This is a genomic window from Salmonella sp. 2018103 (assembly GCF_026247685.1).
Taxonomy (GTDB): Bacteria; Pseudomonadota; Gammaproteobacteria; order Enterobacterales; family Enterobacteriaceae; genus Salmonella; species Salmonella enterica.
Window position 1 is genome coordinate 3,796,488 of sequence record NZ_CP111029.1, and the last position, 57,671, is coordinate 3,854,158.

Sequence of the window (57,671 nt, forward strand, 5' to 3'; positions counted from 1 at the left end):
CGAGGTAATGCTGAACGTTTAAGGAGCGTTCGTCCGTCAGCATCCGCACCAGTTCAAAATGGCGGTAGGCAGGCAACACCGGCTTTACGATCATTCCGGAGTCATTCTTATATAACGAGGCCGGACCGTAATCGATATCAAATAAAGTTTCGCGGCGCGCTGTAATCGCTTCCTTACGTTGCACCATATGCGCCAGTGTTCCCGGAGGTAGCCGTTCTTCATAATACGACTGATACTGCCAGGCTTTATCCAGCGGCTGTGCTGAATAATTTGACGAAATCGCCACCACCCTTCCGCTTTGTTCTTCTGCCGTCACCAGAACATACAGGCTGCTGTCTCCACCGTTATAGTTCACCCGGAAAGCGCGGGTGCTGAGTGCGATATCGAAGGCCGGAAACTGCTGGCATCGCTCCGCAAGGTTTGCATTACGGGATAGTTTAAACAGCGCCCGGTTAAGGCCTGTGCTGTCTAATTTCAGCTGTGAGCGGATCCCGGCAAGCGATGTTCCTTCCTTAATTAGGGTTGCCAGCTCGTCCTGTCGGCAATCGCTTTTTGCCTTTTCGGGGACGATGAACGTTTTCCGACACTGACTACACGCCATGCGGTGTTCTCCCTGAGTCGAGAAGCCGTATTTCTTTAATGAGGTGCTGCCGCAGGCAGGACACTGTTTGACCAGGCCTTTCCATCCCCGGTTTACCGTGTGGCGAAAAAGATTTAACGCCCCAGCGGAAATAACAGGAAACAGGAAACCACATTCCCGACAAAGAACATCTTTTCCCTGGCGGACATAATCCGGACTGTTCAACACGCCCAGATTTTTACATCCCGGCGTTTTACAGCAGTCCACATTAATATTGGCAAACATGCGTTCCTCCTTGAGCATTACTTAAAAAAAACAGACCGGATCTCCGCCGGTGACAGGTTATTTACGTAAAGGGTTTTCATCGCTTTCATCATCGGTGCGGTATGAGAGAAAAAGCACTGATAGCCGGCACAAAGATAGTTTTGCTTCATCGGTCCGCAAGCCGAAGGCAAAAAGCGGTGTTTAGGGCAACCGCCATAACAGGCGAATTGCCACGGGCAGGTATGGCATTCCTGCGCCATCGTGCGGCTTTTATCGAGACCAAACTGCTGGTTTTGCGCGCTATTATTCATCTGACGCAGCGGCGTGTCGTTAATATTGCCGAGCTTATATTGCGGGTAAACGAAATGATCGCAGTTATACACATCGCCATTCATTTCCATTGCAAAAGCGCTACCGCAAACGGGCGCAAAAACGCAAACCTGAGGGGGGAGTCCACACCATGCCGCCAGCGTTTGTTCAAAGAGTTGAATGCCGATATCACCAATATCTTCGCGGATCCAGATATCAAAAATGGCATTCAGGAACTTTCCAAACTGTAATCCGTCCACTGACCAGGGGGTTACTGCGGTTTTCTCGTCCTGCGGATGCGCCAGCATTCCGTCTTTATTTGCCGCTCTTTCCACTAGCGGAATAAACTGCATATAGCGGCTGCCGATAGATTTCAGATACGCATAAACCCGCTGCGGGTGTAGCATATTGCTCTGACTCACCACCGTGAGAGTATTAAATTCAACGCCATGACTCGCCAGGCATTTTATCGCCTGTTCAACTTTATGATGGGTAGGTTGCCCTGCGCGAGTTACCCGCCATTCGTCGTGCAGCGCCGCATCGCCATCAATCGAAATACCAACCAGAAAGTCATGCGCCCTGAAGAATCTTGCCCATTCATCATCAATCAGAATGCCATTGGTCTGAAAAGTATTAACGATGGCTTTTCCATTAGCATAACGTTGCTGGAGCGCTACCGCCTGGCGGTAAAATGGCAGCCCCATCAGCGTCGGTTCCCCACCCTGCCACGCAAAAATCACTTCATCTACGTCCTGCGCCGCAATATGCTGTTGCACAAACAACGCTAGCGTTTCTTCCGTCATCTTGTAATGGTTTTTTCTATCGGGATAGAGCATTTCCTTTTCCAGATAGAAGCAATATTTACAATCAAGATTACACACCGACCCGGTCGGTTTGATCATTACCTGACAGCTTTTCCGTTGCATATTTTCCGTATCCCTAAAATAAAAGAACCTGACTCAGCACGAGGGCGCTGAATCAGGCGGGCAGAGCCCTAAGTGGCATACTTAATTTTTTATAATTATCCTTTTAGCCCCAGGTCACCGGCGTTGGTTTGTCGCCACGGGCTTTCATTAATGAGTCGTTATCGATGTCCTGTTTCATTTTCAGGAACTTGCCATACAGCTGTTTTTCAATTTCAGGCTGTTTGCCAATTTGGTTCAGCGTTTCGAACCGATCTTTTTTCAGGTTATAGAGGTATTTAGGTTTATTTTCACGATCGATGATCATTTTCCAGTCACCGTCGCGGATCGCCCACTCATCGGTCGGATCATCCTGGAACGGCATATCAATACCGAAGATCAGCGGCTTATTACGTTTTAACGTTTTCTGCTCCAACAGCGGAACCAGCGATTGCCCGTCGTATGTACGATCAGTCGGCAGTTTGAAATCCATCATGTTCGCCAGCGTCGGCATCCAGTCCAGACCATACACCGGCGTATCGGTAACGACGCCCTGTGGAATGTGTTTACCGTATTTGATAATTGCCGGAACGCGAATACCGCCTTCCCACAGGTTATCTTTACGTCCGCGCAGACCGTCAGTCTCGCCTGCGAGGTTCAGCTCGTAGACTTTACGCGCTTCACGCGTCACCGGGCCGTTATCACTGGTGAAGATGACAATGGTATTATCTTCTTCCCCCATCGCTTTAATTTTATCCAGTACTTTACCGACTTGCGCATCCATATAGCTGATATTGGCGTAATATTCACCGGTACCGCGCCACGGTTTATCCGCCCAGTCGCCGTAGAACAGATCGGGATGCTGCTTCTGGTATTCGCTCATGTATTGTGAATACATATCGAGGTATTTTTTCGGCGAGGCCAGCGGGCTGTGAACTTCCGTAAAGGCAACGTATAAGAAGAACGGTTTGTCGTCTTTCTTGTTATCTAGCCAGTTCACCACTTCAGAACTGACAAATTCGCCGCTGATGCTATCGGCACGATCAATATGTTTGCCGTTACGCATCCAGCCGGTTGGGTGAACGACGCCGTAACGCGGGCGCTCTTTGGCATTATCCAGCGTAGCATCGGTCACAAAGCCAGCCGGGTTCACCAGCGAGTAATCAAAACCTAACTCTTTCGGCTGCGGCTGATCGGTACGATCGCCCCCGGCGTTGAGATGCAGTTTACCCATCATCGCGGTATCGTAACCCTGCTGTTTCAGCAGATTGGCTATGGTCAATTCGTTACGTCCAATAGAAACATTAGTACCTTCAGGGATCCAGGAGCGTACACCGGTGCGGAAGGGCATACGGCCTGTTAACATCCCGGCGCGGGAAGGAGAACACAAAGGAGCCGGCGCATAGTATTCAGTGAATTTGACCCCTTCTTTCGCCAGGCGGTCAATATTCGGGGTTTTCACTATCTGGTGACCGTAAGTCGCCAAATCACCATAGCCAAGATCATCTGCCACAATAAAAACCAAGTTCGGGCGTTTTTCGGCAGCCGCGTGCACGACAGATATCGTACTTGTCGCACAAAGCGCCAGTCCAATCATGCTGGCAATGACTGTTTTTTTCATTTCAACTCCTTTGATTTTATTTAAAATGAATATCCGACCATATAAATCATCTGGTCTCCATATCCGTCATAACCTAGTTTGTTCGCGAAATAACGATATGTCACAGTAGCTTTCCAGCGGGGATAAAATTTCCATGCCAGTGTTAATCCACCATTTAATCCATTTCGACCGAATTGCTGCTCCGTATAAGCGTCATTTCTATCTAGTTCGATTTCATTCCAGTCAGATAAAACAAAATCTTCACCAAATAAATTAAAATTATAGGCTGCAGTCCAGCCAATAACATAGCCATTCCAGCCGCTTGTCTGCCCATATTTCTGCGAGACATAATCACCAGATTGATTATGCAGACCAATATAGGGTTTGAAGAACCCCCAACTCCCGCTCCAACCTAAATACCCCGCTCCATAAAACATATCGAGGTCATCGCCCCATGAGTTATCCCATTGACCATATATCTTGCCGAAGAAAGTATAATCTGAATCAAAGAGTCGTACATGAGTCATGGCAGAAACAGTATGATTTCTTCCAGCAACAGCGTGATTTAACACGTTGCTTTCAATAAATGAATAGAATTCTGCCTCTTTGAAGTTGACACCAAAGTCAGCAGTTACTTTCCACACCTCCCCACGATGTACATTGACGAATCCACTATTCCAGTCAGCATAACCGGCATTAATTGATCCAAATGAATTCTTATATTCCAGTGCATGTACAGAATGGCTAAAAACAGTAGATATTGTAAGTAAGAGACTAAATAATACTGTTCGCTTTATCAGAGACATTGAATATATTTCCCATAGTTATATTTTATTCATCAATGAATATGTTTTACTCCGGTGTCAAAGTTTAACCAAATCTAGTTATAGAATAGTGATATAAATCTCACATCACGCAGGATAAAAGTATTTAAAAATAATGTGTCGAGAAATGTTTTTTTATAAAAAATAACTCAATGTTTATTATTAAATCAACACTTCATCTTTTTAGGTCATACCGCAGATTTAGTGTTGTACTAAGCTTTACCTTTTGGATAACTGATAACAAAGATTGATGTGATTTGCCCCGCTGTTCCGTAACTCAGGGAGGGATCCGAAACGGTCATTTCCCCCTCAGGAGTGCAACTCTATCGCTGTAAGCAATACCTGAAAACCTGCCAGCTCAGCCATCACTACAACGGTGCCCTCCATCACACCATTATTGATATGACGATGATTACCTGATCGGTGATGTTCTAAGTATGTATCCTTTTACTAACGACGTAATGAGCGTGGAAATTAGCGGTAACGCTCTGAAGGCGATGATGTCTCATGCAGCCGATCCGAAGAACGGCATGCAGCATGTGTCGAAAACGGCCAAATTCAAACACTACAACACAAAACCGCTGGTACAGCGTATTGTCAAATTTGATATCAAAGGTAAACAGGTCGCAGACAGTACATTCAGTACCGTCGCACTGGATTCCTTTATCGGTAAAGGCCGTGGCGGATTTGACTTCACGAAAGGTAAAAATGTCAAAGGCATTAAAGGGCTGTAAACCTCGCAGGAAATTGCTGATTATATGGAACATATCAATAATATCGTTCCGGATCACACCATGCGTGTTGACGACATCAATAAATAAAACAACTCTCATGCGGTCGTTATCCGATGGCGGCAGATTGATATTATCTTCGCGGGAACGGTAATTACCGTTGTCAAAAACCAGAAACTCCACGATACCCGGTTCGCTGCTTTCAACTCAGACACCAGGATAAAGGCTTAACGGCGCGGTGCCATAAGGATTAAGGGTAATAACGGCATGTTTATATGTATTGTCCTCACGAATTTGGTCGAGGAGCTGTTGGTATATGGCGTTATGGTTTTGCACCATCGCGTTATCGGTATCAATTTTCTGATTCATCAGCGCTCTTGGTACAGGCATGACGAGTGAGGACTGTTAATTTACGTACATAATGATCTCCAGACTATACGTTATGAGACTTCTGCAATGCAGAGGCAATTTCTCTGCCCGTCCAACGTAATATTCTGAAGATGTGCAGCATAGTCACTACGTATAACGCAATAACAAAAAAATCATAAAAATATTTTATACCGCTATTAACTCATAAAATTTCACCCTGAGAAAGCAAGTCATCATCGAATATTTATTTAGTTCTTTTTACCTATATCCTATAGCATCCATAAGACCGACCAATAGGCCGAAATAAACGTTACACCAGGTAACATAAATTATCATTCAAGCACATAAAAAATGCTTAACCTAAAATCATAGCAACACTTAATAAAATTAAACATAAACGGCAGCAAAATATTATTTTTATGTCCTTTTTTATGACCAACCGCATTTTCAAATTAATGAATCACAACAGACAACTCTCATCAATTGAATAAAAAATAATGACACACATATTATTTGTCGCTCAAAAAAATGGTTTAAGAATCCTTAAACGACGCGTTATATGCATACCTCATTAAATATTGATAAAACAGGATCAACATGCTTATAAAAAGAACACAAAAACAATAACATTTATTTCACTTAAACAATTTAGCCAGTTTAATGACAGTTGATTTCTCAGGCCTGTCGCCCCAACCTATCCTTGCTCATAGCATAGCGGACACGTTGCAACGATGCTGACTATACGGAACAAGTGGGATATCATGGCCTGAAAGCACAAATGGAGTAATCATGAGACAGCATAAAATAAATAATGAGTTTATTTACAATAAATGATTAAGAAAAATCACGTCTTTGAGCAGTAATGCAGCTTTCAAAATAGCATTTATGCGGGCCCGGCGCCTGAGCTATTTAATAGAAAACGCACATCATGAATTGATTATCCGTGAAGGTGTTGCGTACGCCGTTTGGGGGGAACGGGGCAAATTTATCAGCGATACTAACCTGACACAGCCAATTTATCTATTACGCCCCAATCTTAAAAATAGGTTTACAGGAATTACTTATGACCTTACCGAGGCATGGTATAAAAATAAATGAAAAGATCGTTATTGATACAAGCGACCTTCCCCAGCCCTATACCTGTAAAAAACCATACCGACATAAAAATATCATCGCAGTAATCATTTCTATATTTCTGGCGATGCTCGCCTTATTTTATCTTCCAATACGCCTCTAGCGCTGTACGAGAAGATAAGGCGATCACTAAGCGGATATTTTCGGTGGTTATCATCTCTGTTTTTAAGCAACGGAGCACTTAACCACCGTTATTATGCCTCCTTCAGATGTGCATACTATGTTCAGTCATAAATAATCCGCAGCAGCGCCAGCTGTTTGTCCTCATCCAGGTAATGAGGTTCCACCATCGCATACGGTGAAGCGATCGACGTAGTCATATTCTCCACGATAATATGGCGCTCAATACCGTCCTGCCGATGGCAACGCACTTCCAGTACCCCCGTCTCATTCCAGCATCCTGCTTCAACAACCGTTCCCTGAAACCGTATCTGGCTTCCCGCCTGCGCCGCACCGATAACCATGAGCGGCAACCACAACGCGGGCACCACATAGTGTCTGACATGCATAATAAGCCTTCCTGCACTTCTGGTGGCGGTTAATAACGAGAAGCTTTCGCTTCCCGACAAGTGAACACTATCCCTTCGCTTTCTGAATCGCCATTTGCAACATATCCTGAGTCGTGCTTCCCGGGATCACGGTCACCCGTTTTACATCACCGTTTTGCGTCTGAGGCATGACGACAAAAGCAGGCGTGCCGCTAAAATCCATATGCTGCGCCAGTGCCTGGTTAGTGAGGAGCGCATCATGTACTGCACCGCTGCTTTGCGCTTCTTTTACGGCGGCCAACTGCGTCGGCGTTAGATAATGTTGCGCCAGGGTATAGACATCGTGTTCCGTTAACGCGCCTTCCACCTTCCCTGTGGCATAAAGCGCATTATGCCAGTCGAGATATTTCGCCCCGCCCTGGGTAAGCCATACCTGTTCGCCGACTCTGGCCGCCAGTCCGGATACCGGCCAGCGGGAGGAAAAAATAGGAAACTCTTTAAAAATAAACCGGGTATCCGGGTTCGCCTTAATCAGGTTTTCGACCACAGGCGCCATTTTGCTACACCACGAGCACTGGTAATCAAAGAACATCACCACCGCCGCTTTTGCCTCGTTGGGCCCAACGGAAGGACTGCTGCTACTGAGCAACTCAGCACGATACTGTAATGCCAGTTGAACATATGCCTGTTGTTGCGCAATCTGCTGACGCTGATGCAATGTCTCGCTGGCGGCGACCAAAAATTCCGGATGTTCGGCCAAATACGTTGCCACCACCTCTCCCACTTTATCCGGATGACTGACGATGTAGGCTTCCGCCGTCGGACCAATTTGCGACGTCGGGGCAGAATCGGCGGCGATTGCCGAGGCGGATACGGCAACGCCTGCCAACGTCAACATCGCCAGTCGGGAAAGTTTTAACGCGTGATAATACATAATAAAAGTCTCGTTCGATAAGATCGGAAAGCCTCCCGCTATCGGGAGACGCCTGAAAAATAGGTTAATGAATACGCGTCAGATCCACGGTTTGCGCTGGCATTACCCGCCCATAGTCATTAATACTTTGCCAGCGCACAGTGCAGCGAACCGTGTGCCGGCACCAGTCCGTTTGACGCGTTGCAAAGGGAGCCACGACCCCGGCGTTGTCCTGGGCGCGCTCGTTAGCGCGTAATAAAAAGAGCGTAACGTAATAGGGTGTCGGATTGCGTACCGTCGCGCCATCAGGGGTAAGCGACCAGATCAGATGCCGGTAGGCCTGCTGCGGATTGCCGGCGAGTCCCTCAGGGCGATAGAGCAATTTTAAAGCCGAACGAAACGCCATTTGTACACGGTTCGCTTCCGGTTTACCGGAGGGAATAGCGGCGATACTCAAGGTAAACAGACTTTCCCTGTCGGCGGGTAGCGGTTCGCCGGTATAAACCACCCGCAGCGTGTTTTCCTGGCGCGCTGAAAGCATAAATAATGGCGGCGTGACCACGAAGGGCGTGATATTCCCTTCGTTTTTGGTTCCGGGCCAGCGGCCGCCAGGTAAAATATGCGTATCAATTAACCAGGACGCTTCTGAATGGTTACTTACCGGTACGCTTAATGCCGGGGCGTCCGCATGATAGATAAAGCGAGTACCGCCAATCACCACGCCAGCCTGCGCCCATGATATGGGAAGCAAGCACCAATATATTGCGCAGCGTAAAAAGAACTTATTCATAGGCAAGAATGAAGGTTGCGGAGGCATTGGCATCCCCGGGCGTTACCGTGCCGCCATCGGCAAGATAACGCGCGTAAAATTGCAGATGCGCCGACGCCTGGCCCGGACTGAGCGTCACTACATCACTCTCCTGCCCCAGTGGGATTAAGGTTTTATTTTGGTCATAAAGCGCAATCCCAATGCCTGAAGCGTCGCTTTCCCCTGCGGTAAGCGCCAATAAATCCGTATTACGGCTGTCCGCCGCACCGCTAAAACTGACCGTTACGCCGCTGGCAGTGCTGCCGCAGTTTTGTAAATCGATAGCAAAAGGTTGCCATGCGGAACCGTCGCCTGCGCGATAAAACTGCCGTTGAGAAACCGCGCCCATCGCCACGTTAATATTTTCCGAGTCTGGAGAGAGCGAACACGTATTGTCCGTGATGGTTCCGGAGACATAGACCCGGCCATCGTGCGCCTGGACGCCGGATGCCGCCAGCAGCATCCCGATGCCGTACAGGATATCGTTACGCATAATTACGATGGCTCCTCATTCATACTGCATATCGAAATACATGACCGCCGTCGCGTTCCCGGACGTGACCGTAGGCCGGGTCGATTTATAGCGAATATAAAAAGACAGCGTGTTGCGTCCGGCTTTCAACGGATAGACCACTGAGTCGGCATTATTGATACTGATGGTATCCTGATCATCATTCAGAATTTCCACCCCAACCCCGCTTGCTAACATGTTTCCGCTTCCCATCCCGGTATCGGTGATCGCCAGTAGCGCGGGATTGTCCGGATCGGGTTCGCCGGTAAACCAGATCTTCGCCCCGGCAATTCCTCGGGAACAATTTTTGAGGTTGATATTAAAGGGCTTAAATTTTGTCGTTGTTCCTGTCGAAGGAAAATCGCCAACTGCAAACTGCCCTAAATCAATACTTTGACTGAGACTGGAAATATCTATGTCGCAGGTTTGCGCCACAATAGTGCCGGTAAATTCGAGGTTGTAAGCGAGGTCGTCAGCGCTGGCATTGATTTGTGGACACAGCATCAGTCCCATGGCAAAAAGAGCGCAGTGTGATCTGTTCATTTAGTCAAAGTCCACTCGCAGGCTGGCCAGCGCGGTAAACGCCCCTTCCGCTGGCGTTTCGCCTGTTGTACTCACCGGGTAGGCTTGCAATGTGATGTTAGCGCGTCCGGCGCTATCGGTGATAAAAGGCGCGACGCTCTGTGCATCATTGGGGATAAGCGCGTTTCCTTCATCGGTTTCGACCACTACGCCGACATCCGCATTATCCGAAGCGATAGCCTGGGGAACGTGGCTATCCGGCGTAGCGATAAGGCGCATTGTTAAATTGACCTGCGAATCCAGGCCGCTGCACTTTACCGGTACGCTAAATTTTTTCGCTCGTACCCCCTCCGGCTTTTGGCCTGCATGGTTGAAATTGCCACTGTACAATGCGCCGAAATTCACCAGAATCGTTTGTCCGGCGTTGATTTCGCAGCTTTGCGGTACGGTCACCGTTCCACTATAAAGAATGCTGTACACGACATCTGTCAGCGGATCGCCTGCGGCGGTCATGACATAAACATTGAACATAGTCTTAGGACTAATATTCACCGTGCCGACGAACGGTTTAACAATTTTGAGCTGAAACTCCAGATTTGAGTCACGAACGTAAAACGGTTGACCCGCTTTCACATTTTCATCATATCCCATCAGGACATTGTTCATTGGCGGATAGATATCGCCCGCCGAAGAATCCTCAATTCGCATTCCGCCTTCAAGATAGTCCGGGTCCAGCTTTAAATATTTCCAGTTACCGCTCGTTTCTACGATCGGATATGGCGACACATAGGAGCGATAAGTCTGGCTATTGGTCGCCGCGCCGGCGGGACACACCGCCTGTACATTAACTTCCTGGCTTTTTTCCAGTTGAACCGTCTTTCCCACCTGGTTTTGTTCTGCCGTCAGAGTGGTCGTTAAATCGTAATTAATACTGGAAGGTACACCGTTAACGTTTTTACACACGTCTGCGAATGCGTACTGCGATACGACACTTCCCACCAGCAGAGCAAATAAAAGAGGTATTTTCATTTAATGACACTCCGCATGTTGTCGACTCAGAATCTGACGGGAGGAAGAGAGATGATAGGACGCGACACACTGTTGATCCGGCAGGTTCCCCCAGCGAACGTGCAGAATGCCTTGCGCTGACAACCCGGAAAGATAGACTTCCCCGGCCTCGTCAACAATCGCCTCCGCATGACGATCATTCACCGTCACCGTTGCGCCAAAGGGTACAGGCTTACCGTTATGATTCAGCGTTACCAGGGCACGCGCGCCGACTCGCGCTTTAAAGCGGGCCAGAACCAGCGCGCCTTCGGTCGGCACAACGCGAGTCACCGCGTCATCAATATCGACATCATCAGCCATCGCGTTAACGTCCAGCGCCATACGGTTTTGGCGATATGTTGTCGCATACGGCACCACCGCATAGCCACGCGCGTCCGTATGAATACCCGGCTGGTCGACAACGCCGACGTTGGCTGCGCCCGGCGCGGCAATCAAAATATTGGTATTGCCCAGCGGCTGGCTTAGCGTCACTCCATGCGCGTGCGCCACCAGGCCGCCGCTCAGGCCATAATTCACCTGCTGGTAATCGCCGTTATCGCTAACGTTATAGCCAATGTTGGCGTTGCCTTTCGCCCCATCGTATTCCAGGCTGGCGGAGCCGCTTTCGCCAATACCGTGATTCTGATAACCTTGCTGTATGTTGTAACTAAGATTGTTTTCGTCCAGCAGTGTGCCGCTAAGGCCCGCATTCTGCGTAACGTTATGCTGTTTGTCCGTACTGGTGCTAAAGGTAGCGTAAACATTGTGATGGCGCGTAACCTCATCATCGTGTTGCAGCCATTGACTTAGCGGCACCGAGATATTCAGCGCGAAAATTTGATCGCGCTCCGCATCGCCTGCGGATTTGTTATTGTTATAAGAAACACTCCATGCAATACCCGCCAGCGTATCGCTGTATCCCACCTGCAACAAAGAATCCTTTTCATCAGTGTGCCAGTAACTTTGCTGACTGCCGGTAATAAAAAGCGATCCCAACCCGCCTAGCTGTTGATTGATATCGAGTTGTACTTTCCCCCTCCTGGTATAATAAAGATTGTAATAATCCGCCCATTCCGGCCTGCTTTTATCGCTGTCAGTCCGACTGTCATCGTCATAGCCGCTCATCCGTTTCCACGTGGTATCATCCAGCGTATAAAAGCCCGAGGTTGAATAGCGATAGCCCATAAGCTGTAAATTGGTTCCTGACTGTGCAAGCGATTTGGCATACAGGAAACGCAGCGATTGCCCCTGGTAGGTGTTATTATCCGCCAGCGTACTGGTAGCCTGGGTGACATCCAGCGACACCGCGCCCCAGTCGCCCAGATTTGCGCCGCTGCCGATCGCCAGCGCGTGATAATGACTGGAAAGTTGTGTTCCGCCATACAGCGTAAAACCATGCGGTAACCCCCATATCAAGGTCGCCTGACTGAATTTCACCTTCTCTTTTTGACTACTATCGCTGCGATACTCCGCCACCGTCGCCGCATACTTCAGCCGCCCTTCTCGTTGTAGAATCGGCACGGCGGAATAGGGCACGTTATAGCGATTAATAGAACCGTCAGACTCTTTGACTTCCACAGTCAAGTCGCCGCTGGCGGCGGTGGGATAGAGATCATTAATAGTAAATGCCCCGGGCGGCACATAGCGCTGATTGATGATGTAGCCGTTTTGCCGAATGGTCACTTGCGCGTTGCTTCTGGCAATGCCGTGAATGGTCGGCGCGAAGCCTTTCATGCTGTCTGGCAACATATTGTCGTCAGACGCCAGTTGTAGCCCGCGAAAAGGAATGCTGTCGAATAATGCGGAGGGGGTATAACTATCGCCTGCCGTCAGTTCTCCCTGCAAAAAGACCACATCACGTTCCAGATAAGTACTGATGTGCTGCCAGTCGCTGTCGCTATTCTGATCGCCGCTATTCGCGTTCCATGTGGAGTAGTCGCGTAACCGCCAGGCCCCCAGATTAAGGCCGCTATTCAATCCAAGAAAATAGCTGTTCTCCGCACTGCCGCCTGGGCTCCAATCCTGACTATTCGCGCCGGTAAAGGTGTAATTCAATAACAACGCGTTAATACCTTCATCCCAGTATTGCGGTGGGATATAGCCTCTGGCGCTGGCAACCATCGCCGCCTGCGGGATGCTAATGTCGAGACGTTGCTGCGCAAAATCAAAGCGGGTCCGGGCGGCCGGTATCGCACTGGCGAGATCCGGGCAACTTCCCGCCGCCGCCTTCGCCAACAGTGGAAACGCCCCGGTGTTTACCCCCATATTTTTAAGCGTTTCAGGCGTCAGGCAGGCGCGTAATCCGCTGTCATCGGTGGGCGCGCTTTTTGCCGTCGTTTTCACCGCCTGGAAGGCAATGTCTCTGGTCGCGAGAAACGTATTGTTCAGGTAAACGTCAACGCGATACATCCCCGCCGCCTGGGCATTACGGGAAAAGGTCGATAAGTCGGCCACCGCAGACGGGTCGTCAGACAGAAATGCCGGGTTGAAATAGTTTTCCGCCCACCCCGGCGCAGGCGCCAGTGCGATAGCCAACGCCAGCGGGGTTAATACGGGTTTAGCTACGCTGGAGTAATATCGCGTCATGAAAAGCTGATTACGCATAACATCATGAAGCTGGACAAACGCGTGCTGGCGTCGTTGCGCCAAAATCGTTTACCGTGCGCAAAGATACCTGGCCGGGCGTCGCCGGGAGAGTGATCGCGCCTTTCGGCGGTACCATAGTATTCGGCAGTTTTTTCCCCGCGCTGTACAGTTCAACCATCGAAACGTAGTACGGCGAAGGGTTAGTAATCGTTAGCTGGCCGCGCTCGTTACGGCAGCGAAGCGTCGACGGGGCATGAGCTGGCGCCTCCGCCAGATTTTTCGGGCGAATAAATAGCTTAATCACGCTTTGCGTCGCAATTTGCAGGGAGTTGCCGGTCAATTTATTTTTATCGACAGAGGGTATCGCTTTACTGTTTAAATAAAATACGCTTTCGCGATCGGTCGGTAATGACGGCCCGACATACATAATACGTAATATATTTTCTTTTTTAGGCTGGATCACAAAGAGAGGCGGCGTGATGATAAAATCCGTCGAGCGTGAACCATCGGCATTGGCGACCCATGACTGAATTAAAAAAACATTGCTGGCAGAAGAATTAATAATCGGCAAGGAGGTTTGCTTACTTCCCTGCGGATAAATCACTCTGGTCGCGCCCAGCGCAATGCCTCCCGCCTGCGCGGCAAACGACAGGCCGGCCGCCGACAGCAGTAGCAATAATCGAAGGAAAATCGGTACGTTTTTTTTCATCTGCGTAATATCCTGATGCCGTCGGTTTGTTACGCGCAGTGACGCGCGTAACTCCCCTTTCTCGCCTCCCAACAGACGAGAAAAAAATCCCGATAAGGAATCAGGAATAAACCATGCTAAATGTCGCCGTCGCGGTAACATTACCAGCAGTCGCCGTACCGGTAGCGATATAATCCACGCTAAGCGGAATAACGTTTTCGCCATCGTTCAAGGTAACAGTACTGGACGATTCACCGATATTCAGCGCCTGGCCATCTGGTCCATAAAGTTGTAATGCCACATTCGTCGCCGAACCTGCCCCAGCGGTATTCGCCAGCGACCCCGGCTGGTTTGCGTCCTGTTGGCCATTAAAAATCACCGCCGCATTCTGGCTGGTCTGAGTATCGCAGTCTTCCAGTTTAATGGTGAAATCTTCTTTTTGATTCGCCACCATACCGGCCTCGGTTAATTTACTGGCGCGAACCTGGCCTAATGTCACGGTCTGATCGACAGAGTCAGCGGAAACAGAACAGGCAGCGTCAACGACCTGTCCGACAAAATTTACCGTACCGCCAGTGACGGTTGTAGTATCCGCTTGCGCGGTGGACAACATTCCGCCAAAGGCAATTGCAGAGACCATTAATGCTAGTACAGGCTTTTTCATTCAAGCTCCTTTTAAATATAAAAATGAGGGTAATCAGATTTTTTTAACGAAACGGCTGCTGATATTTCTTCACAGCAATATCACGACTTTTTCTTATGCGAAAAAAAGTGTCTTCTTGTTCTGATATAAATGTCAGAAGCAATAAAACAGCCACTCAACGTCGTGAGTTAATCTTTACGTTATAATGAGATAACGATGTTATTAATTATTAGCAAGCCAACGGCAAGTTGCAATCATCGACATTTGGTTTTATAGGACTAGGCATAACTTATTGTTTTATATTAACTTTACACCAGTCGTTCGGCCTATCTCCTTTAGCCATATTGACTTTTTAAAAATAACCTTCATAACAACCTTCAGTAAAACATTCTATTAACGATATCAGGCAAATTCAGTCGAGATATGTAAATATATCGTTGCGTATAGTACATTAATACGCCACTGGCAGTTTTCCGAGCGCCGTCAGCCGCCCATTATCAATATGGATATACCCGCCTTTTTTTAGTTCAGACAGAATCTTCATGGTCCGACTGCGCGATATCCCGGTACGCCGTTGAATAAAATTCAACACGATAATGCTTTCCCGGTAGGCCTGTGGATAAGCCCAGATTTCAGTCAGCAGCGCCCGAACTTTCAGATAAGAATCGACGCCGACTAATTCACGATCGCGCGCGCTCATCACCATCAGACGGTAAGCCAGACAACGGGCCACGTCGTGCCACAAATCGCATTCATCGGCGATTTTTATAAAATCCGGCAGGCGAACAAATCTACCGGTACAAACCGTTTCTGCGAGCAAAAAGTGTTCCGGTCGCGCGGGGACATTATAGGTAGCGCCATAGCTGTCAACCATACCCACGACCGATGGCGCAAACGATGAAGATATATGGAGTCGTTTGTCATTATGACAGAAAGAAACAACGCCAGACTCCAGTAATACAATGTAGTGTTCATCATTTGCCTGTAAATAAAACTCATCGCCGATACCCAGCGTAAACGGTTGACCAAATGGCAACAAGGCCGAAAATAAGGCATCAATCGCCGCGTGAGGTTTAGCCTGCTGAGAAAAAAGAAAAGAGTGTAATGAATTCTCATTATTATCTTTAGCAAAAGCGTCGTTCATCATTTTTTCATTAACGGTTATCTACTCAATGTAGCGCCACAGTATAACCTCTCAAAAAGTACTTAAATTAATAATAAATAACATCGCTATGCAGTATTTCTGTATTCACAAGGCACTAATACGCAATATTTTTAAGATTAAGACAATTCTTAATACAAAATGATTACAGAAAATTAATAACGAATTACGCATAAAGAATGGGAGGTCAGGGGGCGCAAGAAAAGAGATTCGAAAGAGCGCGCCTTCGAATCTCAAACTAATAGTCCAGATTAATGCAAATAAGCAGTGATATTATCTGAAATAGCGTGGAGCAGCATAATACTCTACCATTTTATCCGCCAGCCAGCCGCCGTCTTCACCGTTAGAATGGATTGTCGTAATACTGATAGTAGAACCACCGCCCCATAAGATCGAAAAGACGTTAAAGTCCGGTAGGTTCAGCGCCTGCATCTGGCCCCAGTCATACCCTTTATCTTTACGTAAAAAGTCGCCGACGGTCGGGACGCCGTAAGTCGCGCTATTTAAGGCCATATTGAGTAGCTGCAAAGAGAGCGTGTCAGGATCGCTGCCAATGCGGGCGTCCCCCATAAAAAAGGTTCCGCCGGATGCAAAGTGCGCAGCGCTGATTTTACTGACGCCCTCTTCTACTGTAGGCATATGGCCGCCAGGGATTTGCCACAGCATGGCGGGCGTCAGCAGCGCTTTCGTCACCTGTTTGACCATCGCCAGGTAATTAAGCCAGCATGTCGCATTCCAGCCATAGTGGGCAAGCGCATCAGGACTGAAACAGTCACGCTCAAATTTATCAAACGCAATAAAGTCCGGCGCATATTCTCCGCTATAAACGCCCAGTTCATGAATAAATTCGGCGATCGCCTGCCCTTCAGCTACCGGATCAGCGGTATCGCGCAGCACCCAGTCCGCCGTTCCTGTCGCCCAGACATTCGTCTGCCAGCCAAAAGCCACATCCGGGGCAAACTGACGAACAAGATAGTTCACCGCCTGAATATAGCCGTAGAGATCGTCGCTAAACGTCGGCAACGAAGGCGCGATAAAGCCAGCCATCGCCGGTAATGCTTGTATCGCCGCCGCCAGTTGGGTATTCACCGGCACGCTGTTTTTTTGCCGTACTACGGTATAGCCATACGGTCCTTGCTGTAGCGCCCCCAGAAAATCCGGGTTAAGCACAAAGGTGGCCGGGACAGGATGCGTCTCATCTTTGTATGACTGCGCCGCCAGACACTGGGTAATAAAGTTACCAAAATGGTTACGTAGCTTTTGCGCATCCTGTAAATCCGCCAGGGCGCTACCGCCGCTGGCATTCGCGGTATAAATAACCATTACCGGCATGACGCTACGCCCGGCTTCTTTTTCTATCTGGCGCACCAGCGCAACGGTTTTATGGATCGGTAACGTCGCGTAATCCAGAAAACCATCCCCGTTCACGTCAACCTCCGCGGCCGGAACCGGATCGCCGCCGCCGTCAAAACCATCGTATTTAAACAACGCGCTAAACGGTATATCGCGATAAAGAGAAACCGTCTCTGGCGCGTTAACCGTCACGCCGCCATGAGCAAGGTAATCAGGCCAACCTTTTACCTGTAGCGTCACGCCGGGCAGAAACTCCAGCGCCACATGGTTGACCTTTTGCAACAACCGTAGCGGCCCGGCCTGTTCACAACGCCACGGCACGCTGTCGATGAAAATATCGTCCGTCTGAACATCATACAGCCCGGGCGCAAAGCGTAATGCCAACGTCTGCCGATCGCTACCGCTCTCCAGCATTAATGAGTATTGATATTTACCGCTGCTGAACAGATAACGCTGCGGCGCGACGCCATCGGGCAGACCCAGTAGAGTGGCATCCACCGTCACGAAACTCGCCGTGTCGATCGCTGCCTGCTGGTAAGCGACAGCAACCTCGGCAACCTGCGCCGCGGCAGGGATAAAACCCGTAAGCTGTATGGGTGCCGATATAAAGCGGTTATTAATCATCGCAGGCTGCAGATTGACCGTATAATGATGCCCCGCCAGTAGCCGGGTGATTAACTGCGGTTGGTTGGCGATAAGCGTGACAGTACGCTCATCCGCTTGCGTAGCATCGGCGATCTCAACGGTCAATTTCGCATTACCAAGCGCAGGGGCGTCAATCATCAGACGCGCGCTGGCATAACGGACAATCGGCAGACAGGATACCTGGACCTGCGCGGCGGCATCGCCGGTTTGCAGCGTAACGGTAAAAGAGGACTCGACTGGCGCGATTTGCATCTCATCATTCGCCAGTACCGGTACGGTAAGCCGATACGTTCCTGCGCTAAGATCGCCTATTGTCAGCACCTCTCCCCACTCACCGACAAAGCGCCGGGTTTCGCCGGCAGGAAACAGCAGCTCAATCGCCGGTTTAAGCGCCACCGTCTGCGTCATGGTAGGAAAATGAACGCAAATTTTTCCCTGACGGGCAGGGGCATGGGCCAACGTCGCGCTCAAATCGCTGATGGCAACTGGCGTCTGCGTGGCGGCCAGATAGCACTGTAATTCGGCGGTATCTCCCGCCGCCAGCATCAGCGCGCCGTCATGATTAATGGTGATGGTATTCTTCTCGATGGGCCATCCCCCATCGCTGGCCAGCGTCACGGCCTGATTCCCCAGCATTGTTCCCTGAAACGGACTGTAGGGGTCGGGGTGCGCGCTGGCCGTAAAATTCAGTTGAAGCTGATTGAGATCTACCGCCTGGGCGTAGAGGTTGGTCAGCGTAAAGGTGACGCGTTGATACCAACTCGCGGTATTCAACTCGCTAACGTTAAGCGTAAGGCCGCGTTCCTGAAGGTTGTTATCCTTTTCCGGCGCATCGGGTTCGGCGGGGTGTTCATCTGCGGCGGGTATCGCTGGCGTCTCCTCATCGGATAAGGTTTCAGACTCTGTGTCTTCGGATGACGATGACGCCAGCATCAAGGTGATGGTGGACATTTTTACCGGCACCTGTGTCGCCGCGAGGCTGAAAGAGAGCGTCCCGCGTTCGCCCGGCTGAAGAAGTAATGCATCGCTGTTATTAATGATGATGTTGTTAGTTTCCAGCGTGCCATACGAACTATCGTTCAACGTAAGCGGCAGGTTCCCTTTGAGCGTACCGCCGCTATTTCCCCATGGATCGATGTGCCCGGAGGCCGTGAACGATATTGCGGCATGGTTCATATCGACCGCATTACCGCTCTCATTAATAAAGGTTAAGGTGATTTTTTGATACCAGCTGTTGACGTCAAATGCGCTGGCATGGATGGAAATGGTCATGGTCTACTCTTCCTCTGTCCCTGGTGGAGAAAAGCCCCGGTAAACCGGGGCTTGAATCATGAAGCCCAATACATCGTGCTTAATGCCGTGTATTAGTAAGCGCCAAGATCGGTCCATGCACCGCCGACACCGCAGTTCAGGTCAGGCTGGTTGCCCATAGACCACCATTTCACCTGATAGTTATGGCCTTTCCAGCTAACGATTTCGAAAGAACCCCAGTTTGCGCCATAAACGGTCAAAGCATCCCACTGTGCGTAAGGTGACGTTTTGTCATCTGCTGGCGTATCATCCTCAGCTGGCGTGGTATCTTCTTCCTCGTCCGGTACAGGAACGATAATCTCTTCTTCCTCTTCCGGTTCCGGTTGAACCTGAGATAGCGCAGGCACAGCCGTCAGAACAAAGCGCTGTTGAGAGGACGGTTCGTTGTAGCAGTCGCGTACAAACAGGGTGAACTGAAAGGCTGTTTTTTCGCTAACTTCCGGTACCACAACCTCAATGATTTCTGCCGTTTTGTCTGCCACAGCGATTTGAGAAGGCACGCCCCAGCTAAAGGACAACTCATCACTATCTTCATCAGAAGAACCTGCGCCAGACAGCTGTACCGTAGATCCGCCTACGACCAGCAGTTCAATCGCCGCTTTCGGCGCGTGGTTGACTTTCTGCGCGTCGTCGCTATCGCCCTGTTCTTCACCATTTTCTACATTGATACCTTCGAAGTAGAACGGTTCCATATCGATAACTTCAGATTCGATTTCATAACCCAGACCTTCACGCACGGCGTTAACCAGCACGCCGTTGTCCTGATCGATAGTCCAGGTAAACACGCCGCCCAGGCCCAGTTTCGCTGCATATTCGCCTTTTGCTTTGACAGTACGCGGCGTATCCAGGGATAAAAACAGTTTGGATTCCGGGCTATACAGGTAGTCAGCGTCAGCGACCTGGTCGGTGTAAACGTTGAAACCGTTACGACCTTTCTGGTTTTCCAGATCCAGGTAGCTATAAATGACGTCATACCATTCGCTGGTGCCGGATTCGAAAGAACCTGTAGTGTCACCTGTTCCCGGGTTATAAGAACCTTTCAGCGGCGACAGGGATTCAATTTCTGCCTGACGAGCGTTACGGGTATAGCCAGCATAACCGATGTTGATACGGTCAGCGGAGAAACCTTCCGCCAGCAGGTGATCAACGATGGTTTCGACAGCCCAGCCGCCCTCTTCCAGCGCTTTGCGGTTGGTATGGTGGCCCAGCGTTTCCGCCCACGGCGTACCGAAGAAATCATAGGTCATCAGGTTGATGCCATACAGGCCGGCAGCCAGCAGATCTTTTACTTTAGCGTGATCAAAAATCGTGGTCACCGCGGAAGCAGCGATAGAGATCTTCACATTGCTCAGACCAGCGGAATCCAGCTGTTTGCGCAGTTCGGCAATCAGCAGCGCGTAGTTAGCGCCATCTTCCGGACCAAACGGGTTGCCCGCCCCTTCATCGTTCGGGTATTCCCAGTCAATATCCACTTCGCTGAACATCGGGAACTGTTTGAACAGTTTCACCACGCCTTTGGCGAAGATTTTACGAGAAGAGTCAGAAGCGGCGGTTTCGTGGAACCCGTTACTCATGCTCCAGCCGCCGATACTCATGGAGAGCGCCAGCGTGTGACCTGCGGCTTTCGCTTTTGCCTGCATATCACGCAGTGCGCCCAGCATACCTTTGGCGTTAGCCTGGGTCACGGTTTTCGGATCAACATCCCAGCCGCTGGTTTCAAAACCCAGGTTGATATAAGACTGGAAATCACCCCACGGATCGAGGAAAGTCGGCTCATATTTCACTTTGCCGCACTGTGCTGCCGCTTCTGCTACGACATCGCGGTTTTCTTTATCAATTTTTCTGAAACCGGTGATGCCAACAAAGCCGAAAATCAGTTTGTCATAAGCCGTCGGTGAAACGTTGGTTAAATCATAACCACGGCCCGGTTGGGACATATTGCCTTGCAGACGGCTGTCATACTGTGACCAGTCGGTGTAATAACCGAATACCTTCGGTTTAGTCGTGGAATTTTTATATTTATTGTATACCGGTTTCGCAACACGAGCGGAAGTATAGCTTATTTTATCATCGCTTGTTGCAGGGTCAAAACCATTCGCTGCATGAGTAGTTTCAGTAATTGTATCGCCTTGAATCAGTTTGCTTGTAGCCATTTTCAAATTTCCTTTTACGTTTCAAAATTGTCGCAGCTCGTTCTGCGGGGTCCATAATCGTTACAGGCATAAAAAATAGCTAATCACAAAACATCATCTTTTTAGATGATATAAAAATCATAAAAATGAGGTTAACAACACCGTCTGTCGAAGAGAAAACAACACCTCTCAGCGCCCGCTTAGTCCGTTATGGTGAGAATATAGTAAATATCATTTATCATGTAATTAAATATCATTTAATTACAATGAAATAATGTGATTACACTCGCTATAGACAATGACAATACAATAAAACCAGTGACATTTATTGGATTAAGACATTTCTCATACAATATAGTCACCACAGACAACCAGGATGTACATTTCTAAAGGAAGACGTTATGAAAACTTATATCATTAATAGCAACTGCATTTACAATGAAGGTAAATATGAACTGAGGACGGTCTCAAATTCACAGGTTATTAAAATGACTGCGATGAGAGCCAAATGTCTCAGTTTCATCATCGAGAATGCTCATCTGGAGATTATCGAGCGACAAAAAATAACCACCGCGTTATGGGGAAGTCGAAGCCACTATGTTAATGATGCAAATCTAACGCAGATTCTCTATTTAATCAGACGTGACCTTAAAGCGCTTGGTATTAACGATCTTTTTATTACCATTCCAAGACAAGGCCTCAAAGTTAATAGTGATATCGCCATTATCGCGACGGATAGCGAAACAAAGGGAAGAAAAAAACAGATTGTACGGCAAACCATCGCTGCCCTGACGACCGTATTTTCAGTAACGTTAGGTTCTCTCATGTATCTGCATATTCACTAAGCGAAGGAAAGGGAAGATGAATCCAATTATAGATGGAATTATTGCGCTTGAAGGCGGTTACGTATTTAACCCTAAAGATAAAGGCGGCGCCACCCATTGGGGCATTACCGAAGCCACGGCGCGAGCGCATGGCTATGCTGGCGATATGCGGGATCTGACCCGCGCTGAAGCCTACGCGATTCTCGAAGAGGATTACTGGATAAAACCAGGCTTTGATGTCATCTCGACGCTATCGTGGCCAGTCTCCTTCGAGCTGTGCGATGCGGCAGTCAACATAGGCGCTTACCACCCCAGCGCGTGGCTGCAACGCTGGTTGAACGTCTTTAATCACCAAGGTAAACGCTACCCGGATGTTCATGTGGATGGCAATATTGGTCCGCGGACGCTTGCCGCTCTCGAACATTATTTGGCCTGGCGAGGCCAGGAAGGGGAAGCCGTTTTGGTGAAAGCTCTCAATTGCAGTCAGGGCACGTACTACTTAAACGTTGCTGAGAAAAACCACAATAACGAACAATTTATTTATGGCTGGATCAAGAATAGAGTGACCTAGACCAGGCTGAAAAAAGACGCGTAAAAGGCTCACGGATGAGCCTGATACCGTGAATGATAATTAATCTGAATTATTTCCTTCGATAATTTTTTTAATCCGCCGCCCAAGAATTTTTAAGATCGGACTCGCGAAAACACCGCCTAAGCCTGCCGCCAACAGAACAATGTTGAAACTGCATTCTTTTTCGATCGCAATCGCGCTTAACAAGAAACTGGTGAAGCAGGAAATCACGATCTGCGTTAAGCAATATTTTATACTTTCATGAGAACTATTATATTCTGTCTTATCTTTGCGTAAAAGATAGCTGACAAAGCCTCCCCACGCGCCAATCGAAATAATAGTGAGTAAGATCTCTAGCTCCAATAGCACAACTTCCGTTGTCGACACATGGTTGGGAATAGACATTTTAACACTCCGAAATCATTATAAATGAATAATTAACACAAGGAGTGTAAGCGCCCTGTCAGACGGGTGAAAATCAAAGCACATCATTTAAAACCATATTAAATCAAAGCGTAAAAATGAGGTGTATTAGCGACGGAAGGAGGAAAGCGTTTGTAACATACTTACCATCTCATTAATCGTCGATATATTTCTACTATTTTTATTCCAGGATGCATAGACCTGAACTGACTTCAAAGCCAGTTCGGGCGGAGGCTGAATAAATTTAATGTCATATTTACGATGGTTTTTATAAAAAAGCGCTAATTTCAAAGGCATCAATGCAATCAATGAGGTTCGTTCGATCATGCTCATCAAACCGTTAAGCGAATCACTGCGATAGCCGACAATACGCCTGCCAGTATAGTAAAGCTCATCCTTAAATAACTCGCTATCATGATATATCACTGAAGCCCCCATCCCCGGCTGATATAACGCATGACGCGAAGAATAAAAATGATGTAGCGATAGCTGTGAGAGGGTACTCAGCATGTGTTTACTGCTACAGATACAAACAAATGATTTAAAACTATCAATAATTTGATTCTCTATGCCGGACTCCAGCAAAGGTTCGGCACCAATCAACAGATCGCCTTGCGCAGTAAACAGAAGTTCGCTGATACGCTCCCGATTCATATTTCTGACAGAGAAATGATTTATCAAAATACGGTCAAAAATATCGCTGTTATAGAGCTGAGAAAGATAATAGCTTTCAACAATATCACTGCCTAATAACGTTATCTGGAACGCTTCATCTTTTTTGCTATTACAGAGAAATGTGTCATCCACCAGTTTCATCACCTGACTGAAATTTTGGTAAATGTCGACAGCCTTAGCTGTGGGGATGAGCCCGCCTTTCCCTCTGCTAAACAGTTCTTCCGGGTAATAACTCTGCAGGCGCTTTAACGCCATAGAGACGGCAGCCGGTGTAATGCCTAGCTTTTTTGCCGCCATAGCCGCATTTCCTGACAAAATAACAGCGTCAAGAATTTTGATTAAATTATAATCAAAGCTCTTGTTGGCACCTTTCGATCCCATTCGCTGTCTGCCTCCGGAAACTAAAAAAAGCAATATAGATAATACTCAAGATAAATCAATTCACAGCATCTAAAAAAGCAATTGTTAATGTCATCACATCACGTTTTTTTAAAGAATAAGCGTATACAAAACTGCTGATTAACATCAATTTGTTTATCAGTAAAAACAAAATATCAACAAATGAGAGGATACGATGCGTTTAACAGAAGCCTGGGCGCGTACAGGCAGAAAAAAGCCCGGATAAACACCCGGGCTGAAGAAAAATACAACGGGAAAAAGATTAGCGAGTCAAATCGTCAAAGAATTTTTTCACGCCGTCAAAGAAGCTTTTTGAACGCGGGCTGTTTTTCTCTCCCGTCGGGCCGCCAAAACTTTCCTGAAGATCTTTTAGCAATTGCTTCTGTTTTTCGCTCAGACCGACCGGCGTTTCAACCACCACACGGCAGAGCAAATCGCCCTGCGCGCCACCGCGTACGGACTTCACGCCTTTGCCGCGCATACGGAACAACTTGCCCGTTTGTGTTTCGCTCGGTACTTTCAGCATCACGCGACCATCTAACGTCGGCACTTCAATTTCACCGCCCAGCGCCGCCATCGCAAAGTTGATCGGCACTTCGCAATAAAGATTATTGCCTTCACGCTCGAAAATAGGGTGTTGTTTCACCTGGACCTGAACGTACAAGTCGCCTGCCGGTGCGCCATGCTCGCCCGCTTCGCCCTCGCCTGCCAGACGAATACGATCGCCGGTATCCACGCCCGCCGGGATTTTAACGGACAGAGTTTTACTCTTTTCAACACGCCCATGACCGTGGCATTTATGGCACGGATCTTTGATCAGCGTACCGCGTCCCTGACAGTGTGGGCAGGTCTGCTGTACAGCAAAGAATCCCTGGCGCATCTGTACCTGACCAGAACCATGACAGGTCGGACAGGTTTGCGGTTGCGTGCCAGCTTTCGCGCCGCTGCCGTGGCAAACGTCGCACTCCTCCAGCGTCGGAATACGGATCTCTTTGGTCACGCCACGCACCGCTTCTTCCAGGGTGAGATCCATGTTATAACGCAAATCAGCCCCACGCGCCGCACGTTGGCGACCACGCCCGCCGCCAAAGATATCGCCAAAAACGTCACCAAAGATATCACTGAAATCAGCGCCGCCATTAAAGCCGCCGCCAAATCCGCCGCCCATACCGCCTTGTTCAAACGCGGCGTGACCATACTGATCGTAGGCTGCGCGTTTTTGCGCATCGGTCAGCACTTCATAGGCTTCTTTAATCTCTTTAAATTTAGCTTCGGCCTCTTTATCACCCTGATTGCGGTCCGGATGATATTTCATGGCCAGGCGCTTATACGCCTTTTTGATTTCACGCTCTTCCGCTGTTTTGGAAACGCCTAAAATCTCGTAGTAATCTCTTTTCGCCATCTCTTTTTATCTGCCCTTAACATGCATACACGGGCGGAGAGGAAACCTCTTCGCCCGTGCCAGTAATTACCCGTTCAAAGGGCGATTATTTTTTATCTTTTACTTCTTCAAACTCAGCGTCGACAACGTCGTCATCTTTCGCGTTGTTTGCAGAAGCGTCAGCGGAGCCAGCCTGCTGCTGCGCATGTTGCTGCTGAGCGATTTCCATCAGTTTCTGGGAAACCTGCGCCAGTTCCTGCATTTTCGCTTCGATAGCGGCTTTATCTTCGCCTTTCAGGGCAGTTTCCAGCGCGCTCAGGGCAGACTCGATAGCGGTTTTGTCATCAGCCGGCAGTTTATCGCCTGCTTCTTCAACCTGCTTACGGGTGCTGTGCAGCAGATGGTCGCCCTGGTTACGGGTCTGAACCAGCTCTTCGAACTTACGGTCGGATTCAGCGTTCGCTTCTGCATCGCGAACCATTTTCTGAATTTCTTCCTCGTTCAGACCAGAAGATGCCTTGATGGTGATCTTCTGCTCTTTACCGCTATTTTTGTCTTTCGCGGAAACGTGCAGGATACCGTCAGCATCGATATCGAAGGTAACTTCGATCTGCGGCATACCGCGCGGCGCCGGGTTGATACCATCCAGGTTGAACTGACCCAGAGATTTGTTATCAGACGCACGTTTACGCTCACCCTGCAGCACATGGATGGTTACCGCAGACTGGTTGTCTTCCGCAGTAGAGAACACCTGGCTGTGCTTGGTCGGGATGGTGGTGTTTTTGGTGATAAGCGGAGTCATCACGCCACCCATCGTTTCGATACCCAGAGACAGCGGGGTAACGTCCAGCAGCAGTACGTCTTTCACGTCGCCGGTCAGAACGCCGCCCTGAACCGCTGCGCCGATAGCCACAGCTTCGTCCGGGTTAACGTCTTTACGCGGCTCTTTACCAAAGAACTCAGCCACTTTTTTCTGCACCATTGGCATACGGGTCTGACCGCCGACGAGGATCACGTCGTTGATATCAGACACGGACAGGCCAGCGTCCTGCAGTGCGACTTTCAGCGGCTCGATAGAACGGTTCACCAGATCTTCAACCAGGCTTTCCAGTTTCGCACGAGTCACTTTGATGTTCATGTGTTTCGGACCGGTGGCATCTGCGGTAATGTACGGCAGGTTCACGTCGGTCTGCTGCGCAGAAGACAGCTCGATTTTGGCTTTTTCTGCGGCTTCTTTCAGGCGCTGCATTGCCAGCGGATCGTTACGCAGGTCAATGCCCTGATCTTTCTTAAACTCGTCAACGAGGTAGTTGATCAGGCGGGTATCGAAGTCTTCACCACCCAGGTGGGTATCACCGTTGGTTGCCAGAACTTCAAAGGTTTTTTCGCCATCAACTTCGTCGATTTCGATAATAGAGATATCGAAAGTACCACCACCGAGGTCGTAAACCGCGATAGTACGGTTGCCGACTTCTTTATCCAGACCGTAAGCCAGCGCTGCGGCAGTCGGTTCGTTGATGATACGTTTGACTTCCAGACCTGCGATACGGCCGGCGTCTTTGGTAGCCTGACGCTGAGCATCGTTAAAGTAAGCCGGTACGGTGATAACCGCTTCAGTTACCGGTTCGCCCAGATAATCTTCAGCCGTTTTCTTCATTTTCTTCAGCACTTCGGCAGAAATCTGCGGCGGCGCCATTTTCTGACCTTTCACATCAAGCCATGCGTCGCCGTTGTCGGCGCCGATGATTTTGTACGGCATGATAGAAACGTCACGTTGAACTTCTTCGTCCTGGAAGCGGCGGCCAATCAGGCGTTTAATCGCAAACAGGGTGTTTTGCGGGTTTGTCACTGCCTGACGTTTAGCCGGCTGACCAACCAGAGTTTCACCATCCTGGGTATAAGCAATGATAGAAGGCGTAGTGCGATCGCCCTCGGCGTTCTCCAGCACGCGTGCCTGCGTTCCATCCATAATCGCTACACAAGAGTTGGTAGTACCCAGGTCGATACCAATAATTTTACCCATCTAAACGTCTCCACTAAAAATTCGGTCATCATGTGGTTGTGAATCTGTAATAAGGGCGAAACGTGCGGTTTCAACTACCCTGAATCGTTTTTTTTCAGACTCACCACTGCGGTTGACTACAAGATGGGGTCGTAACCCACGTCATCAAGGGGGAGATGAAAAAATTTTTTAGTGACGAGAGGGCGCGATGGAAAACCAGACAGATAAATATTCATGAAATAAATTAAACAACGAATACCATTCACGGAAAAATTGTAATAAAAAGAAAAGATTACAAAACTGAATCGTTGCCATGAGCAGAGTATGATAGACGGTAATTGCTTATTGAACCCGTCAAAGAGAAATTCCATGCGATCTGTGTTAACGATTTCCGCCGGCCTGCTTTTCGGCCTGGCGTTAAGTAGCGTCGCGCACGCGAACGACCATAAAATACTGGGTGTTATTGCCATGCCCAGAAATGAAACGAACGATCTCGCGCTGAAAATTCCCGTCTGCCGCATCGTGAAGCGCATTCAACTCACGGCGGATCACGGCGACATCGAACTTAGCGGCGCATCCGTCTATTTTAAAACTGCGCGTAGCGCCAGCCAAAACCTGAACGTCCCTTCCTCAATCAAAGAGGGCCAGACGACAGGCTGGATCAATATTAATAGCGAAAACGACAACAAACGCTGCGTATCAAAGATTACCTTCTCAGGCCATACGGTAAATTCTTCCGATATGGCGAGACTTAAAGTCATTGGCGACGATTAATCGCTGTTATTTCTATTCCAAAAGCCAGACTGAAAATGAACGTCACTTATTTACACGACGAGGATTTAGACTTTCTTCAGCATTGTAGCGAAGAACAACTCGCCGATTTCGCCCGTTTGCTGACGCATAACGAAAAGGGCAAAGCTCGCTTGTCGAGCGTCCTTAGTCATAACGAGCTGTTCAAAGCGATGGAAGGTCACCCGGAGCAACACCGCCGTAACTGGCAGCTCATTGCCGGCGAGTTTCAGCATTACGGCGGCGACAGTATCGCCAACAAATTGCGCGGACACGGAAAACAGTACCGCGCGATTCTGCTGGATGTCGCAAAGCGGCTAAAACTCAAAGCAGATAAAAGCATATCGACGTTTGAAATAGAACAGCAACTGCTGGAGCATTTTTTACGTCATACCTGGCAGAAGATGGACGCGGCGCATAAGCAGGAATTTCTGCAAGCCGTAGACGCCAAAGTTTCTGAACTGGAAGAACTGCTGCCGCTGCTCATGAAAGATCGCAGTCTGGCAAAAGGGGTCTCCCACCTGCTTTCCACCCAGCTTACCCGCATTTTGCGTACCCATGCCGCAATGAGCATCCTGGGCCACGGATTGCTGCGCGGCGCAGGTCTTGGCGGCCCGGTCGGCGCGGCGTTAAACGGCGTCAAAGCGATGAGCGGCAGCGCGTATCGCGTGACTATTCCGGCGGTGTTGCAAATAGCCTGCCTGCGACGAATGATGGCAGCCGTTCAGGCGTGAATGCCCTCACAGGGGGAAATATTTTCTTTTCCCCCTTATTAGATCATAGACAGTCCTCTTCCCCCTGATTATTATGCCGCGCCCCGAATACGGAACTCGTTATTCTGGGAAACTATTTCACCATTCAATTATGATGATTTTGAGGAATTATGGGCAACACTAAGTTGGCTAATCCGGCACCGCTGGGCCTGATGGGCTTCGGCATGACCACCATTCTGCTTAACCTGCACAATGCCGGTTTTTTCGCCCTGGACGGTATTATTCTGGCGATGGGGATTTTCTACGGCGGTATCGCGCAAATTTTTGCCGGTCTGCTGGAGTACAAAAAAGGCAATACCTTTGGTTTAACGGCCTTTACCTCTTACGGTTCGTTCTGGCTGACGCTGGTCGCTATCCTGCTGATGCCGAAAATGGGCCTGACGGATGCGCCTGACGCTCAGCTACTCGGCGCTTATTTAGGTCTGTGGGGCGTGTTCACGCTGTTTATGTTCTTTGGTACGCTGAAAGCCGCCCGCGCGCTGCAATTTGTTTTCCTGAGCCTGACCGTACTGTTCGCTCTGCTGGCGGTCGGCAATATCACCGGTAACGAAGCCATTATCCATATCGCAGGCTGGGTTGGTCTGGTTTGCGGTGCCAGCGCTATTTATCTGGCGATGGGTGAAGTGCTAAACGAGCAATTTGGCCGCACTATTCTGCCAATCGGCGAAGCGCACTAAATCTCTTTATTCCTCCCGCACCGGGAGGAATAACCCTACTATCAGTATCTTCCGGTCAGGATGACATATTCTCACGTCTGGCGCTCTTCGGACGGAAAGCGGCAACCACTTCCGGCGCGGTTTCGACATACGGCCCGTCAAGCAGCTGTATGCAATACGGCACGCTCGCAAAAATGCCCGGCACGCTAACGCTGCCATCGTCCGCTTTTACGCCTTCCAGCGTTTCTTTGATCGATTTTGGCTGTCCAGGCAGATTAAGAATTAACGCCTGTTTACGGATAACGCCCACCTGGCGGGAAAGAATGGCGGTCGGCACAAAGCGCAGGCTGATCTGGCGCATCTGCTCGCCAAAACCTGGCATTTCACGGTCAGCGATGGCAAGGGTCGCGTCCGGCGTGACGTCGCGACGTGCCGGACCGGTACCGCCAGTGGTCAGCACCAGATGACAGCTCATCTCATCGACCAGTTCACACAACGTTTGCTCGATAATTTCCTGTTCATCAGGAATTAAGCGCCGTTGGACCTCGAAAGGCGTGGTCAGTGCAGAAGCGAGCCACTCCTCAAGCGCAGGAATGCCTTTATCCTGGTAAACGCCGCTTGAAGCGCGGTCGGAGATAGAAACTAAGCCAATACGTAAGGTATCCATAATTATTCCGTTAAAACAGTCTCGTTATGCAGAATCATACACGCGAATGGACAGCAATACTAAATCCCGGAACAGGTAAACCATTGGGTTAGCGGACAGCAGATTATTGCGCGGGCCATGCTGGAAAATTTTATTCCGATGGCCGATATCACCGAAATGACCGGCGTTAGCGCAGAAGAGCGCCCGTCACTGCAGCATTAATAAAAAAATAGCCCGCTCTCAGCCGGAAAGCGGGCTATTGTCATGCAATCTGTCAGGATTACAGCAGATCGCCGATCATTTTTTCCAGTTTTTCCTGGTCTACCGCAAACTTACGGATACCATCCGCCAGTTTGTCAACCGCCATCGGATCCTGGTGATGCTGCCACAGGAACTCGGCTTCGGTAATGCGTTCCGGACGCGCTTTGACTTCGCCGGAGAAAGAGAGCTTACGCTCAATCGCCCCTTCGCTTTCCGCCAGTTCTTTCAGCAATGCCGGCGCGATAGTCAGACGGTCGCAGCCCGCCAGCTCCAGAATTTCGCCTACGTTACGGAAGCTTGCGCCCATAACGACGGTTTCGTAACCATGCTGTTTGTAGTACTCGTAGATTTCCGTTACGGAAACCACGCCCGGATCTTCAGCTGGCGCATAGTCTTTCTTGTCGGTATTGGCTTTATACCAGTCAAGAATACGACCTACGAACGGCGAGATCAGGTAGACGCCCGCTTCGGCGCACGCACGCGCCTGCGCGAAGGAGAACAGCAGCGTCAGGTTACAGTTGATGCCTTCTTTTTCCAGCTGTTCGGCTGCGCGAATGCCCTGCCAGGTGGACGCCAGCTTGATCAGGATACGATCGTTGCTGATACCCGCATCATTGTAGAGTTTAATGATACGTTTTGCTTTGGCGATAGACGCTTCAGTGTCATAAGACAGACGCGCGTCAACTTCGGTAGAAATACGCCCCGGCACCAGCTTCAGGATTTCCAGGCCAATATTCACCGCCAGCTTATCGGTCGCGTCAACAACCTGCTGCGCGCGGTTGCTGCTCTGCTGTTTCGCCCAGGCGACAGCATCGTCAATCAGCTTACGATATTCCGGGATTTGCGCTGCGTTAAGAATGAGAGAAGGGTTAGTTGTAGCATCCTGCGGCTGGTACAGCTTCATTGCCGCGATATCTCCGGTATCAGCCACTACGGTGGTGAACTGACGAAGGGAGGTCAATTTGTCCGTCATGATAGAGTTTCTCTTTAAACAGCTTGTTAGGGGATGTAACCGGTCTACCCTGATGATAACACGACGCACTCACAGCGCAACCGCCTACATGCACCTGGCTGCCCTTGTGCACTGTTTGCGTATCTGCCGACGGTTGATGCGCAATTAAAGGATACCGCCGTATTTATGGTAAACTGCCGTTAATATTAGTCTGACAAGGTCATCTACATCATGGGTCACGCTTATACAGGATTATCAAAGCGTGCCGGCATCAACAAGAGGGACGTTAATGCCTGAGTTTTTCAGTTTTATTAACGAAATACTCTGGGGCTCGGTAATGATTTACCTGCTGCTCGGCGCAGGATGTTGGTTTACCTGGCGTACCGGATTCATTCAGTTTCGTTATATTCGCCAATTTGGCCGCAGTCTGAAAGGCAGCCTTAGCCCGCAGCCAGGCGGCCTGACGTCATTTCAGGCGCTGTGTACCAGCCTCGCGGCGCGGATTGGCAGCGGTAATCTGGCCGGCGTGGCGCTGGCTATCGCCGCAGGCGGTCCCGGCGCGGTATTCTGGATGTGGGTCTCGGCCATCATTGGCATGGCGACCTCCTTCGCCGAGTGTTCGCTTGCCCAGCTTTATAAAGAACGTGACCCGACAGGCCAGTTCCGCGGCGGCCCGGCGTGGTATATGGCGCGCGGGCTGGGAATGCGCTGGATGGGCGTGGTTTTCGCCCTCTTTCTGCTCGTCGCCTACGGGTTGATTTTTAATAGCGTGCAGGCGAATGCCGTCTCACGCGCGCTCCATTTCGCCTTCAACATTCCGCCACTTATCTCCGGCATTGCTCTGGCGTTCTGTGCCCTGTTAATTATCATTCGCGGCATAAAAGGCGTCGCCCGCCTGATGCAATGGCTGATTCCCCTCATCGCGTTATTGTGGGTCGCCGGCAGCGTATTCATTTGCTTCTGGCATATTGAGCAAATGCCTGGCGTTATCGCCTCGATAGTCAAAAGCGCATTTGGCTGGCAGGAAGCCGCGGCAGGCGCAGCCGGATATACGCTCACTCAGGCTATTACCAGCGGTTTTCAGCGTGGGATGTTCTCTAATGAAGCGGGTATGGGGTCAACGCCTAATGCGGCCGCGGCGGCAACGTCGTATCCCCCTCACCCAGTCGCGCAGGGGATTGTGCAAATGATTGGCGTATTCAGCGACACCATTATCATCTGTACCGCCAGCGCGATGATTATCCTGCTGGCGGGGAATCACGCGTCCCACTCGTCAACAGAAGGCATTCAGCTTCTCCAACATGCAATGGTTTCGTTGACCGGTGAATGGGGCGCCAGTTTTGTCGCGCTTATCGTCATTCTGTTCGCGTTCAGTTCTATCGTCGCCAACTATATTTACGCTGAAAACAATCTGTTTTTTCTGCGGTTACATAACGCAAAGGCCATCTGGCTATTACGCCTTGCGACGCTTGGCATGGTTATCGCCGGTACGCTTATCAGTTTTCCGCTGATATGGCAGCTCGCTGACATGATCATGGCCTGTATGGCCATTACCAATCTGACGGCGATTTTGTTGCTCTCACCGGTGGTGTATACCCTCGCCAGCGATTATCTGCGACAACGGAAACTGGGCGTAAGACCGCAGTTCGATCCGCGGCGCTTCCCGGATATCGAACCACAACTGGCGCCAGATACCTGGGATGCGGCATCGCGCGATTAAGCCGACAATCGCAACCATCGGTCAACTCTGCGGCGTTTTTTTGCTAAAGTCGCAGAAAATTCCCTGCAAGGACTGGATATGCTGATTCTGATTTCACCTGCAAAAACGCTTGATTATCAAAGCCCGCTGGCCACGACCCGCTATACCCAGCCGGAGCTGTTGGATCACAGCCAGCAGCTTATTCAACAGGCCCGCCAGCTTTCGGCGCCGCAAATTTCCAGGCTGATGGGAATTAGCGACAAACTGGCGGATCTCAACGCCACGCGTTTTCATGACTGGCAGCCTCATTTTACGCCGGATAATGCACGCCAGGCGATTCTGGCGTTCAAAGGCGATGTTTATACCGGCCTACAGGCGGAAACGTTCAACGACGCGGATTTTGATTTTGCTCAACAGCATCTGCGTATGCTCTCTGGCTTGTATGGCGTATTGCGCCCGCTGGATTTAATGCAGCCTTATCGTCTGGAGATGGGGATTCGCCTGGAGAATCCGCGCGGCAAAGATCTTTATCAATTCTGGGGCGATATCATTACCGATAAGCTCAACGAAGCGCTTGAGGCGCAGGGCGATCGGGTGGTGGTGAATCTGGCCTCCGAGGAATATTTTAAATCGGTGAAGCCGAAGAAACTGAATGCCGAACTGATTAAGCCCGTGTTCCTTGATGAGAAAAACGGCAAGTTTAAGGTGATAAGCTTCTACGCCAAAAAAGCGCGCGGACTGATGAGCCGTTTTATTATTGAAAACCGCTTAACGAAGCCGGAACAGCTTACCGCGTTTGACCGTGAAGGGTATTTCTTTGATGAAGAAACCTCCACACAAGACGAGCTGGTCTTTAAACGCTACGAGCAGTAACGGCATCGCCGGATGGCGGTTACGCCTTATCCGGCCTACAAATCGACACCACCCCATAGGCCCGGTAAGCGACAGCGCCACCGGGCGCAATGGTTACTGGCGGGTCATCATCAGCTTACGCAGGGCGGCAAAATCCGCAGGCAAATGATGTGAAAGCAGCGGCAGGTCGGCGCGTTCGGCGAGCGCTTCAGGCAAGGCCAGAGTTTCTCCCAGAATGGACTCCACGCTTTCTTTAAACTTCGCCGGATGCGCCGTTCCGAGAAACAAGCCATACTCGCCAGGGTTTAACTGGTCGCGTAATGCCCGATACGCTACCGCCGCATGAGGTTCCGAGATATAACCTTTCGCTTTCAGCTCGCGCATCGTCTGCTGTGTCGTAGTATCATCCACCGCCGCATAGCCCAGCTCAGTCAGGCGCCAGATTTTACGGCGGAATAGCTCCTCCACGCGCGGCCAGTTATTCGGCTGGCTGACATCCATCGCATTCGACAGGGTCGCCTGCGTCGCTTTCGGCGCCCACTTCCCGTCATGCAGAAAACGCGGCACCGTGTCGTTGACGTTGGTAGCGGCGATAAAGCGTTTCACCGGCAGGCCTAACGACTTCGCCAGCAGTCCTGCCGTCAAATCGCCAAAGTTGCCGCTGGGGACGGAGATCACCAGTTGGTTACGCGCCCCCTGCGGCAGTTGCGCCACGGCTTCAAAGTAGTAGCAAATTTGCGCCAACAGGCGGCTGATATTAATTGAATTAGCCGAATTCAGCCCCAGCGCCGTTTTCAGTTCTTCGTCATCAAATGCCTGTTTCACCAGCGCCTGGCAAGCGTCGAAATCGCCGTCGATCGCCACGGTTTCAATGTTGCCGCCCAGAGTACAGAACAGTTTTTCCTGCAACGGACTGATTTTACCGCGCGGGTAGAGAATGACGACCCGCACATTTTCCAGGCCATAGAACGCGTGAGCCACCGCCGCGCCGGTATCACCTGACGTTGCGGTCAGAATCGTCACCGGTTTGTCGCCGCTGATATGCGTCAGCATTTGCGCCATAAAACGCCCGCCGAAGTCTTTAAAGGCCAGCGTCGGACCATGGAACAGCTCCAGGCAACCGACATCGCTTTCTACCTGCGCTACCGGCGCCGGGAACGCAAACGCCGCGCGGACGCGCTCTTCCAGAATTTGCTGCGGTATTTCATCGCCAATAAATGCCGAGAGGATCTTTGCGCTACGGCTGACAAAGTCCTGGTTGAGCATCTCATCAATTTCCGTCAGGCTAAACTCCGGCAGATCGTGCGGAAAAAAAAGTCCCTGCTGTTTGCCCAGTCCTTGCGTGACGGCCTGCGCAAAGCTGACCTGCTCATTATGGTCTTTCAGATTATAGAGTTTCATTGATTATCCCACTACTCGTGCGCCCGCCGTATCCAGCCGGCAAATATGAACGAAGCCTTCCTGATTTTGCAGATAATGTTTGCTCAGCCAGTCCGCGACGCGCTGCGCCGTCTCCGGTTTATCGCATAGCGCAAACAGCGTCGGCCCCGACCCGGAAATCCCGCTCGCCAGCGCGCCGATCTCCGACACCGCCTGCCGCGCCTGGCTAAAGCCCGGCAGTAAACGCGCGCGGTATGGTTCGGCAATAACATCTTTCATCAGCGCGGCGGCAAGCTGCGGCTGCCGCGAGTAACAGGCGTGAATAAAACCGGCCAGATGCCGTCCATGCGCAATGCAATCCTGACGGCGATACTGCGCAGGCAAAATGGCCCGTGCTTCTGCGGTGGAAACTTTAATGCCCGGATAAGCCAGTACCCATAGCCACTCATCAAAGCCCGGCACCTGTTGACTAATAATGCCGTTTTCTTCAATCATCAACTGCATACCACCAAGAAAGCACGGCGCGACGTTATCGTAATGGATGCTGCCGGAGATACGGCCTTCCAGCTCGCCCATCAGCGCCAACAGACGCGTGTCGTTTAACGGTTTGCCGCAGTGCTCATTCATCGCGACCAGCGCGGCGACGACGGAACAGGCGCTGGACCCTAACCCGGAACCAATCGGCATATTTTTTTCCAGCGTCATCGCCACCGGGATGGTTTTCCCCAATGCCTGGCAAAAACGTTCCCAGCACTGATAAACAATATTTTCACGCGGCTCCGGCGGCAGTTTATCGGCAAATCGCCCCAGGTTATGCAGACGGAAATGGTCCGCTGCTTCAACGGATACCACATCGCCCAGCAACGTGCCGTCAACGGGTGTGACGGCTGCGCCCAACACGTCGAAACCGACGCTCATGTTCGCGCTGGAAGCCGGGGCATACACTTTCACCATGTTAAACTCCTAACTTCCATGAGAGGGTCCGTAACAGATCGGCAAACACGCCCGCCGCCGTCACATCATTGCCTGCGCCGTAGCCGCGCAGCACCAACGGCAAGGGCTGATAATAGTGGCTGTAGAACGCCAGCGCGTTTTCACCGTTTTTCACTTTGAAGAGCGGATCGTTACCATCAACTTCGGCAATCTTCACGCGGCACACGCCATCCTCTTCGATATTGCCCACATAGCGCAATACCTTACCTTCATCACGAGCTTTCGCCACACGGGCGGCAAACGCGTCGTCAAGCTGCGGCAGATGCGCCATAAAGGTGGTCACATCGCCGGAGGCGTCAAACCCGTCCGGCAACACCGGTTCAATCACAATATCGGAAAGCTCCAGCTCGCGGCCCGTCTCGCGGGCGAGGATCAACAGTTTCCGCGCCACATCCATACCGGAAAGATCGTCGCGCGGATCGGGTTCGGTATAGCCCATCTCGCGCGCCAGCGCGGTCGCCTGTGAGAGACTCATCCCCTCTTCCAGTTTACCGAAAATAAAAGAGAGCGACCCGGAAAGAATGCCGGAAAATTTTTGCAGTTCATCACCCGCATTCAGCAGGTTTTGCAGGTTTTCGATCACCGGCAAACCGGCACCGACGTTGGTGTCATACAAGAATTTGCGCCGTGATTGCGCGGCGGCGAAACGTAGCTGATGGTAGTAGTCCATCGACGAGGTGTTCGCTTTCTTGTTTGGCGTCACCACATGGAATCCTTCACGCAGGAAGTCGGCATACTGGTCGGCCACCGCCTGACTGGAGGTACAATCAACAATCACCGGATTGAGTAGATGATATTCTTTCACCAGGCGAATTAAGCGTCCCAGATTGAACGGCGCGTTCGCTTGCGCCAGTTCCGCCTGCCAGTTGTCAAGATTCAGGCCATGCACATTGGTTAGCAACGCCTTTGAGTTTGCCACGCCGCACACGCGTAGATCGATGTGCTTGTTCTTCAGCCAGGTTTGCTGACGTTTAAGCTGTTCCAGTAGCGCGCCGCCGACGCCGCCGACGCCAATGACAAACACTTCAATCACCTGATCGGTATTGAACAGCATCTGGTGCGTTACCCGCACGCCGGTGGTGGCATCGTCGTTATTCACCACCACAGAAATGGAACGCTCAGAAGATCCCTGAGCGATCGCCACGATATTGATATTAGCCCGCGCCAGCGCGGCGAAGAATTTTGCTGAAATGCCGCGTAGCGTGCGCATACCGTCGCCGACAACAGAGATAATCGCCAACCGCTCAGTAACCGCCAGCGGCTCCAGCAGCCCCTCTTTCAGCTCCAGATAGAACTCATCCTGCATCGCACGTCGGGCACGCGCGCAGTCACTCTGCGGCACACAGAAGCTGATGCTGTACTCAGAGGAGGACTGGGTAATGAGCACCACCGAGATCCCGGCGCGAGACATGGCGGCGAAAACACGCGCCGCCATCCCAATCATCCCTTTCATTCCCGGGCCGGAGACGCTAAACATCGCCATGTTGTTAAGGTTAGAGATCCCTTTAACCGGCAGATTATCATCGTCGCTGGACGCGCCGATCAGCGTTCCTGGCGCCTGCGGATTGCCGGTATTTTTAATCAGACAGGGGATCTGGAACTGGGCGATAGGCGTTATGGTGCGAGGGTGAAGGACTTTGGCGCCGAAGTAAGAGAGTTCCATCGCTTCCTGGTAGGACATCGATTTCAGCAGCCTGGCGTCCGGCACCTGACGTGGGTCACAGGTATACACGCCATCGACGTCAGTCCAGATTTCACAGCAGTCAGCGCGTAAACAGGCGGCCAGCACGGCGGCGGAATAGTCGGAACCATTACGGCCCAGCACCACCAGTTCACCCTTTTCATTACCGGCGGTAAAGCCCGCCATCAGGATCATGTGATCGGCTGGGATCTGGCTGGCGGCGATACGGCGAGTCGATTCCGCGATATCGACGGTAGATTCAAGGTAATGGCCCACCGCCAACAGTTTTTCTACCGGATCGATCACCGTGACGCGATGCCCACGCGCCTCCAGGAGTCCCGCCATAATCGCGATCGACATTTTTTCGCCACGGCAAATCAGCGCGGCGTTGATGCTATCCGGGCACTGACCCAGCAGGCTGATACCATGCAGAACATGTTTGATCTGAGCGAATTCTTGTTCGACAACCATTTTCAACCGTGCAAGCGGGAATCCCGGCTGCGCGCTGGCAAGTCCTGCGAGCAGGTCAGAAAAAATACGTTCGGCATCGCTGATATTCGGCAAAGCATCCTGGCCGCCGATAGTTTTTTCAATCATCGCCACCAGATGGTTGGTAATTTTCGCGGGGGCGGAAAGTACGGTCGCTACCTGCCCTTGCCTGGCATTGCTTTCCAGAATATCGGCAACACGCAGAAAACGTTCTGCATTTGCCACTGATGTACCGCCGAACTTCAACACTCGCATGGTTGTTACCTCGTGATCTCTGGTCGAAAAAAAAGCCCGCACTGTTCAGGTGCGGGCTTTTTTCTGTGTTTCCTGTACGCGTCAGCCCGCACCGTTACCTGTGGTAATGGTGATGGTGGTAATGGTGGTGGTGCTGATGCGGTTCATGGATGTTGTGTACTCTGTCATTTTTATTTGTCTGTCTTGTATTCCTATATTGGTTAAAGTATCTGCCCGCCTAAGTCAATAAATTTTTAAATTGATCACATTCCGAAACTTGTTCATGTGCTGCTGGCGATATATTTACTTTCAACCAATTCCCCCTGTCATGATCTCTTGCAACCAGACGTAATCTCTTATTATTTTAAAAATCACAGCACGTTATTTTGTTAGTTTTTTTTCAATATCATGGACCAAACGGTGCAACATTACCGTATCTCGCTGTCCCAGCAGACCGATTCGCTGTTGTAGCCAGTCGGTTAATTTGTGGTCATCGGCTGCCTCCAGAGTCGTTAGCAGGCGTAAAAAGCGCGCGCGTAACGCCTGTAACTGCAATTCATCAGCAATATCAACGGATTCTGTGGTCTGTTGCATTAAACCTGCTAATTGATAGCAATACACCATGACTGCCTGACCCAGATTGAGCGAAGGGTAATCCGCCGCCATCGGCACGCCGGTCAATACATCCGCCAGCGCCAGCTCGTCATTGGTCAAACCGGAATCCTCACGGCCAAAAACCAGCGCGGCATGACGCATCCATCGTGATTTTTCCTGTAATAAGGGAACCAGTTCAGCGGGCGAAGCGTAGTAATGAAATTTTGCCCGGCTGCGGGCTGTCGTCGCGACGGTAAAATCCACATCGTGGAGCGCGTCGGCAAGGGTATGGAAAACCTCAATATTATCAATAATATCTCCAGATCCATGTGCGACCCAACGGGTAGCGGGCTCCAGGTGCGCCTGGCTGTCGACAATACGCAGGTCAGTAAATCCCATGGTCTTCATAGCCCGGGCGGCTGCGCCGATATTTTCCGCTCTGGCGGGAGCGACAAGAACGATTGTTACACGCATTTCATTACTCTTTTTGACTAATTTACAGGAAATTAGCTGGCGTTTGTAAGCATATTACGCTTCGCAAATTTACAAAATTTTAACGGATATCACTGAAAAAGCATTTTTGATTTCGTAAAAGACGCTACACTATTGCGTATCTGTACTATTGCTGTTTATGTTAACAGAACATCGTTATCCCGCTGTTTATTTAGGATAATTTAATTTAAAATAGATCCTGCTCTTTGGATTCATCGCATTTATTAGTTGGCTTACGTAACTAGTTGGAATATTGCAAATTTGTGATGAAAGCTAGCATTTAGCTACGATGATTTCATCAAACTGTTAACGTGCTACAATTGAACTTGATATATGTCAACGAAGCGTAGTTTTATTAGGTGTCCGGTACGTCTTAGCCTGTTATGTTGCTGTTAAAATGGTTAGGATGACAGCCGTTTTTGACACTGTCGGGTCCAGAGGGAAAGTACCCACGACCAAGCTAATGATGTTGTTGACGTTGATGGAAAGTGCATCAAGAACGCAATTACGTACTTTAGTCATGTTACGCCGATCATGTTAATTTGCGACATGCATCAGGCAGGTCAGGGACTTTTGTACTTCCTGTTTCGATTTAGTTGGCAATTTAGGTAGCAAACATGCAGACCCCGCACATTCTTATCGTTGAAGACGAGTTGGTAACACGCAACACGTTGAAAAGTATTTTCGAAGCGGAAGGCTATGATGTATTCGAAGCGACAGATGGCGCGGAAATGCATCAGATCCTCTCTGAATATGACATCAACCTGGTGATCATGGATATCAATCTGCCAGGGAAAAACGGTCTCCTGTTAGCGCGTGAACTGCGTGAACAGGCTAACGTTGCGCTGATGTTCCTGACGGGCCGCGATAACGAAGTCGACAAAATTCTCGGCCTCGAAATCGGCGCGGATGATTACATCACCAAACCGTTTAACCCACGCGAATTGACCATCCGTGCCCGCAACCTGCTGTCCCGTACCATGAACCTGGGTACCGTCAGCGAAGAGCGTCGTAGCGTTGAAAGCTACAAGTTCAACGGTTGGGAACTGGATATCAACAGTCGTTCACTGATCGGCCCGGACGGCGAGCAGTATAAACTACCGCGCAGCGAGTTCCGCGCGATGCTTCACTTCTGCGAAAACCCTGGCAAAATTCAGTCGCGCGCAGAGCTGTTGAAGAAAATGACCGGGCGCGAGCTGAAGCCGCATGACCGTACTGTTGACGTTACCATTCGTCGTATTCGTAAGCATTTCGAATCCACGCCGGATACGCCGGAAATCATCGCCACCATTCACGGCGAAGGTTATCGCTTCTGCGGCGACCTGCAGGATTAATTCGGCCCAGGCGCCAAACTGTAAAAACAGCCGGTAAGTTATTCTTACTGGCTGTTTCTTATGCTCCCCTTCCGCTAAGCGGCCCCGCTTTCCCTCCTGACCTGCCGTTATGACGTACTCTTTTACATAAAAATTGTCATATAGCGCTGTTTATCTCAGCTTGCGAAAGTTAAGGTAGTTTGTGTATTAACATTAAAGAGTAATACACGGGATTTGTTGGTCCCCAAAAAATAAGGGGATGCTCACAGGACGTGAGGTTTCACAGGATGAAAAAATTACCATTATGCTGCTACCTGTTTTGTGCAGCGATGTCAGCTTCATCAGCCGCACTGGCTGCTACCGCGCCGGTCTCCGCAGGCGTTATTCATTTCAAAGGCCAGATTGTCGAATATGGTTGTAATCTTGCGCCTCACGATCGCAATATCGAGGTATCATGTTTGCGGAATAATATCCCCCATTTGCAGACAGTCGCCACACCGTCTGGAAACGCTATTTCGTTGATGAATGGAATCGCCACGGTACGGCACGTGTCGTTAAAAGATCATCCGGAGATTCAAAGCCTGATCGTCCAGTACCGCTAACCGCTTATGGCTCCCGCCGGGAGGAGTTCCGGCAGGCGGCGATTTCGCTCAGTAAAACGCCGCCCGCCTGCATTTTGTACTTTTCTCTCATTCGTATCCTCCAACAGCGATGTTCATCGCTTCGCTATCCTGTACGCTCTACGCGCTCGTTAAGCACTGTACCTATGATAGCTGTCATAAAATGATTGCAAATAAAATCATCACATTTACTATGGTTAACCTTACAAACAGCGTTGTCGCTCATGCATTGATAAGGTGAATACATTGACTTAAATATTCTTGTTGGCTATTTTAATTTACTTAATTATAATTTTAAGTGAATATTAAATTTATCTTTACCTTTTAATAGTCAACCACTTTATCAGCCATAATAATGGGGAAGATATGAAGCAGTTAAACGGCGGGAATGTGTATCGTCCCACAGGGAAAGAAAAAAACCTGCAAGCCATTTTAAATATTCATCGGCACGTTATTCAAAACATCTCCCCTGTCACTATTACGGCCGGTAAAACACTGGATATCAAGATTGATAATCAATCCCACATCCTGTTAATCACTAAAGGCGCTATTAAAGTATGTCGGCGTATCGACAGCATTGTAATGGGCTGTGGTGTCTCACCAATGATTTTAGGCCTTGTAGATGCCTATGCTGACTTATACCAGTTAGAAGAGAATTCAGACGTCTTTTTTATCGCCGAAACCACCTGTGAATATTATCCTGTCCCAGTAAAAGATTTTGTGGAAATAGCCGATGAAAAGCATCTCTGGCGTGACATTTCGAACATCCTGATGTACCGCATTGCTTTCATGACTAACCGTGACAGAAACCTTATCGGGCAGGACGCCTATAGCCAGATAAAAGCGCTGTTACTTGAACTGTGGTCGTATCCTGAAAGCTCACGATTTGAGATCAACGCCCAGAACTTCATACAGCAGAGAACCGGGCTTTCACGCAGCCGTATCATGCAGGTACTTTCAGAACTAAAAGCGGGGGACTATATAAAAATACTGCATGGAAGACTGTTAGAGCTTCGAAACCTGCCGGTTTCATTTTAAACGGACAAGCGTCGTATATTCTTAAAAATAAAGCCATGTAGAGTTAAATAAACCCTCCAGGAAATAATAACTATTATCAAAAAAGAGATCTTGCTCTATAAATCCAGTCATCAACCGTACTTCTTTAGTGGTATTTTATTAAACTTTGTTACCGGGTCCGAAACTGGACTGCCGTTCAATATTGCATCAGAATTTTTATTGAGTTCATAGTTGATATACGTAGAATAGCCGCCTGCTTATCTACAGAACAGAAAGAAGCGCATACAGAGTAAAATATAATATTTTATTTTATATAGCTATCTTTATTTTTCAGCGAATAGAATCAGGCAACAATTAATATGTTTAATAAGAAAATTATCATCCTGGCAATGTTAACTGCCGTAGCATCCACACCGGTATTTGCCCAGAACACGATTACGTTCAATGGCAAAATTTACGATCAGGCGTGTACGGTTCAGGTTAATGGCTCCACGGATACCACCATTGATTTAGGTAATTACAGCAAAGAACGCATCGCGGAAAAAGGCGCCACAACCGATTACGTGCCGTTTACCGTAAGCCTGGTTAGCTGCCCGGAAGCAGGGACTGGCGTACCAACCCAGGCCATGTTCCGCTTCCACGGCGCAACAGATGATTCCAACCCAACGTACTTCAAAAACGCGGACGAAGGATCGGAAACGGGCGCTGCGGGTGTCGGTATTTCTATTCAGAACGCTTCACATAGCGATGTGACAGATAACACGGATGATGCCGCAGTAAACCTGCCAACCGACGGCTCGAAAGCAGACTTTACCTATTACGCCGCCATGGCAAACGATGGTTCCACAACCGTAACCGGTGGGGATGTTAGCACTCAGGTTACGTATACCGTTTCGTATCAGTAAGGCATTCTCATCCTGATATGGACAGGCAGGATGCCAGTCCATAGCGTAAAACATCTTTACAGAGTAAAAAATGAAACACATAAAGAAATCCGTGTTGGTCGTATTACTGACAAGCCATGTTGCCCATGCCAGCATTGTTGTTGGCGGAACCCGACTGGTTTTCGACGGCAATAATGATGAGTCGTCAATCAATGTAGAGAATAAAGACAGCAAAGCGAATCTTGTTCAGTCATGGTTATCGGTTGCCGATCCCCAGGTCACAAATAAGCAGGCGTTTATTATCACCCCGCCTCTTTTTCGCCTTGATGCCGGGCAAAAGAACAGTATTCGGGTTATTCGCTCTGGCGCCCCCCTACCTGCAGATCGGGAGTCTATGTACTGGCTCAATATTAAGGGTATTCCTTCTATTGATGATAATGCCTCCGCGAACCGCGTGGAAATCTCCATTAATACCCAAATAAAGCTTATATATCGGCCGCCAGCATTAACAAAATCAACGCCTGATAGCCAGAGCCAACAATTAAAATGGCAGACGGCAGGTGATGTTATTACCGTAAATAACCCCACTCCCTATTATATGAACTTTGCCAGTGTGACGCTTAACAGCCATGAAGTGAAATCAGCGACCTTCGTTCCGCCAAAATCATCAGCGTCATTTAAATTGGGTTCTACTGCCGCCCCTCATGGCACGGTAACGTGGCGATTAATCAGCGATTATGGGATGAGTTTAGAGCCGCATTCCGGTTCATTCTAGCCATTAACGACTTCATTTTACTTTTACCCTTTCAGGACTTTTACTGTGCAATTCTCCAGAGTAGAGCCCCGTTCTCAATTAGCGTTATCGTTTCTCTTTATATGCTGTTCCATAAAGCCAGCGTTAGCGCATGATCATTTTAATCCATTATCGTTGGAAAATGATGAACCGGGCGTGGAGAATGTCGATCTATCGGTTTTCGAAAAGGGGGGGCAGGCAGAAGGCACCTATAACGTTGATATTTATATTAATAACACCAGTGTTGAAACAAAAAATATTGCCTTTAAAAATAAAAAATCAGCAGATAATAAGCTCTCCCTACAGCCGTGTCTTAGCGTTGAACAACTCAAGCAGTGGGGCGTAAAAACAGAAAACTTCCCAGAGCTTAAAAATGACCCAAACGGGTGTACCGATCTTAGTCTGCTGGCTGGCACTGTAGCAAAGTTTAATGTCATCGGTAACCGGCTGGATTTAGCGATCCCTCAAATCGCGTTGATCGCCGACCCGCGAGAATTCGTCCCTACCAGCGAATGGGATGAAGGCATTAATGCTTTTTTGCTGAACTACAGTTTTACCGGATCGCAGGATCACGATATTGATGAAAACCGGACGGAAAATAGCGAATACGCTAACCTGCGCCCTGGTATTAACATTGGTGCATGGCGTTTTCGTAACTACTCAACCTGGAATCATGATAGCGATGGGCAAAATAGCTGGGATTCTGCCTACACCTATGTTTCTCGCGATATCGAATTTTTAAAAGGACAGCTGATCGCTGGGAAAAATAACACGCCAGCGGACGTCTTTGACAGTATTTCATTTAAGGGCGTACAGATCTCTTCTGATGACGATATGTTGCCGGACAGTATGAAAGGGTTCGCCCCGGTCATTCGCGGGGTGGCCAAAAGCAGCGCGCAGGTAACCGTTGAACAAAACGGTTATACCATCTACAAAACTAACGTTCCGGCGGGTCCATTCGCCATCAATGATCTTTATCCAACCGGCGGTTCGGGCGACCTGTACGTCACCATCAAAGAATCCGATGGTTCTGAACAGCATTTCATTGTGCCCTACGCCAGCGTTCCGGTATTACAGCGTGAAGGCCACCTGAAATACGACCTGACGGTAGGCCGCACGCGTTCATCAGATACGCATTCCGCGCAACAGAATTTCGCAGAACTGACGGCCTTATACGGATTAGCAGGCGGCATAACCGCCTATGGCGGAATAGAGAGTACGCTGAGCAATGATGTTTATCATGCGGCGCTCATCGGGACAGGTTTAAACCTTGGCGATCTGGGCGCATTGTCTTTAGACGTCACCAATTCATGGTCAAAAATTAAAGCAGGCGATGTGGTTAGCGATACGCTTACCGGACAATCCTGGCGTATTCGTTACAGCAAAGATATTCAGTCAACAGGCACCAATTTCACTGTCGCTGGCTACCGTTATTCGACCAAAGATTACTACGCTCTTGAGGATGTGCTGGATACCTATAGCGATAATAGTCACTATGATCATGTACGTAATCGCACCGACCTGTCGTTATCGCAAGACATTATCTACGGTTCCATTTCACTCACTTTATATAATGAAGATTACTGGAATGACACTCATACCACATCATTAGGTATTGGCTATAACAACACATGGCATAACGTAAGCTATGGCATTAACTATTCTTATACGCTGAACGCCGATAATTCTCAGGATGAAGACGACGATACGGAAGACAGTAATGACCAGCAAATTTCAATCAATATTAGTATTCCGTTAGATGCCTTTATGCCGTCAACGTATGCCACCTACAATATGAACTCCGCGAAAGACGGCGATACCACGCATACTGTCGGTTTAAACGGAACAGCGCTGGCACAGAAAAATCTCTCATGGAGCGTTCAGGAAGGTTATTCCTCTCAAGAGAAAGCCACCAGCGGTAATGTGAGCGCAACCTATAACGGGACGTATGCGGATATTAACGGCGGATATAGCTACGATAATCATATGCGTCGCCTGAATTATGGCGTTCAGGGCGGCGTACTGTTACATCGAAATGGCCTGACACTATCCCAGCCAATGGACGACACCATCATATTGGTTAAAGCCCCTGGCGCAGCGGGTGTCCCCGTGAATAACGAAACGGGCGTGGACACCGATTTTCGGGGCTATGCCGTCGTACCTTATGCTTCGCCTTACCATCGTAATGAAGTGTCTTTAGATACGACGGGCATTAGAAAAAATATTGAGCTCATTGATACCAGTAAAACGCTGGTGCCTACCCGTGGCGCGGTGGTCAGGGCTGAATATAAAACCAATATTGGTTACAAGGCATTGATGGTATTAACCCGCATAAACAATCTGCCTGTTCCTTTTGGCGCGACCGTCTCGTCTTTAACAAAACCAGACAATCACAGCAGTTTTGTTGGTGATGCGGGGCAGGCCTGGTTAACCGGACTGGAAAAACAAGGGCGGTTATTAGTGAAGTGGGGACCAACAGCAGCAGACCGGTGTCAGGTCTCTTACCGTATACCGAGCTCCCCCTCCGCTTCTGGCGTAGAAATCTTACACGAGCAATGCCAGTGATTCTGGTGGGATAAAAGATGAATATGAACAGATTTGCTGCATTAGCCGCCCTGTTAACGTTCACGGGTCTGGCATTATGGTCGCCCTCGATCAGCGCGGCATACAATACCGCAGATGCCGTAGACATTAACGTTACGGGATTAATTTATGCCGATCCGTGTACCGTGACGGTCCCCGACACGCTCTCTCTTGGACAATATGCCCGGGCGGATATCGCCGTGGCCGGTGGCAATACCGCCACCATTCCTTTCACCATAAAAATGACGAATTGCCCGGCAACGACCACAAAAGCCGCGATTTCATTTAACGGCGTACCTTATCCCGATCCAAATTATGCTTCTGCGATTTATGCAAACAGCGCGGCCAATCCGGCGCAGGATTTAGGATTACAGCTTTTTAACCTGGACGGTAAAAGTCTGGTCAATCTGGCCAACAACGTCACTTACACGGTGGATATCAACAGTAATACCCATGAAGCCAATTTGCCTGTCGCCGCAAGGATGTATACCCCGTATGGAAAAGTCACGGCAGGGGATTTCACGTCCGTTGTGACGATCACTATCGCATGGCAATAACATCTTTCTATTTCACCTGGTATAAAAGCAGGAATTTTTCATGAGAAGGTTATATCTGGCGCTTATTCTGCTGTTCGCGTATTCCGGTCATGGTTACGCCTCCTGTAAACGTTCCGGAAATGAAGGCGCGATCACTATCCCCCCGCCGTCGCAGCTTGTGGTGGATAGCCACGCCTATACCGCAGGCGAGGTGTTGTGGCAATCGGGCTGGTTTTCCACCTCCGAAGTCACAATGGATGGCTGTAGTCGCGATTATAAGGTCGGTTTTTTATATGAACCCGGTAGCGCGCAGTCAAATGCATCAGCGACAATCAATGCGAATGACGGGAACAACACGCCGGTATTTAGCACCGGTATTTCCGGCGTGGGCATTGCGATTAAACCCCAAACGAATGCTGGCCCTTACGATAATGTCATGCCAATCGATAATACCTACCATAATGGCGATGGCAATAAAACACACCATGCGATGGCTCCCGCCTACAATGTTGAACTGGTCGCCTTAGGCGGTCCGATCACCTCCGGTACCGCGACATTCCAAAGTCCACTGGCGCGCGTATCTTTTCGCGATAGCGCAACGGAAGACTCCGGCGGCGATATCCTGACCCATCTGTATTTGGGGAATACGCAATTGATTATGAAAGCAATGGGATGTCGGGTAGAAACACCTGCCATCACCGTGGATTTAGGCAGCGTCAATTTAGGCAGTTTCACTAATAGTCAAACCGCGGGCACAGGCGAGCAGGATATCTTATTGACCTGCGAACAAGGCACCGCTATTTCCGCATCGTTAAGCGCCCAACCTGCCAGCGGAAATAACCCTGATAATTCAGTCATCCAGTTGAGCAATGCAAGCGCGCCAACCAGCGCAACCGGCGTTGGCGTACAGTTGGGTATTCAGGCGCCGGACGCTGGTTTCTTTACCGACAGTTTGCCAATCAATCAAAAAATTGATCTCTTTACTCACGCTATTACCACCAATGCCGATGGCAGCCAGACGGTTAGCGGCGGAACCATGAATATGTCGACCACCCTGAAAATTAGCGCGCGCTACTATAAAACCGCCGCCACGGTAACGGCCGGGCAAGCGAATGCCACGGCAACATTAAACCTGACCTATAACTAACGGCATCACAGTTTCTGGCGCTGCGCGGGAAAACGTTAACGCGCGCGCCCGTTAGATTTATTTCCACAAACGTAATTCGTCATCTTTTACTGGCGGTAATGACTTACGTTGCTGACAAGAGAGCGAATACCAGTCCAGATGGCGCGTCAGGAACATCACGCCGCCAAGCGCCAGTAGCAGAACGCCGGTACCCAGAAGCAACGAGCTATCTTCCGAACGCAGCAATCCCCACATCACGCCATCCAGCGCCAATAACGCTAACGTAAACAGCACGCTATTGCGCCATCCTTTCAGCACCGCCTGCAGATAAACGCTATTCATCAATGCGCCCACCAGGCTTGCGGCGATCCAGGCTGGCGTGAAACCGATATGTTCCGACAGTGCCAGCAACAGCAGGTAGAACATCACCAGCGATAACCCCACCAGCAGATACTGCATCGGGTGTAACCGCTGTCCCGTCAGGGTTTCGAAGACAAAGAAAGCCATAAACGTTAGCGTAATCAACAAAATGGCATATTTCGTCGCTCTGTCCGTCAGTTGATACTGATCGGCTGGCGTCGATACAGCGACGCTAAACGCCGGTAAGTTATCCCAATCTACCTTTTGCGCATCAGCAAACCGTTCGCCGAGATTCGTGGCAAACCGGCTGGTTTGCCACTGGGCCTGAAATCCTGAACCGCTGATTTCGCGTTTACCGGGAAGAAAATCCCCCACAAAATTTGGGTGCGGCCAGTTGCTGGTCAGGGTCATTTCACTGCTACGCCCGACGGGAACCAGTGAAAAGCTGCCGGTTCCGCTTAAATTTAGCGACATATCCAACGTCAGGTTGCGCGTCGCCCACTGACTGTCCGGCAGCGGGATATGAATGCCCTCTCTACTTTCCGGTAAGCCGGTCCCCGGTTCTACAGTGAGCGTTTCACCATTGACCTGCGGCGCTTTTACTGCGCTGATACCGCGCGCATCGCCGACGCCCACGACGATAAAGGGCTTTCCAAGGGTAATGTTCGGTCTGTTCAGCTCATGCAGACGGGCCACATCAAACTCCGCCTTTATCGCCATATCGGTATGCCACACCTGCCCCTGATAAATACCTATTTTTCGCGCTTCAACGTTTTGATTGCCTTCAACCAATAGCGACTCCGGCAGCCAAAAATAGAGATAGCTGCGCTTATACTGGACCTCTTTCTCCTCTTCCAGCACGGTATAGAGCTCTGTCACCGGAACCGCCACCAGCGGGCCGACGACCTTTTGCGGGCCGCTGGTACTCTGACGAATAGCGGCTTCTACATGGCTTCGATAATCAGCACGCTCCACGATGGTGTGCCGTACCATCATCAGGGGAATTAACAGCAGGATCATGGCGCCGCCTAACGTAATCATTTTCCACAACAGGGGGGATTTCAACATAGCGTTCTCCTTTGCAATGCCAGCAGTGTAAGAACGCGATGTGGGGAGAATTTGAAGTTATGTGAAGTGACGGTGAAGTGTCAACGAGGCCAGCACGCCGCCTTCGGGACGATTGCACAACGTCACCTCACCGTTGAGGAGCCGCGCCGCCTCGCTGACAAACGCCAGCCCAAGCCCGCTGCTTTTACGCCCGTTATCACGGGGCAACGAATAGAATCGGTCGAAAATGCGCGGCAGCGCAAAATCAGGAATACCACAGCCGGAATCCGTCACCTGCAGGATCGCTTTCTCCCCCATCGGCTGAGCGCTTAATGTGATAACGCCATTTTCAGGCGTAAAGTCGATGGCATTGTCCAACACATTGCCCAGCGCCTGCGCCAGAAGCTCCGCGTCGGCGACGACAACCAGCGAGGAAGGCCGTAGAGTAAGGGTGATCTTTTTTGCCGCCAACTGAATACTGCGTGCCTCGCTAAGCTGCGTAAATAGCTCATCAACAGCAACCGGCGCGAGAGGGATATCCTGCCGGTTTTCCAGCCGCGCCTGGCGCAGCAGGGTCTCTACCAGCGCCTGCATTCGCGTATTTTGCGCCAGTATATTCTCTGTAAAGCGGGTAACCACATCCGCGGGCGGTCCTTCACGCAGAATCTCCGCCGCGCCGCGTATCGCCGCCAGCGGACTTTTCAGCTCATGAGTCAACGCATACACGTACTGCTCAATCTCATTCTTGCCTTCCAGCTTAATGCGCATACTCTCCAGCGCCTGCGCCAGTTTACGCAGCTCGCTGCTGCCTAATGCAGGTAACGCAAGCGGGCGGTTTTCGGTGACAGAATCCGCATAGCGCGTCAACCGGGCGATGGAGCGGTTAATCCACCAGACCATCCCCGCGCCAATCGCCAGCGCAATTCCCAGTAAAACGGCGCTGGCCCACAGAATGCGCCGTTCGCTGCGCTTAATCACCGGCGCCATTGCCGCATTCGGTTTACCGACAGACAGGACGCCGATAATCCGTCCATCGCTGATTATCGGCGCGGCTACGTACATCACGGTGCTATTGGGATCGGCAGCATCTTTTGCCGTGCTGCGGGCGCCATACTGTCCGCGCAGCGTAAGCCAGACGTCATTCCAGCGAGAATAATCCTGCCCCACCGCTTTGTTTTCCGAATCAAACAACACCTTCCCCTGCGCATCCGTCATGTAGACATGGTATTCATTGCGCACTTTGACGATCCCGCTGATATTGGCGCGAAACGGGCGATGTTGCAGTTGGGCGAATGCTTTCGCCAACTGGCCGTCAGTCGGGTTGCCGGAAAGGAGATCGTCGCGGGCCAGCGCCGCCAGCAGCGTCGCGGTGTCAATCAGCGTCCCTTCCGTCGCGCGGCGGACGCCCGGCTTTATCTCCTGAACGAAGATAGACAGCACAAACACGGCGGCGACGGCGACAATAAGAAAGTAGCCCAGTAGCAAACGCATTCCGATGCGCATCAGACGCTCCTCAGGCTGTATCCCATCCCACGATGCGTGTTAATTGGCGAGAGATCCGGGTTGATCGCGCGTAGCTTAGCGCGCAGGGTTTTGATGTGTGTATCGACCGTCCGATCGAAGGTCTCCTGGGCATCAGACCAAACAATATCCATCAATTGCTGGCGCGAGTACACGCGCTCCGGCGACAGCAGCAGGGTTTTAAGGAGCAGAAACTCATAACGCGTCAGCGAGAGCGGCGTACCAAACCAGGCGATCTGCGCCGCCGGTTCATTGAGTTCAAAATGTCCGGTACGCACCACCGGCGACGGCGCAGCAAACTTTTTCACCCGGCGCAGCAGCGTGCGCACGCGGGCGCTCACTTCGCGCGGCGAGAACGGCTTGGCGACATAATCATCTGCGCCGATCTCCAGACCAAGCAATCGATCCACTTCATCGCTACGGGCAGTCAGGAAAAGAATCGGCAGCGCAGGATGGCGTTCCAGCAACTGCCGACACAGCTCAAAGCCGCTGATATCCGGTAGTCCCACATCGAGAATCACCGCATCCGGCCGTTGCTGACGCGCTTTTTCCAGCGCGGGCAGCCCGCGAGCGAATAGCTCAACGGTAAACCCTTCCAGTTGCAGGGTGTAGATGAGCGTATCGGCGATTCCCTGTTCATCCTCGACTAACCAGACCTGCGGTTGCTGCATACGCTTTCCCTGTTATTGTCGCCACGGCATGACCGGCACCGCGCTGATGGCGTTCTTCGGCGACCCGTCGACTACTTTGTCGGAGTAGGCCAGATACGCCAGCGTGTTGCGTTTCTCATCATAGAAACGCACGACCTGCAATGACTTAAATATCAATGAGGTGCGTTTTTTGAAAACCACCTCTCCCTGCGCCTTGCCGTTCTTAATTCTGTCGCTCAGTTCAATAGGCCCGACCTGCTGACAAGAGATAGCGGCGTCAGACGTATCTTCCGCCAGCCCCAATCCGCCCTTTATGCCGCCCGTTTTCGCCCGGCTAACATAGCACGTCACGTTTTTGACATCAGGATCGTCAAAAGCTTCCACCACGATTTTATGGTCAGGACCGAACATTTTAAATACCGTATCGACTGAACCAATTTGTTCCGCGCGGGCGCTCTGCCCCAGCAGCAACAAAATTGAGAAAAGTACTAAGCTCTTGTATTTCATATTGTTACCATTCATAAAAGTTACATTGCGTAATTATTAGACATTCTAAAATAAAATGGTTATAGATCACAGGATTAGAATAATTACCTGTCACGTTGCCTAAAAAAAGCATTTAAGCTCAAAAAAAACACTGAATGCTAAAAGAACAAAAAATGCTATTATCCTCTTACCTGATATCGGGTGCTCGTTGTTGAAAGGATGGGGATATTTTATGGATCAGGCTGGCATAATTCGCGACCTGTTAATCTGGCTGGAAGGTCATCTGGATCAGCCGCTGTCACTTGACAATGTGGCGGCAAAAGCAGGCTATTCCAAGTGGCACCTGCAGAGAATGTTTAAGGACGTGACGGGCCACGCCATTGGCGCTTACATCCGCGCCCGTCGTTTATCGAAATCAGCAGTGGCGCTGCGTTTGACCGCGCGTCCAATTCTGGATATTGCTCTTCAGTACCGCTTCGATTCTCAGCAAACCTTTACGCGCGCCTTTAAGAAACAGTTTTCCCAGACGCCAGCGCTGTATCGTCGCTCCTCGGAATGGAGCGCCTTTGGCATTCGTCCGCCATTACGGCTGGGCGAGTTTACCGTGCCGGAACATCAGTTCGTTACGCTGGAAGATACGCCGCTCCTTGGCGTCACGCAGAGCTATTCCTGCTCGCTGGAACAGATTTCCGACTTCCGCCACGAAATGCGCGTGCAATTCTGGCATGATTTCCTCGGTCATTCGCCAACTATTCCGCCAGTGCTTTATGGGCTTAATGAAACGCGCCCCAGCATGGAGAAAGACGATGAGCAGGAAGTATTCTATACCACCGCACTGCCGCAAGAGCAGGCCGATGGCTATGTTCAGTCGGCGCATCCTGTGCTGTTGCAGGGCGGTGAATACGTCATGTTCACCTATGAAGGGTTAGGAACCGGCGTGCAGGATTTTATCCTGACCGTTTACGGCACCTGTATGCCAATGCTGAATCTGACCCGTCGTAAAGGGCAGGATATAGAGCGATACTACCCGTCAGAAGATACCAAAACCGGCGATCGCCCTATCAACCTGCGCTGCGAATTTCTGATCCCGATTCGCCGTTAACGCTGTAGCTCATCCAATGCAGGGGCGTCCAGATGCGAAACGTCCCCTGCGGTTTCTACCACCCACCCAGACGCCAGCCACTGACTTTCCTGGTAATCGATGCGAGAAATAGAGCAGTTGCGCAAACGTAACCGGCGTTCCGCCCAGGCGGGTAGTCCCAGTATAGTACTGACCAGACAGCCCAACGCGATACCGTGACTGACCAATAAAGGTCGGCTGCCCTGCGGTAGCTCCAGACAGGACGCCAGCGCGGCATGAACGCGATCGCTCAACTCCTGCATCGATTCCCCGCCGGGAATGCGGCCATCCTGCGTGCCGTTGACTAACTGACGACGCCAGCCCTCTTCTTCTTCCGTCAGCGAATCGATCTGGCGCTTTTCCAGCACGCCCATATCCAGCTCGCGCAGGCGGGAGTCAAAGGCGATATCACACCCGCACGCCTGGGCGATAATCTCCGCCGTGCGTTTTGTGCGGCCTAAATCGCTGCTGATGATATGGGTGATGCCGAGGCTGCGGGCGCGTTCTCCTACCTGCATGGCCTGCTGCTCGCCTTTTGCCGTCAGGGGACTGTCCGATTGGCCCTGAATACGTCGCTCGGCGTTCCACTGCGTTTCACCGTGGCGAACAAGGTATACCTGTAACATGTTTTTTTTCCGTTATACTGCGATAAATTTTTAAAACTGAGCTTAATTATGCACCAGGTTATCTCTGCGACCACCAATCCTGCCAAAATTCAGGCAATTCTACAGGCATTTGAAGAGATTTTCGGCGAAGGATCGTGCCATATTACGCCCGTCGCCGTCGAGAGCGGCGTACCGGAGCAGCCCTTCGGAAGCGAGGAAACGCGTGCTGGCGCACGAAATCGCGTGGATAATGCGCGACGCCTGCATCCAGAAGCTGATTTCTGGGTAGCCATTGAAGCCGGAATTGACGATGACGCCACCTTCAGTTGGGTGGTGATTGATAACGGCGTTCAGCGCGGTGAAGCGCGATCGGCCACGCTGCCGTTGCCCGCCGTCATTCTCGACAGAGTCCGCCAGGGGGAAGCGCTTGGCCCGGTGATGTCGCAGTACACAGGTATTGACGAGATTGGTCGCAAAGAGGGCGCCATTGGCGTATTTACCGCCGGAAAATTAACGCGCTCCAGCGTTTACTACCAGGCGGTGATCCTGGCGTTAAGCCCGTTTCATAACGCGGTGTATCGATAATTATTTGCGCTATGTTGTAGGCCTGATAAGCACAGCGCCATCAGGCATTTCGCGGCGATGTTGCCGGATGGCCGCTTCGCCTTATCCGGCCTACGAGCAAATCAGGCGTTTTTCAGCAGTACATTCTCAAGCCAATGACGCAGTTCAACCGGCGCGGATTTCAGGCTGTTTGACCCGCGCGTGATGGTGGCGATGCCCGCCCCCAGCTCGGTTTTCAACTCGCGCTGGCTCATTTCGCCACGCAGCAACTCCTCAATAATGCGCACACGCGTTCCCAGCGCTTCACGCTCGTCCGGCGTAAGCATCAGTTGTAATAAAGGCAGATGCAGATCCTCTGCATATGCCTGACGGAGTAACTCCACAAAACGAAGCCACTCCTGATTACGTTGTTCGGCGATAGCCGATGAATAAGGGGAATGCTGGGTCATGTTATACCGCCGTTTGTACTGTTACACGAGTACAAATGATAACATAACCCGTCTGCATTAATACCGTCGCTGCCACTCAGAGTCGCTCATTAAGGCCTCTTTCTGCCCCATAAAGTGGCGATAGTAAGCGTCATAGGCCAGAACGTTTTTCACGTAGCCGCGCGTTTCCGAAAAGGGAATGCTTTCGACAAACGCTACGGCATCGATACGCCCGGCGCTATTGCCAAGCCAGGTGCGCACGCGCCCCGGCCCGGCGTTATACGCCGCCGAGGCGAAAATGCGGTTATTGCCAAACTGCTGATAAACATACTGCAAATAGCTGGTGCCAATGTTGATGTTGGTCTCCGGCTCCAGCAGTTGGCCGGGGCCGCGGTAGTCCGGAATCGAAAACATTTTCACCGTATGGGTGGCCGTGCCCGGCATAATCTGCATTAAGCCGCTGGCCCCTACCGGCGATTTTACTTTCGGGTTCCAGGCGCTCTCCTGGCGGGCAATCGCCATGGCATAGCTTTGTGAGATATCTTTTCCGCGGGTATAGCGGGTAAAAAGATCGTTATACGCCAGCGGGAAACGCTCCTCCAGATGATCCCACAGTTTTCCGGCGATCGTCGCCTGTACGCTCAGATCCCACCAGTGCTGGTTAAACGCATAGCGCGCCAGCTGCGCCTGTTCAGATTTACTACGGCTTTTTACCAGATTCGCCCATTCGCTGCGCGCCGTGTTATCCAGGTTCCAGTACATCAGCTCCCGTACACGCGCCATCTCCGGCCCCTGCGTCAACGCGCTGTTTACGTTGGCGGGCGCTTTATCGATTTTAAGCGTGTACTCTTCGCCTAAACGCTGCGCCGCGACCATCGGATAAAAACCGCGCTTCTGCATTAAAGCATGAAGGATCTCTTTCGCTTCGGCGTCACGACCGCGCTCCAGCAATAAATCCGCCTGCCAGTAACGCCACTCGTCTTTCTCTTTCGCCTCCATCGGCAGGCGGGCAAGCCAGGTATTGAGACCGCGACGATCGCCCATCCCCAGCGCCATACGCACGCGCCGCTCGATAAGCGACGTCGATTGCGAGCGCATAATCGCGTCATCGCGCCATTTCGCCTGCGCATCGGTCACATCGTTGCCCATCAGTCGCCAGGCAACGATATCGCGCAGCGCCTGCGTTTGTTCCTCATTAAGTTTCTGCGCCTGTACCAGCGAGGGGATCATCAGACGCGCATTTTCCGCGTCCTGGCGGGCGACGCTGGCAAACGCGACTTCCGCCATCTGGCGGGTAAAATCGGTGGCGCCGGTGGTGCGTGCGAAGGTCAACACGTTATTAGGGTCATTAGCGAGGGTAATGATCGCTGAGGCGATCGTTTGATATTCCGCCGGCATCTGTCCGGCCAGCACCGTAACCAAACCCGTATTCCCGGCTTTCATCGCCAGCCGAATACGTTCCAGGTACGCCAGCGGGTCTTGCTTGCCGGAGGCCCGCCAGACGCTGAACAGTTTATCGCAGGCATTCGGCTGACTTTTGCCGGTCAGCCAAAGCTCTTTCGCGCCCTGCCAGGCCGCTTCCGTTTGCCCGGTACTCCATTTCGCGTAGTAATAGTTACATTGCGCTTCCGTGGTGCCGGGTTTCTCCGGGCTAAACGCCAGCAAGCCGCGCCAGTCTTCACGACGCGCCAGCTCATTGACGAAGCGTGATTGCAGCGTACGCGCAGGCG

52 protein-coding genes, 3 pseudogenes and 1 other annotated feature (2 of these 56 cut by a window edge) are annotated in these 57,671 nt (G+C 50.4%); of the genes and pseudogenes, 19 read left to right on the forward strand and 36 right to left on the reverse strand.

Features of this window, described 5'->3' with window-relative positions:
- The 4 genes from OLG56_RS18350 to OLG56_RS18365 all read right to left on the reverse strand — a co-directional run.
- Positions 1-865: the 5' portion of an IS1/IS1595 family N-terminal zinc-binding domain-containing protein gene (locus OLG56_RS18350; protein WP_115396340.1), read on the reverse strand. The gene continues 389 nt to the left of window position 1, outside the view; the window shows 865 of its 1,254 coding nt (coding positions 1-865); the start codon lies at positions 863-865; its stop codon lies off the left edge, out of view.
- Positions 866-882: 17 nt separating this feature from the next.
- Positions 883-2,079, reverse strand: a complete 1,197-nt coding sequence (locus OLG56_RS18355; RefSeq protein WP_001189142.1) for an anaerobic sulfatase maturase — start codon at positions 2,077-2,079, stop codon at positions 883-885.
- A 103-nt stretch (positions 2,080-2,182) separates the two neighbouring features.
- A complete protein-coding gene (locus OLG56_RS18360; protein WP_000754364.1) occupies positions 2,183-3,676 on the reverse strand; it encodes a sulfatase family protein in 1,494 nt (497 codons plus the stop codon).
- A 20-nt stretch (positions 3,677-3,696) separates the two neighbouring features.
- Positions 3,697-4,461, reverse strand: a complete 765-nt coding sequence (locus tag OLG56_RS18365) for an outer membrane protein OmpK (protein ID WP_000052612.1) — start codon at positions 4,459-4,461, stop codon at positions 3,697-3,699.
- A gap of 440 nt (positions 4,462-4,901) precedes the next feature.
- Here OLG56_RS18365 and OLG56_RS18370 point away from each other — a divergent pair.
- A pseudogene (locus OLG56_RS18370) lies at positions 4,902-5,300 on the forward strand (5'-nucleotidase C-terminal domain-containing protein); the annotation flags it as partial.
- Between the two features lie 120 nt (positions 5,301-5,420).
- Here the strand turns inward: OLG56_RS18370 and OLG56_RS18375 are convergent.
- A pseudogene (locus OLG56_RS18375) lies at positions 5,421-5,600 on the reverse strand (arylsulfatase); the annotation flags it as partial.
- A gap of 822 nt (positions 5,601-6,422) precedes the next feature.
- Between OLG56_RS18375 and OLG56_RS22395 the strand changes: the two are divergent.
- Positions 6,423-6,816 (forward strand): annotated as a pseudogene (locus tag OLG56_RS22395) (winged helix-turn-helix domain-containing protein).
- 121 nt (positions 6,817-6,937) lie between these two features.
- Here the strand turns inward: OLG56_RS22395 and OLG56_RS18385 are convergent.
- From OLG56_RS18385 to OLG56_RS18440, 12 genes are all read right to left on the reverse strand, one after another.
- On the reverse strand, positions 6,938-7,222 hold the full coding sequence (locus tag OLG56_RS18385; RefSeq protein WP_000558466.1) for a hypothetical protein: 285 nt from the start codon (positions 7,220-7,222) through the stop codon (positions 6,938-6,940).
- Positions 7,223-7,289: 67 nt separating this feature from the next.
- Positions 7,290-8,135 (reverse strand): DsbA family protein, encoded by an 846-nt coding sequence (locus OLG56_RS18390; RefSeq protein ID WP_000291393.1) that lies wholly within the window; start codon positions 8,133-8,135, stop codon positions 7,290-7,292.
- Between the two features lie 64 nt (positions 8,136-8,199).
- Positions 8,200-8,931, reverse strand: a complete 732-nt coding sequence (gene bcfG / locus OLG56_RS18395; RefSeq protein ID WP_079982276.1) for a fimbrial chaperone BcfG — start codon at positions 8,929-8,931, stop codon at positions 8,200-8,202.
- Positions 8,897-9,415: a fimbrial protein BcfF gene (locus OLG56_RS18400; RefSeq protein WP_020437683.1), complete on the reverse strand. Its 519-nt coding sequence runs from the start codon at positions 9,413-9,415 to the stop codon at positions 8,897-8,899. The genes bcfG and OLG56_RS18400 overlap by 35 nt, the downstream gene beginning before the upstream one ends.
- A gap of 15 nt (positions 9,416-9,430) precedes the next feature.
- Positions 9,431-9,976: a fimbrial protein BcfE gene (locus tag OLG56_RS18405; RefSeq protein WP_001082038.1), complete on the reverse strand. Its 546-nt coding sequence runs from the start codon at positions 9,974-9,976 to the stop codon at positions 9,431-9,433.
- Complete coding sequence (locus OLG56_RS18410) at positions 9,977-10,984, reverse strand: fimbrial protein BcfD (RefSeq protein ID WP_000701256.1); 1,008 nt, start codon at positions 10,982-10,984, stop codon at positions 9,977-9,979.
- On the reverse strand, positions 10,985-13,606 hold the full coding sequence (bcfC, locus tag OLG56_RS18415; RefSeq protein WP_080191813.1) for a fimbrial usher BcfC: 2,622 nt from the start codon (positions 13,604-13,606) through the stop codon (positions 10,985-10,987).
- A 4-nt stretch (positions 13,607-13,610) separates the two neighbouring features.
- On the reverse strand, positions 13,611-14,297 hold the full coding sequence (gene bcfB, locus OLG56_RS18420; RefSeq protein WP_000742551.1) for a fimbrial biogenesis chaperone BcfB: 687 nt from the start codon (positions 14,295-14,297) through the stop codon (positions 13,611-13,613).
- A gap of 100 nt (positions 14,298-14,397) precedes the next feature.
- Entirely contained in the window at positions 14,398-14,940 is a 543-nt protein-coding gene (locus OLG56_RS18425; protein ID WP_000743357.1) for a fimbrial protein BcfA, read from the reverse strand.
- Between the two features lie 430 nt (positions 14,941-15,370).
- Positions 15,371-16,066, reverse strand: a complete 696-nt coding sequence (locus OLG56_RS18430; RefSeq protein ID WP_000980522.1) for a winged helix-turn-helix transcriptional regulator — start codon at positions 16,064-16,066, stop codon at positions 15,371-15,373.
- 288 nt (positions 16,067-16,354) lie between these two features.
- A complete protein-coding gene (locus OLG56_RS18435) occupies positions 16,355-19,351 on the reverse strand; it encodes a hypothetical protein (RefSeq protein WP_061377126.1) in 2,997 nt (998 codons plus the stop codon).
- A 92-nt stretch (positions 19,352-19,443) separates the two neighbouring features.
- Complete coding sequence (locus OLG56_RS18440; protein ID WP_000235807.1) at positions 19,444-21,543, reverse strand: glycoside hydrolase family 18 protein; 2,100 nt, start codon at positions 21,541-21,543, stop codon at positions 19,444-19,446.
- A gap of 380 nt (positions 21,544-21,923) precedes the next feature.
- On the opposite strand from OLG56_RS18440, the gene OLG56_RS18445 reads away from it, so the two are divergent.
- Together OLG56_RS18445 and OLG56_RS18450 are read left to right on the forward strand one after the other, a co-directional pair.
- A complete protein-coding gene (locus tag OLG56_RS18445; RefSeq protein ID WP_000860681.1) occupies positions 21,924-22,367 on the forward strand; it encodes a winged helix-turn-helix domain-containing protein in 444 nt (147 codons plus the stop codon).
- A 16-nt stretch (positions 22,368-22,383) separates the two neighbouring features.
- The gene (locus tag OLG56_RS18450) at positions 22,384-22,917 is read left to right on the forward strand and encodes a glycoside hydrolase family 108 protein (RefSeq protein WP_001068135.1); all 534 of its coding nucleotides are present in this window, start codon (positions 22,384-22,386) and stop codon (positions 22,915-22,917) included.
- Positions 22,918-22,977: 60 nt separating this feature from the next.
- Here the strand turns inward: OLG56_RS18450 and OLG56_RS18455 are convergent, their stop codons facing one another.
- The 4 genes from OLG56_RS18455 to dnaK form a co-directional block, all read right to left on the reverse strand.
- Positions 22,978-23,322 (reverse strand): phage holin family protein, encoded by a 345-nt coding sequence (locus OLG56_RS18455; RefSeq protein ID WP_000026889.1) that lies wholly within the window; start codon positions 23,320-23,322, stop codon positions 22,978-22,980.
- A 126-nt stretch (positions 23,323-23,448) separates the two neighbouring features.
- Positions 23,449-24,396: a LysR family transcriptional regulator gene (locus tag OLG56_RS18460; RefSeq protein WP_039514726.1), complete on the reverse strand. Its 948-nt coding sequence runs from the start codon at positions 24,394-24,396 to the stop codon at positions 23,449-23,451.
- 280 nt (positions 24,397-24,676) lie between these two features.
- On the reverse strand, positions 24,677-25,816 hold the full coding sequence (gene dnaJ / locus OLG56_RS18465) for a molecular chaperone DnaJ (protein WP_001119009.1): 1,140 nt from the start codon (positions 25,814-25,816) through the stop codon (positions 24,677-24,679).
- A gap of 85 nt (positions 25,817-25,901) precedes the next feature.
- Positions 25,902-27,818 carry a molecular chaperone DnaK gene (gene dnaK, locus OLG56_RS18470; protein ID WP_000516126.1) on the reverse strand — a complete coding sequence of 639 codons (1,917 nt, stop codon included), beginning with the start codon at positions 27,816-27,818 and terminating at the stop codon, positions 25,902-25,904.
- Between the two features lie 348 nt (positions 27,819-28,166).
- Between dnaK and OLG56_RS18475 the strand changes: the two genes are divergently transcribed.
- The 3 genes from OLG56_RS18475 (at position 28,167) to satP (ending at position 30,036) form a co-directional block, all read left to right on the forward strand.
- Positions 28,167-28,571 (forward strand): DUF2541 family protein, encoded by a 405-nt coding sequence (locus tag OLG56_RS18475; protein ID WP_207011557.1) that lies wholly within the window; start codon positions 28,167-28,169, stop codon positions 28,569-28,571.
- 35 nt (positions 28,572-28,606) lie between these two features.
- Positions 28,607-29,320: an acidic protein MsyB gene (gene msyB / locus OLG56_RS18480; protein WP_023137528.1), complete on the forward strand. Its 714-nt coding sequence runs from the start codon at positions 28,607-28,609 to the stop codon at positions 29,318-29,320.
- Between the two features lie 149 nt (positions 29,321-29,469).
- Positions 29,470-30,036 carry an acetate uptake transporter gene (gene satP, locus OLG56_RS18485; protein WP_000528525.1) on the forward strand — a complete coding sequence of 189 codons (567 nt, stop codon included), beginning with the start codon at positions 29,470-29,472 and terminating at the stop codon, positions 30,034-30,036.
- Positions 30,037-30,091: 55 nt separating this feature from the next.
- Here satP and mog read toward each other — a convergent pair whose 3' ends face one another.
- Both mog and tal read right to left on the reverse strand, forming a co-directional pair.
- On the reverse strand, positions 30,092-30,682 hold the full coding sequence (mog, locus tag OLG56_RS18490) for a molybdopterin adenylyltransferase (RefSeq protein ID WP_000380373.1): 591 nt from the start codon (positions 30,680-30,682) through the stop codon (positions 30,092-30,094).
- A gap of 259 nt (positions 30,683-30,941) precedes the next feature.
- Complete coding sequence (tal, locus tag OLG56_RS18495; protein WP_000130179.1) at positions 30,942-31,895, reverse strand: transaldolase; 954 nt, start codon at positions 31,893-31,895, stop codon at positions 30,942-30,944.
- 268 nt (positions 31,896-32,163) lie between these two features.
- Between tal and OLG56_RS18500 the strand changes: the two genes are divergently transcribed.
- Positions 32,164-33,594 carry an alanine/glycine:cation symporter family protein gene (locus OLG56_RS18500; RefSeq protein ID WP_001113801.1) on the forward strand — a complete coding sequence of 477 codons (1,431 nt, stop codon included), beginning with the start codon at positions 32,164-32,166 and terminating at the stop codon, positions 33,592-33,594.
- 78 nt (positions 33,595-33,672) lie between these two features.
- The gene (gene yaaA, locus OLG56_RS18505) at positions 33,673-34,446 is read left to right on the forward strand and encodes a peroxide stress protein YaaA (RefSeq protein ID WP_000906172.1); all 774 of its coding nucleotides are present in this window, start codon (positions 33,673-33,675) and stop codon (positions 34,444-34,446) included.
- Positions 34,447-34,539: 93 nt separating this feature from the next.
- On the opposite strand, the gene thrC is transcribed toward yaaA, so the two are convergent.
- The 6 genes from thrC to yjjY all read right to left on the reverse strand — a co-directional run bounded on the left by thrC (position 34,540) and on the right by yjjY (position 40,810).
- Positions 34,540-35,826 (reverse strand): threonine synthase, encoded by a 1,287-nt coding sequence (gene thrC, locus OLG56_RS18510; protein WP_000781105.1) that lies wholly within the window; start codon positions 35,824-35,826, stop codon positions 34,540-34,542.
- A 3-nt stretch (positions 35,827-35,829) separates the two neighbouring features.
- The gene (thrB, locus tag OLG56_RS18515) at positions 35,830-36,759 is read right to left on the reverse strand and encodes a homoserine kinase (protein WP_000241685.1); all 930 of its coding nucleotides are present in this window, start codon (positions 36,757-36,759) and stop codon (positions 35,830-35,832) included.
- Between the two features lies 1 nt (position 36,760).
- Positions 36,761-39,223 carry a bifunctional aspartate kinase/homoserine dehydrogenase I gene (thrA, locus tag OLG56_RS18520; RefSeq protein WP_001264680.1) on the reverse strand — a complete coding sequence of 821 codons (2,463 nt, stop codon included), beginning with the start codon at positions 39,221-39,223 and terminating at the stop codon, positions 36,761-36,763.
- A 25-nt stretch (positions 39,224-39,248) separates the two neighbouring features.
- Positions 39,249-39,369 (reverse strand) — a sequence feature (Thr leader region).
- Positions 39,305-39,370: a thr operon leader peptide gene (thrL, locus tag OLG56_RS18525; RefSeq protein ID WP_001575544.1), complete on the reverse strand. Its 66-nt coding sequence runs from the start codon at positions 39,368-39,370 to the stop codon at positions 39,305-39,307. It overlaps the preceding feature by 65 nt.
- Positions 39,371-39,583: 213 nt before the next feature.
- A complete protein-coding gene (locus OLG56_RS18530) occupies positions 39,584-40,270 on the reverse strand; it encodes a tRNA/rRNA methyltransferase (protein ID WP_001527446.1) in 687 nt (228 codons plus the stop codon).
- Between the two features lie 399 nt (positions 40,271-40,669).
- The gene (gene yjjY / locus OLG56_RS18535) at positions 40,670-40,810 is read right to left on the reverse strand and encodes a YjjY family protein (RefSeq protein ID WP_001541509.1); all 141 of its coding nucleotides are present in this window, start codon (positions 40,808-40,810) and stop codon (positions 40,670-40,672) included.
- A 95-nt stretch (positions 40,811-40,905) separates the two neighbouring features.
- On the opposite strand from yjjY, the gene arcA reads away from it, so the two are divergent.
- The 8 genes from arcA (at position 40,906) to sthE (ending at position 49,181) form a co-directional block, all read left to right on the forward strand.
- Complete coding sequence (gene arcA, locus OLG56_RS18540) at positions 40,906-41,622, forward strand: two-component system response regulator ArcA (RefSeq protein WP_001194359.1); 717 nt, start codon at positions 40,906-40,908, stop codon at positions 41,620-41,622.
- Positions 41,623-41,888: 266 nt separating this feature from the next.
- Entirely contained in the window at positions 41,889-42,203 is a 315-nt protein-coding gene (locus OLG56_RS18545; protein ID WP_001601431.1) for a YmdA family protein, read from the forward strand.
- A gap of 384 nt (positions 42,204-42,587) precedes the next feature.
- Entirely contained in the window at positions 42,588-43,259 is a 672-nt protein-coding gene (locus tag OLG56_RS18550; protein WP_000811635.1) for a winged helix-turn-helix transcriptional regulator, read from the forward strand.
- A 338-nt stretch (positions 43,260-43,597) separates the two neighbouring features.
- Entirely contained in the window at positions 43,598-44,143 is a 546-nt protein-coding gene (locus OLG56_RS18555) for a fimbrial protein (RefSeq protein ID WP_000482237.1), read from the forward strand.
- Between the two features lie 70 nt (positions 44,144-44,213).
- Positions 44,214-44,897 (forward strand): fimbrial biogenesis chaperone SthA, encoded by a 684-nt coding sequence (gene sthA / locus OLG56_RS18560; RefSeq protein ID WP_000680522.1) that lies wholly within the window; start codon positions 44,214-44,216, stop codon positions 44,895-44,897.
- Between the two features lie 45 nt (positions 44,898-44,942).
- Positions 44,943-47,480, forward strand: coding sequence for a fimbrial outer membrane usher protein (locus tag OLG56_RS18565; RefSeq protein WP_079900350.1), 2,538 nt, complete (start codon positions 44,943-44,945; stop codon positions 47,478-47,480).
- Between the two features lie 17 nt (positions 47,481-47,497).
- A complete protein-coding gene (locus tag OLG56_RS18570) occupies positions 47,498-48,055 on the forward strand; it encodes a fimbrial protein (protein ID WP_001056984.1) in 558 nt (185 codons plus the stop codon).
- A gap of 40 nt (positions 48,056-48,095) precedes the next feature.
- A complete protein-coding gene (gene sthE, locus OLG56_RS18575; protein ID WP_207011556.1) occupies positions 48,096-49,181 on the forward strand; it encodes a fimbrial major subunit SthE in 1,086 nt (361 codons plus the stop codon).
- Positions 49,182-49,238: 57 nt separating this feature from the next.
- On the opposite strand, the gene creD is transcribed toward sthE, so the two are convergent.
- The 4 genes from creD to creA are packed head-to-tail and all read right to left on the reverse strand — an operon-like array spanning position 49,239 to position 53,245.
- The gene (gene creD / locus OLG56_RS18580) at positions 49,239-50,588 is read right to left on the reverse strand and encodes a cell envelope integrity protein CreD (protein ID WP_061377132.1); all 1,350 of its coding nucleotides are present in this window, start codon (positions 50,586-50,588) and stop codon (positions 49,239-49,241) included.
- Between the two features lie 57 nt (positions 50,589-50,645).
- On the reverse strand, positions 50,646-52,070 hold the full coding sequence (gene creC / locus OLG56_RS18585) for a two-component system sensor histidine kinase CreC (RefSeq protein ID WP_023195066.1): 1,425 nt from the start codon (positions 52,068-52,070) through the stop codon (positions 50,646-50,648).
- On the reverse strand, positions 52,070-52,759 hold the full coding sequence (creB, locus tag OLG56_RS18590; RefSeq protein ID WP_001187046.1) for a two-component system response regulator CreB: 690 nt from the start codon (positions 52,757-52,759) through the stop codon (positions 52,070-52,072). Before creB ends, creC begins: the two co-directional genes overlap by 1 nt.
- 12 nt (positions 52,760-52,771) lie before the next feature.
- Entirely contained in the window at positions 52,772-53,245 is a 474-nt protein-coding gene (creA, locus tag OLG56_RS18595; RefSeq protein ID WP_000875813.1) for a protein CreA, read from the reverse strand.
- Positions 53,246-53,456: 211 nt separating this feature from the next.
- Between creA and robA the strand changes: the two genes are divergently transcribed.
- Positions 53,457-54,326, forward strand: a complete 870-nt coding sequence (gene robA, locus OLG56_RS18600) for an MDR efflux pump AcrAB transcriptional activator RobA (protein WP_000371685.1) — start codon at positions 53,457-53,459, stop codon at positions 54,324-54,326.
- On the opposite strand, the gene gpmB is transcribed toward robA, so the two are convergent.
- A complete protein-coding gene (gpmB, locus tag OLG56_RS18605; protein ID WP_000942358.1) occupies positions 54,323-54,970 on the reverse strand; it encodes a 2,3-diphosphoglycerate-dependent phosphoglycerate mutase GpmB in 648 nt (215 codons plus the stop codon). The genes robA and gpmB overlap by 4 nt on opposite strands.
- Positions 54,971-55,018: 48 nt before the next feature.
- Here gpmB and yjjX point away from each other — a divergent pair, with 48 nt between their 5' ends.
- Positions 55,019-55,534, forward strand: a complete 516-nt coding sequence (gene yjjX, locus OLG56_RS18610; RefSeq protein WP_000554307.1) for an inosine/xanthosine triphosphatase — start codon at positions 55,019-55,021, stop codon at positions 55,532-55,534.
- Between the two features lie 101 nt (positions 55,535-55,635).
- On the opposite strand, the gene trpR is transcribed toward yjjX, so the two are convergent.
- Both trpR and sltY read right to left on the reverse strand, forming a co-directional pair.
- Positions 55,636-55,962, reverse strand: coding sequence for a trp operon repressor (gene trpR / locus OLG56_RS18615; protein ID WP_000192003.1), 327 nt, complete (start codon positions 55,960-55,962; stop codon positions 55,636-55,638).
- Positions 55,963-56,019: 57 nt separating this feature from the next.
- Positions 56,020-57,671 carry the 3' portion of a murein transglycosylase gene (gene sltY, locus OLG56_RS18620; protein WP_001647430.1) on the reverse strand. The gene runs 286 nt beyond the window's last position, so 1,652 of the gene's 1,938 nt are visible here — the last part of the coding sequence; the start codon falls outside the window, past its right edge — the gene reads right to left on this strand; its stop codon occupies positions 56,020-56,022.

Coding starts and splice junctions, on each gene's coding strand:
- OLG56_RS18355 (WP_001189142.1), bottom strand. CDS start 2,079: ATGCAACGGAAAAGCTGTCAGGTAATGATCAAACCGACCGGGTCGGTG.
- OLG56_RS18360 (WP_000754364.1), bottom strand. CDS start 3,676: ATGAAAAAAACAGTCATTGCCAGCATGATTGGACTGGCGCTTTGTGCG.
- OLG56_RS18365 (WP_000052612.1), bottom strand. CDS start 4,461: ATGTCTCTGATAAAGCGAACAGTATTATTTAGTCTCTTACTTACAATA.
- OLG56_RS18385 (WP_000558466.1), bottom strand. CDS start 7,222: ATGCATGTCAGACACTATGTGGTGCCCGCGTTGTGGTTGCCGCTCATG.
- OLG56_RS18390 (WP_000291393.1), bottom strand. CDS start 8,135: ATGTATTATCACGCGTTAAAACTTTCCCGACTGGCGATGTTGACGTTG.
- bcfG (WP_079982276.1), bottom strand. CDS start 8,931: ATGCCTCCGCAACCTTCATTCTTGCCTATGAATAAGTTCTTTTTACGC.
- OLG56_RS18400 (WP_020437683.1), bottom strand. CDS start 9,415: ATGCGTAACGATATCCTGTACGGCATCGGGATGCTGCTGGCGGCATCC.
- OLG56_RS18405 (WP_001082038.1), bottom strand. CDS start 9,976: ATGAACAGATCACACTGCGCTCTTTTTGCCATGGGACTGATGCTGTGT.
- OLG56_RS18410 (WP_000701256.1), bottom strand. CDS start 10,984: ATGAAAATACCTCTTTTATTTGCTCTGCTGGTGGGAAGTGTCGTATCG.
- bcfC (WP_080191813.1), bottom strand. CDS start 13,606: ATGCGTAATCAGCTTTTCATGACGCGATATTACTCCAGCGTAGCTAAA.
- bcfB (WP_000742551.1), bottom strand. CDS start 14,297: ATGAAAAAAAACGTACCGATTTTCCTTCGATTATTGCTACTGCTGTCG.
- OLG56_RS18425 (WP_000743357.1), bottom strand. CDS start 14,940: ATGAAAAAGCCTGTACTAGCATTAATGGTCTCTGCAATTGCCTTTGGC.
- OLG56_RS18430 (WP_000980522.1), bottom strand. CDS start 16,066: ATGATGAACGACGCTTTTGCTAAAGATAATAATGAGAATTCATTACAC.
- OLG56_RS18435 (WP_061377126.1), bottom strand. CDS start 19,351: ATGACCATTTCCATCCATGCCAGCGCATTTGACGTCAACAGCTGGTAT.
- OLG56_RS18440 (WP_000235807.1), bottom strand. CDS start 21,543: ATGGCTACAAGCAAACTGATTCAAGGCGATACAATTACTGAAACTACT.
- OLG56_RS18445 (WP_000860681.1), top strand. CDS start 21,924: ATGAAAACTTATATCATTAATAGCAACTGCATTTACAATGAAGGTAAA.
- OLG56_RS18450 (WP_001068135.1), top strand. CDS start 22,384: ATGAATCCAATTATAGATGGAATTATTGCGCTTGAAGGCGGTTACGTA.
- OLG56_RS18455 (WP_000026889.1), bottom strand. CDS start 23,322: ATGTCTATTCCCAACCATGTGTCGACAACGGAAGTTGTGCTATTGGAG.
- OLG56_RS18460 (WP_039514726.1), bottom strand. CDS start 24,396: ATGGGATCGAAAGGTGCCAACAAGAGCTTTGATTATAATTTAATCAAA.
- dnaJ (WP_001119009.1), bottom strand. CDS start 25,816: ATGGCGAAAAGAGATTACTACGAGATTTTAGGCGTTTCCAAAACAGCG.
- dnaK (WP_000516126.1), bottom strand. CDS start 27,818: ATGGGTAAAATTATTGGTATCGACCTGGGTACTACCAACTCTTGTGTA.
- OLG56_RS18475 (WP_207011557.1), top strand. CDS start 28,167: ATGCGATCTGTGTTAACGATTTCCGCCGGCCTGCTTTTCGGCCTGGCG.
- msyB (WP_023137528.1), top strand. CDS start 28,607: ATGAACGTCACTTATTTACACGACGAGGATTTAGACTTTCTTCAGCAT.
- satP (WP_000528525.1), top strand. CDS start 29,470: ATGGGCAACACTAAGTTGGCTAATCCGGCACCGCTGGGCCTGATGGGC.
- mog (WP_000380373.1), bottom strand. CDS start 30,682: ATGGATACCTTACGTATTGGCTTAGTTTCTATCTCCGACCGCGCTTCA.
- tal (WP_000130179.1), bottom strand. CDS start 31,895: ATGACGGACAAATTGACCTCCCTTCGTCAGTTCACCACCGTAGTGGCT.
- OLG56_RS18500 (WP_001113801.1), top strand. CDS start 32,164: ATGCCTGAGTTTTTCAGTTTTATTAACGAAATACTCTGGGGCTCGGTA.
- yaaA (WP_000906172.1), top strand. CDS start 33,673: ATGCTGATTCTGATTTCACCTGCAAAAACGCTTGATTATCAAAGCCCG.
- thrC (WP_000781105.1), bottom strand. CDS start 35,826: ATGAAACTCTATAATCTGAAAGACCATAATGAGCAGGTCAGCTTTGCG.
- thrB (WP_000241685.1), bottom strand. CDS start 36,759: ATGGTGAAAGTGTATGCCCCGGCTTCCAGCGCGAACATGAGCGTCGGT.
- thrA (WP_001264680.1), bottom strand. CDS start 39,223: ATGCGAGTGTTGAAGTTCGGCGGTACATCAGTGGCAAATGCAGAACGT.
- OLG56_RS18530 (WP_001527446.1), bottom strand. CDS start 40,270: ATGCGTGTAACAATCGTTCTTGTCGCTCCCGCCAGAGCGGAAAATATC.
- yjjY (WP_001541509.1), bottom strand. CDS start 40,810: ATGACTAAAGTACGTAATTGCGTTCTTGATGCACTTTCCATCAACGTC.
- arcA (WP_001194359.1), top strand. CDS start 40,906: ATGCAGACCCCGCACATTCTTATCGTTGAAGACGAGTTGGTAACACGC.
- OLG56_RS18545 (WP_001601431.1), top strand. CDS start 41,889: ATGAAAAAATTACCATTATGCTGCTACCTGTTTTGTGCAGCGATGTCA.
- OLG56_RS18550 (WP_000811635.1), top strand. CDS start 42,588: ATGAAGCAGTTAAACGGCGGGAATGTGTATCGTCCCACAGGGAAAGAA.
- OLG56_RS18555 (WP_000482237.1), top strand. CDS start 43,598: ATGTTTAATAAGAAAATTATCATCCTGGCAATGTTAACTGCCGTAGCA.
- sthA (WP_000680522.1), top strand. CDS start 44,214: ATGAAACACATAAAGAAATCCGTGTTGGTCGTATTACTGACAAGCCAT.
- OLG56_RS18570 (WP_001056984.1), top strand. CDS start 47,498: ATGAATATGAACAGATTTGCTGCATTAGCCGCCCTGTTAACGTTCACG.
- sthE (WP_207011556.1), top strand. CDS start 48,096: ATGAGAAGGTTATATCTGGCGCTTATTCTGCTGTTCGCGTATTCCGGT.
- creD (WP_061377132.1), bottom strand. CDS start 50,588: ATGTTGAAATCCCCCCTGTTGTGGAAAATGATTACGTTAGGCGGCGCC.
- creC (WP_023195066.1), bottom strand. CDS start 52,070: ATGCGCATCGGAATGCGTTTGCTACTGGGCTACTTTCTTATTGTCGCC.
- creB (WP_001187046.1), bottom strand. CDS start 52,759: ATGCAGCAACCGCAGGTCTGGTTAGTCGAGGATGAACAGGGAATCGCC.
- creA (WP_000875813.1), bottom strand. CDS start 53,245: ATGAAATACAAGAGCTTAGTACTTTTCTCAATTTTGTTGCTGCTGGGG.
- robA (WP_000371685.1), top strand. CDS start 53,457: ATGGATCAGGCTGGCATAATTCGCGACCTGTTAATCTGGCTGGAAGGT.
- gpmB (WP_000942358.1), bottom strand. CDS start 54,970: ATGTTACAGGTATACCTTGTTCGCCACGGTGAAACGCAGTGGAACGCC.
- yjjX (WP_000554307.1), top strand. CDS start 55,019: ATGCACCAGGTTATCTCTGCGACCACCAATCCTGCCAAAATTCAGGCA.
- trpR (WP_000192003.1), bottom strand. CDS start 55,962: ATGACCCAGCATTCCCCTTATTCATCGGCTATCGCCGAACAACGTAAT.